The organism is Diaphorobacter limosus (assembly GCF_033100095.1).
GTDB lineage: Bacteria > Pseudomonadota > Gammaproteobacteria > Burkholderiales > Burkholderiaceae_C > Alicycliphilus > Alicycliphilus limosus.
Genome location: NZ_CP136921.1, coordinates 651,440 through 707,197, shown reverse-complemented (window position 1 = coordinate 707,197; position 55,758 = coordinate 651,440). Strand labels below are relative to the sequence as shown.

51 protein-coding genes, 1 tRNA gene and 1 pseudogene (2 of these 53 only partly in view) are annotated in these 55,758 nt (G+C 66.3%); 31 read left to right on the top strand and 22 right to left on the bottom strand.

Going from position 1 to position 55,758, the window contains the following annotated elements:
- Positions 1–499 carry the 5' portion of a ParA family protein gene (locus tag P4826_RS03445; RefSeq protein WP_123676746.1) on the bottom strand. It extends 452 nt beyond the left edge of the window, so 499 of the gene's 951 nt are visible here — the first part of the coding sequence; the start codon lies at positions 497–499; its stop codon lies off the left edge, out of view.
- Positions 500–629: 130 nt separating this feature from the next.
- On the opposite strand from P4826_RS03445, the gene gloA reads away from it, so the two are divergent.
- On the top strand, positions 630–1,043 hold the full coding sequence (gloA, locus tag P4826_RS03440) for a lactoylglutathione lyase (protein WP_317702562.1): 414 nt from the start codon (positions 630–632) through the stop codon (positions 1,041–1,043).
- A 64-nt stretch (positions 1,044–1,107) separates the two neighbouring features.
- Here the strand turns inward: gloA and P4826_RS03435 are convergent, their stop codons facing one another.
- Positions 1,108–1,638, bottom strand: coding sequence for an OmpA family protein (locus P4826_RS03435; protein ID WP_317702561.1), 531 nt, complete (start codon positions 1,636–1,638; stop codon positions 1,108–1,110).
- 62 nt (positions 1,639–1,700) lie between these two features.
- Here P4826_RS03435 and P4826_RS03430 point away from each other — a divergent pair, with 62 nt between their 5' ends.
- The gene (locus tag P4826_RS03430; protein ID WP_317702560.1) at positions 1,701–2,294 is read left to right on the top strand and encodes a gamma-glutamylcyclotransferase; all 594 of its coding nucleotides are present in this window, start codon (positions 1,701–1,703) and stop codon (positions 2,292–2,294) included.
- A gap of 20 nt (positions 2,295–2,314) precedes the next feature.
- Entirely contained in the window at positions 2,315–2,968 is a 654-nt protein-coding gene (gene pdxH, locus P4826_RS03425) for a pyridoxamine 5'-phosphate oxidase (RefSeq protein WP_317702559.1), read from the top strand.
- Between the two features lie 6 nt (positions 2,969–2,974).
- On the opposite strand, the gene chrA is transcribed toward pdxH, so the two are convergent.
- A complete protein-coding gene (chrA, locus tag P4826_RS03420) occupies positions 2,975–4,195 on the bottom strand; it encodes a chromate efflux transporter (RefSeq protein ID WP_317702558.1) in 1,221 nt (406 codons plus the stop codon).
- Between the two features lie 65 nt (positions 4,196–4,260).
- Positions 4,261–4,809 carry a peptide-methionine (S)-S-oxide reductase MsrA gene (gene msrA, locus P4826_RS03415; protein ID WP_317702557.1) on the bottom strand — a complete coding sequence of 183 codons (549 nt, stop codon included), beginning with the start codon at positions 4,807–4,809 and terminating at the stop codon, positions 4,261–4,263.
- Between the two features lie 116 nt (positions 4,810–4,925).
- Between msrA and P4826_RS03410 the strand changes: the two genes are divergently transcribed.
- The 4 genes from P4826_RS03410 to P4826_RS03395 all read left to right on the top strand — a co-directional run bounded on the left by P4826_RS03410 (position 4,926) and on the right by P4826_RS03395 (position 8,120).
- Positions 4,926–5,588 (top strand): TetR/AcrR family transcriptional regulator, encoded by a 663-nt coding sequence (locus P4826_RS03410; RefSeq protein ID WP_317702556.1) that lies wholly within the window; start codon positions 4,926–4,928, stop codon positions 5,586–5,588.
- 46 nt (positions 5,589–5,634) lie between these two features.
- Complete coding sequence (locus P4826_RS03405) at positions 5,635–6,345, top strand: protein-L-isoaspartate O-methyltransferase family protein (RefSeq protein WP_317702555.1); 711 nt, start codon at positions 5,635–5,637, stop codon at positions 6,343–6,345.
- Between the two features lie 23 nt (positions 6,346–6,368).
- Positions 6,369–6,707: a rhodanese-like domain-containing protein gene (locus P4826_RS03400; RefSeq protein WP_317702554.1), complete on the top strand. Its 339-nt coding sequence runs from the start codon at positions 6,369–6,371 to the stop codon at positions 6,705–6,707.
- 96 nt (positions 6,708–6,803) lie between these two features.
- On the top strand, positions 6,804–8,120 hold the full coding sequence (locus P4826_RS03395) for a TolC family outer membrane protein (RefSeq protein ID WP_317702553.1): 1,317 nt from the start codon (positions 6,804–6,806) through the stop codon (positions 8,118–8,120).
- Between the two features lie 64 nt (positions 8,121–8,184).
- On the opposite strand, the gene P4826_RS03390 is transcribed toward P4826_RS03395, so the two are convergent.
- From P4826_RS03390 to P4826_RS03380, 3 genes are all read right to left on the bottom strand, one after another.
- Positions 8,185–10,890: a bifunctional acetate--CoA ligase family protein/GNAT family N-acetyltransferase gene (locus tag P4826_RS03390; protein WP_317702552.1), complete on the bottom strand. Its 2,706-nt coding sequence runs from the start codon at positions 10,888–10,890 to the stop codon at positions 8,185–8,187.
- Positions 10,891–11,030: 140 nt separating this feature from the next.
- Positions 11,031–12,353 carry a 3-deoxy-D-manno-octulosonic acid transferase gene (locus tag P4826_RS03385; protein ID WP_317702551.1) on the bottom strand — a complete coding sequence of 441 codons (1,323 nt, stop codon included), beginning with the start codon at positions 12,351–12,353 and terminating at the stop codon, positions 11,031–11,033.
- Positions 12,354–12,379: 26 nt separating this feature from the next.
- Positions 12,380–13,768 carry a phosphomannomutase/phosphoglucomutase gene (locus tag P4826_RS03380; protein ID WP_317702550.1) on the bottom strand — a complete coding sequence of 463 codons (1,389 nt, stop codon included), beginning with the start codon at positions 13,766–13,768 and terminating at the stop codon, positions 12,380–12,382.
- Between the two features lie 121 nt (positions 13,769–13,889).
- Here P4826_RS03380 and P4826_RS03375 point away from each other — a divergent pair, with 121 nt between their 5' ends.
- From P4826_RS03375 to P4826_RS03360, 4 genes are all read left to right on the top strand, one after another.
- Positions 13,890–15,395, top strand: coding sequence for a DNA-3-methyladenine glycosylase 2 family protein (locus P4826_RS03375; protein WP_317702549.1), 1,506 nt, complete (start codon positions 13,890–13,892; stop codon positions 15,393–15,395).
- A 77-nt stretch (positions 15,396–15,472) separates the two neighbouring features.
- Positions 15,473–16,018, top strand: a complete 546-nt coding sequence (locus P4826_RS03370) for a methylated-DNA--[protein]-cysteine S-methyltransferase (RefSeq protein WP_317702548.1) — start codon at positions 15,473–15,475, stop codon at positions 16,016–16,018.
- Positions 16,015–16,947: a DMT family transporter gene (locus P4826_RS03365; RefSeq protein ID WP_317702547.1), complete on the top strand. Its 933-nt coding sequence runs from the start codon at positions 16,015–16,017 to the stop codon at positions 16,945–16,947. Before P4826_RS03370 ends, P4826_RS03365 begins: the two co-directional genes overlap by 4 nt.
- 28 nt (positions 16,948–16,975) lie before the next feature.
- A complete protein-coding gene (locus P4826_RS03360; protein WP_317702546.1) occupies positions 16,976–17,404 on the top strand; it encodes a DUF1810 domain-containing protein in 429 nt (142 codons plus the stop codon).
- Positions 17,405–17,480: 76 nt separating this feature from the next.
- Here the strand turns inward: P4826_RS03360 and P4826_RS03355 are convergent, their stop codons facing one another.
- The 3 genes from P4826_RS03355 to P4826_RS03345 form a co-directional block, all read right to left on the bottom strand.
- Positions 17,481–19,385 carry a propionate--CoA ligase gene (locus tag P4826_RS03355; protein ID WP_317702545.1) on the bottom strand — a complete coding sequence of 635 codons (1,905 nt, stop codon included), beginning with the start codon at positions 19,383–19,385 and terminating at the stop codon, positions 17,481–17,483.
- A gap of 199 nt (positions 19,386–19,584) precedes the next feature.
- Positions 19,585–20,196 carry an isochorismatase family protein gene (locus P4826_RS03350; RefSeq protein ID WP_317702544.1) on the bottom strand — a complete coding sequence of 204 codons (612 nt, stop codon included), beginning with the start codon at positions 20,194–20,196 and terminating at the stop codon, positions 19,585–19,587.
- Between the two features lie 57 nt (positions 20,197–20,253).
- The gene (locus P4826_RS03345) at positions 20,254–21,153 is read right to left on the bottom strand and encodes a LysR family transcriptional regulator (RefSeq protein ID WP_317702543.1); all 900 of its coding nucleotides are present in this window, start codon (positions 21,151–21,153) and stop codon (positions 20,254–20,256) included.
- Between the two features lie 123 nt (positions 21,154–21,276).
- Between P4826_RS03345 and P4826_RS03340 the strand changes: the two genes are divergently transcribed.
- The 8 genes and pseudogenes from P4826_RS03340 to P4826_RS03300 all read left to right on the top strand — a co-directional run bounded on the left by P4826_RS03340 (position 21,277) and on the right by P4826_RS03300 (position 30,045).
- Positions 21,277–22,794 carry a CoA-acylating methylmalonate-semialdehyde dehydrogenase gene (locus tag P4826_RS03340; protein ID WP_317702542.1) on the top strand — a complete coding sequence of 506 codons (1,518 nt, stop codon included), beginning with the start codon at positions 21,277–21,279 and terminating at the stop codon, positions 22,792–22,794.
- The gene (locus P4826_RS03335) at positions 22,791–23,183 is read left to right on the top strand and encodes a lysozyme inhibitor LprI family protein (RefSeq protein WP_317702541.1); all 393 of its coding nucleotides are present in this window, start codon (positions 22,791–22,793) and stop codon (positions 23,181–23,183) included. The genes P4826_RS03340 and P4826_RS03335 overlap by 4 nt, the downstream gene beginning before the upstream one ends.
- Positions 23,184–23,207: 24 nt before the next feature.
- Positions 23,208–24,368, top strand: coding sequence for an acyl-CoA dehydrogenase family protein (locus P4826_RS03330; protein ID WP_317702540.1), 1,161 nt, complete (start codon positions 23,208–23,210; stop codon positions 24,366–24,368).
- A 67-nt stretch (positions 24,369–24,435) separates the two neighbouring features.
- Positions 24,436–24,852, top strand: coding sequence for a TfoX/Sxy family protein (locus P4826_RS03325; protein ID WP_317702539.1), 417 nt, complete (start codon positions 24,436–24,438; stop codon positions 24,850–24,852).
- Between the two features lie 111 nt (positions 24,853–24,963).
- On the top strand, positions 24,964–25,860 hold the full coding sequence (gene mmsB / locus P4826_RS03320) for a 3-hydroxyisobutyrate dehydrogenase (protein ID WP_317702538.1): 897 nt from the start codon (positions 24,964–24,966) through the stop codon (positions 25,858–25,860).
- A 695-nt stretch (positions 25,861–26,555) separates the two neighbouring features.
- Positions 26,556–27,341: pseudogene (locus P4826_RS03315) on the top strand (transposase); the annotation flags it as partial.
- A 1,164-nt stretch (positions 27,342–28,505) separates the two neighbouring features.
- Positions 28,506–28,685, top strand: a complete 180-nt coding sequence (locus P4826_RS03305; RefSeq protein WP_317702537.1) for a hypothetical protein — start codon at positions 28,506–28,508, stop codon at positions 28,683–28,685.
- Positions 28,686–29,025: 340 nt separating this feature from the next.
- The gene (locus tag P4826_RS03300; protein WP_317702536.1) at positions 29,026–30,045 is read left to right on the top strand and encodes a nucleotidyltransferase domain-containing protein; all 1,020 of its coding nucleotides are present in this window, start codon (positions 29,026–29,028) and stop codon (positions 30,043–30,045) included.
- A 17-nt stretch (positions 30,046–30,062) separates the two neighbouring features.
- On the opposite strand, the gene P4826_RS03295 is transcribed toward P4826_RS03300, so the two are convergent.
- Complete coding sequence (locus P4826_RS03295; RefSeq protein WP_317702535.1) at positions 30,063–30,455, bottom strand: hypothetical protein; 393 nt, start codon at positions 30,453–30,455, stop codon at positions 30,063–30,065.
- A gap of 230 nt (positions 30,456–30,685) precedes the next feature.
- Between P4826_RS03295 and trpB the strand changes: the two genes are divergently transcribed.
- From trpB to P4826_RS03275, 4 genes are read left to right on the top strand one after another with little or no spacing between them, the layout of a single operon-like run.
- Entirely contained in the window at positions 30,686–31,894 is a 1,209-nt protein-coding gene (trpB, locus tag P4826_RS03290) for a tryptophan synthase subunit beta (protein WP_317702534.1), read from the top strand.
- Between the two features lie 22 nt (positions 31,895–31,916).
- On the top strand, positions 31,917–32,255 hold the full coding sequence (locus P4826_RS03285) for a YggL family protein (protein ID WP_317702533.1): 339 nt from the start codon (positions 31,917–31,919) through the stop codon (positions 32,253–32,255).
- 28 nt (positions 32,256–32,283) lie between these two features.
- Positions 32,284–33,036, top strand: a complete 753-nt coding sequence (aat, locus tag P4826_RS03280; RefSeq protein WP_317702532.1) for a leucyl/phenylalanyl-tRNA--protein transferase — start codon at positions 32,284–32,286, stop codon at positions 33,034–33,036.
- Entirely contained in the window at positions 33,033–33,776 is a 744-nt protein-coding gene (locus P4826_RS03275; RefSeq protein ID WP_317702531.1) for an arginyltransferase, read from the top strand. Before aat ends, P4826_RS03275 begins: the two co-directional genes overlap by 4 nt.
- 12 nt (positions 33,777–33,788) lie before the next feature.
- Here the strand turns inward: P4826_RS03275 and P4826_RS03270 are convergent, their stop codons facing one another.
- Positions 33,789–34,490, bottom strand: a complete 702-nt coding sequence (locus P4826_RS03270) for a pirin family protein (RefSeq protein ID WP_317702530.1) — start codon at positions 34,488–34,490, stop codon at positions 33,789–33,791.
- Between the two features lie 108 nt (positions 34,491–34,598).
- On the opposite strand from P4826_RS03270, the gene P4826_RS03265 reads away from it, so the two are divergent.
- From P4826_RS03265 to trmB, 4 genes are all read left to right on the top strand, one after another.
- A complete protein-coding gene (locus P4826_RS03265; RefSeq protein WP_317702529.1) occupies positions 34,599–35,537 on the top strand; it encodes a LysR family transcriptional regulator in 939 nt (312 codons plus the stop codon).
- 83 nt (positions 35,538–35,620) lie between these two features.
- Positions 35,621–36,715 carry an NAD(P)/FAD-dependent oxidoreductase gene (locus P4826_RS03260; protein ID WP_317702528.1) on the top strand — a complete coding sequence of 365 codons (1,095 nt, stop codon included), beginning with the start codon at positions 35,621–35,623 and terminating at the stop codon, positions 36,713–36,715.
- Positions 36,712–37,827 carry a tRNA glutamyl-Q(34) synthetase GluQRS gene (gluQRS, locus tag P4826_RS03255; protein WP_317702527.1) on the top strand — a complete coding sequence of 372 codons (1,116 nt, stop codon included), beginning with the start codon at positions 36,712–36,714 and terminating at the stop codon, positions 37,825–37,827. The genes P4826_RS03260 and gluQRS overlap by 4 nt, the downstream gene beginning before the upstream one ends.
- A complete protein-coding gene (gene trmB / locus P4826_RS03250) occupies positions 37,797–38,546 on the top strand; it encodes a tRNA (guanosine(46)-N7)-methyltransferase TrmB (RefSeq protein ID WP_317702526.1) in 750 nt (249 codons plus the stop codon). Before gluQRS ends, trmB begins: the two co-directional genes overlap by 31 nt.
- Positions 38,547–38,608: 62 nt before the next feature.
- On the opposite strand, the gene alaS is transcribed toward trmB, so the two are convergent.
- Positions 38,609–41,233, bottom strand: coding sequence for an alanine--tRNA ligase (gene alaS, locus P4826_RS03245; protein WP_317702525.1), 2,625 nt, complete (start codon positions 41,231–41,233; stop codon positions 38,609–38,611).
- A 123-nt stretch (positions 41,234–41,356) separates the two neighbouring features.
- Between alaS and P4826_RS03240 the strand changes: the two genes are divergently transcribed.
- Positions 41,357–41,430, top strand: a tRNA-Gly gene (locus tag P4826_RS03240).
- 48 nt (positions 41,431–41,478) lie between these two features.
- Here P4826_RS03240 and P4826_RS03235 read toward each other — a convergent pair.
- The 9 genes from P4826_RS03235 to P4826_RS03195 all read right to left on the bottom strand — a co-directional run bounded on the left by P4826_RS03235 (position 41,479) and on the right by P4826_RS03195 (position 52,780).
- Positions 41,479–42,399 carry a pseudouridine synthase gene (locus tag P4826_RS03235; RefSeq protein ID WP_317702524.1) on the bottom strand — a complete coding sequence of 307 codons (921 nt, stop codon included), beginning with the start codon at positions 42,397–42,399 and terminating at the stop codon, positions 41,479–41,481.
- Between the two features lies 1 nt (position 42,400).
- Positions 42,401–43,231: a sensor histidine kinase gene (locus tag P4826_RS03230; protein WP_317702523.1), complete on the bottom strand. Its 831-nt coding sequence runs from the start codon at positions 43,229–43,231 to the stop codon at positions 42,401–42,403.
- A gap of 132 nt (positions 43,232–43,363) precedes the next feature.
- Entirely contained in the window at positions 43,364–44,185 is an 822-nt protein-coding gene (locus P4826_RS03225; protein WP_425605214.1) for a LuxR C-terminal-related transcriptional regulator, read from the bottom strand.
- Between the two features lie 187 nt (positions 44,186–44,372).
- Positions 44,373–47,546 carry an error-prone DNA polymerase gene (locus P4826_RS03220; RefSeq protein WP_317702522.1) on the bottom strand — a complete coding sequence of 1,058 codons (3,174 nt, stop codon included), beginning with the start codon at positions 47,544–47,546 and terminating at the stop codon, positions 44,373–44,375.
- Positions 47,547–47,784: 238 nt separating this feature from the next.
- A complete protein-coding gene (locus P4826_RS03215) occupies positions 47,785–49,098 on the bottom strand; it encodes a DNA polymerase Y family protein (protein WP_317702521.1) in 1,314 nt (437 codons plus the stop codon).
- On the bottom strand, positions 49,064–49,825 hold the full coding sequence (imuA, locus tag P4826_RS03210) for a translesion DNA synthesis-associated protein ImuA (RefSeq protein ID WP_317702520.1): 762 nt from the start codon (positions 49,823–49,825) through the stop codon (positions 49,064–49,066). Before imuA ends, P4826_RS03215 begins: the two co-directional genes overlap by 35 nt.
- 57 nt (positions 49,826–49,882) lie before the next feature.
- On the bottom strand, positions 49,883–51,241 hold the full coding sequence (locus P4826_RS03205; protein ID WP_317702519.1) for an HD-GYP domain-containing protein: 1,359 nt from the start codon (positions 51,239–51,241) through the stop codon (positions 49,883–49,885).
- Between the two features lie 140 nt (positions 51,242–51,381).
- Positions 51,382–52,020, bottom strand: a complete 639-nt coding sequence (locus P4826_RS03200; RefSeq protein WP_317702518.1) for a 3-oxoacid CoA-transferase subunit B — start codon at positions 52,018–52,020, stop codon at positions 51,382–51,384.
- 55 nt (positions 52,021–52,075) lie between these two features.
- Entirely contained in the window at positions 52,076–52,780 is a 705-nt protein-coding gene (locus tag P4826_RS03195; RefSeq protein ID WP_317702517.1) for a CoA transferase subunit A, read from the bottom strand.
- 82 nt (positions 52,781–52,862) lie between these two features.
- Here P4826_RS03195 and P4826_RS03190 point away from each other — a divergent pair, with 82 nt between their 5' ends.
- From P4826_RS03190 to argA, 3 genes are all read left to right on the top strand, one after another.
- Positions 52,863–53,408 (top strand): PAS and helix-turn-helix domain-containing protein, encoded by a 546-nt coding sequence (locus P4826_RS03190; RefSeq protein ID WP_317702516.1) that lies wholly within the window; start codon positions 52,863–52,865, stop codon positions 53,406–53,408.
- 154 nt (positions 53,409–53,562) lie between these two features.
- Positions 53,563–54,249, top strand: a complete 687-nt coding sequence (locus P4826_RS03185; protein WP_317702515.1) for a PEP-CTERM sorting domain-containing protein — start codon at positions 53,563–53,565, stop codon at positions 54,247–54,249.
- 208 nt (positions 54,250–54,457) lie between these two features.
- Positions 54,458–55,758 carry the 5' portion of an amino-acid N-acetyltransferase gene (argA, locus tag P4826_RS03180; RefSeq protein WP_317702514.1) on the top strand. 46 nt of this gene lie beyond the right edge of the window, so only the first 1,301 of its 1,347 coding nucleotides appear in the window; its start codon is at positions 54,458–54,460; the stop codon falls past the right edge of the window.

Here is a 55,758-nt window from a genome sequence, read left to right as displayed (position 1 = left end):
CCGGCGAGGCCGGAGTGATCAGCAGATCGGATGCATTAACTGCTGCATCCTGAAGGTGCCCCACAGCACCTTGCGTGTCGATAATCGCTACGTCGTAGCTATCTGCGAGCGAGGTATTTTTGATAGCCATGCGGATACGCACGAGGCGATCAAGACGATTACTCAGCCAGTCCTGGAGGCGTCCATCGCGGGTGTCCGAGCGCACGAGATGCAGGAACCCGCCCTGTTTGTTGAGCAGGTCATGGTCGCCTGAGAAGGATTCAGGAGGGAGCTCAATCTGGCTGATGCATTCGGGCGTCAGAGAGCCATCCATGACCATCTTGGTCAGGCCATGCTCGGCCTCCTTCGAGACGACGAAGTAGCGTGATAGCGATGGCTGTACATCGGCGTCAATGAGCAAGACGCGGTAACCAATGTCGGCCAAGAGGCCGCCGAGATTGGCTGCTACTGTGGTTTTGCCGACCCCACCCTTGGTGGCTACCACTCCAAATGTAAACATATCGACCTCGCTGAACTGTGGATAAACCACAATTCAGAAGGGCAAAATGACTTACAATCACAAGCGTTATTCTCAATATTTATTATTGAGAATATACATCGTATATTATTTGGTGTGATAAGATCGCCGCATGAGAATCCTCCACACCATGCTGCGCGTCGGCAACCTCCAGCGCTCGATCGACTTCTACACCCAGGTACTGGGCATGCAGTTGCTGCGCATGTCCGAGAACCCTGAGTACAAATACTCGCTGGCCTTCCTGGGATTCGATGGCGGCAACCCCGACCAGGCCGAGATCGAGCTGACCTACAACTGGGGCGTCGAAAGCTACGACATGGGGACGGCCTACGGCCACATCGCGCTGGGCGTACCTGATGCCTATGCGGCCTGCGAAAAGATCAAGGCTGCTGGCGGGAATGTGACTCGCGAGGCCGGGCCTGTCATGGGCGGCACCACGGTGATTGCCTTCGTCACCGACCCCGACGGCTACAAGATCGAACTCATCCAGCGCGCCAGCGAAGCGGCTGGCGGTGGCCTGCGCTAAAAGTCACGGCGCATCAGCAAAAAAGCCCGGCAATGCCGGGCTTCTCGCTCAAGACAGCGCGGATTCAAGGGGCCAGTACGACTTCGACGCGGCGCGCCTCGGCGTTGCTGCCGCTGCCTTGCGTGACTTCGGGCTTCTTCAGCTCCACCTTGTCTTCAGCCACGCCCAGAACCTTGAGGGCCTCGCGCACGGCCAGGGCGCGCTGCTTGGCCAGCTCGGCGTTGAGTGCAGCATCGCCGGTCGCGTCATGAAAACCCGAAACCACGGCCATCTTGCCACCTTCGACCACGCCCTTGACCACCTCGGCCAGGGCCTCGTTGGCGCCAATCGCCAGGTCGGCCTTGCCAGTGGCAAAGTAGAACTTCACCACGCCGCCTTCGACCACCACCGAAGCCACATCCTCAATCACCACGCCGGCACCCGCTGCACCGCCTGCATTGACCACGGCCGCGGCCGGTGCCTTGGGGGCATGGGCAATGCCACGCTTGAAGACCACCACACCCAAAATGGTGGATACCACCAGGGCGATCAAGGCGAAGAGGAAACCGAGTGCGAAGCGTTGCTGGCTATCGTCGTCGGAGCTGCTGAAGGACATGATGAAGACTCCCGTGAATAATGGGTTCGTTGGACAAAACCTGCTAATTGTAAAGTCTCGCCATGCCTCCGCTTCCTGCACCCTTGCGCGACCCCGCCCCAATGCTCGAACGCGCGCTGATTGAATGGGGCGGGCGCTGCGACCTATGGGTGTTTGGCTATGGCTCGCTGATCTGGCGCCCGGACTTTGACTTTGTCGAGCGCCGCGCCGCCAAGGTGCATGGCTGGCACCGCGCGCTGAAGATGTGGAGCCGCTTGAACCGCGGCACGCCCGAATGTCCCGGCCTGGTGTTCGGCATGCTGCCCGGGGGCAGTTGCCGCGGCATGGCCTTTCGCGTGCAACAGACCCATGCGCGCCAGGTCATGGTCAACCTGTGGCAGCGTGAGATGGTGCTCGGGGTGTACGACCCGCGCTGGCTCGACTGCCAGACATCCGATGGCATGGTGCGCGCGCTGGCGTTCACGTTGCCGCGCAGCAGTCCCAGCTATACGGGCATATTGGCCGACGACGAGTACCGCCGCATCTTCGCGCAGGCCAGCGGCATCTACGGCAGCACGCGTGACTATGCAGAGGCCACGCACACCGAACTGCTGCGTTTGGGCATATACGATCGGGCGCTGGCACGCATCGTTGCGCTCTCCAAATCGCACGATTGAGCAAGGGCACAATCGAGCCCATGAGCAAAAGCACCCTCTCCTCTTCCATCGCTGACCTGCGCAAGAGCTACGAGCGCGCCGAACTCAGCGAAGACGCCTCCCTTGCCGACCCGCTGCAGCAGTTCGACCAATGGCTGCACGAGGCAGTCAACGCGCAGGTGAACGAGCCCAACGCCATGACCGTGGCCACCGTCAGCAGCGACCTGCGCCCGAGTACGCGCATCGTGCTCATCAAGGGCTATGACGCGCAAGGCATCGTCTGGTACACCAATTACGACAGCCGCAAGGGCCGCCAGCTGGCGGGCAACCCCTATGCGGCGCTGCAATTCCACTGGGTGGAACTGGAGCGCGTGGTGCGCATCGAGGGCATTGTCGAGCGCGTGAGCGACGAGGAAAGTGATCAGTATTTCCACAGCCGCCCGCTGGATTCGCGCATTGGCGCCTGGGCCAGCCCACAAAGTCAGGTGATTGCCGGCCGCAGCGTGTTGGTGACAAATGCAGCCAGGTACGGCGCGCAGTTTCTGCTCAAACCCCCTCGGCCGCCGCATTGGGGCGGCTACCGCCTGAAGCCGGATCAGTGGGAGTTCTGGCAGGGCCGAAAAAGCCGCCTGCACGACCGGCTGCGCTACCGGCTTGACGGCGGTGCTTGGGTGCGCGAGCGCCTGGCGCCCTGACCCCGGCTACAACCACAACCCCATCACGCCACACAGGGGCACCACCAGCCAGACTGGCATGCGCCCCCACATGAGCTCGGCAAACACCGCCAGCGCCAGGAAAATATCCGCTGGACCCTGGATGGCACTCGTCCAGACGGGGTTGTAGAGCGAGGCCAGCAACAGGCCGACCACCGCCGCATTCACGCCCGACAGCGCCGCCCGCAGCGGCGCGTGCCGGCGCAGCGATTCCCAGAATGGAGACACCCCCATAACCAGCAAAAAAGATGGCAGGAATATGGCCAACAAGCACACTGCCGCCCACAGCCAGCCACCCGCGCCATGGCCTGCCGCTGCACCCAGGAACGCGGCGAATGTGAACAACGGCCCGGGCATGGCCTGCGCCAGGCCGTAGCCAGCCAGAAAGTCGTCCTGCGCCACCCAGCCGGTGCTGACCACCTCGGCCTGCAGCAGCGGCAGCACCACATGACCACCGCCAAACACCAGGGCGCCGGAACGAAAGAAGGCGTCGGCGAGCAGCAGCCATGCCTGTGGCCAGGCGCGTGCGGCCAGCGGCAGCAATACCAGCATGGCGGCAAACAGAATCAACAGGGTAGCCCCCCTGACTGCCCACGGGCCAGGGCCAGGCGCTTCATGGGCAGGCTGCTCAGGCGCAACGCCCGCCCTGCCCCACAGGCCCAGGCCGGCCAGTGCCGCAATCATCATGGCGCCCAGTTGCCCTGCCATGCCAGGTATCGCCAGGGTCAGGGCGCAGGTCAAACCCATCAACAACAACCGGGCTGGTCCACGGCACAGGCTGCCACCCATGCGCCACACGGCTTGCGCCACCACCGCTACGGCGGCCACCTTCAGACCATGCAGCACGCCTGCGGGCACCAGTCCGGGGGTTGCAATGAGGCCCAGGCCCAGCAGTGCCATGACCAATGCAGAGGGCAAGGCAAAGCCCAGCCAGGCTGCCAAGGCCCCGGCGAAGCCGCCCTGACGCAGGCCCAGCGCCATGCCCACCTGGCTGCTCGCCGGGCCGGGCAAAAGCTGGCACAGGGCCACCAGATCGGCATAGTCGCTTTCACTCAGCCAGCGCCGGCGCGCCACGAACTCCGTACGGAAATAGGCCAGGTGCGCCACAGGCCCGCCAAATGATGTCAGGCCCAGGCGCAGAAAGATCAGAAACACCTGCCAGGCGTTGGCTGCAGGGGCATGGCTTTGAGGCAGGGAGGCGGGTTGCATGCGGAGGGCATTTCGAAGCAGCAGGCGAGCTGCCGGCTGAAAGCCGGCGACGATACTGCAAAACTTCAGGCGTCTGGCTTGAGATGGCGTGCAAACGTCTTGCGGAACTTGCTCACCTTGGGCGCCACGACAAAGTTGCAGTAACCCTGATTCGGATTGCGCTCATAGAAGTCCTGGTGATAGCTCTCGGCCGGCCAGAAGTTCACCAATGGCTGCAGCTCGGTGACGATGGGGGCGCCGAAAGCCTGCTCCTGCTGCAACTGGTGCAGCAGCACCGCGGCAATCTGCTCGTGCGTGGGGTCGCTGTAGTAGATGCCGCTGCGGTACTGCGTGCCCACATCATTGCCCTGGCGGTTTGGCGTGGTGGGGTCGTGGGTGGCAAAAAAGATCTGCAGTATGTCGCGCAAGCCGATCTCGGCCGGGTCAAACGTGACGCGCACCGCCTCGGCATGGCCCGTGTGACCACTGCACACCTGCTCGTAGCTTGGATCTGCCACATCGCCATTGGCATAGCCGCTTTGCACCTCGGTCACGCCGCGCACACGCTTGAATACAGCCTCGGTGCACCAGAAACAACCGCCAGCCAGGGTGATGCTTTGCAGAATTGACGACATATGGTGCTCCTGAAAATCGCATCATAGAAACACCGCCATATGCTTGATGATCAGGATGCACGTTGACGCAAACAACGGAGGGTTGTTACATTACTAACCCGAAAGTCAGTAACTCCATGAGCGCCGCCCTGCCCTGCATCCCCACATCAGCAATCCCCAAGCGAGGCCGTCGCAAGGACGCCAGGCCGGGTGAGCTGCTGGATGCCGCGCTAGATTTGTTCGTGGACAAGGGCTACGCCGCCACCCGGGTCGAAGAAGTGGCGGCGCGCGCCGGTGTCTCCAAGGGCACGCTGTTTCTGTACTTCCCGAGCAAACAAGAGCTGTTCAAGGCCGTGGTGCGCCAGAACATTGCCGGGCGCTTTGCCGAATGGGATCTGGAGCTTGAATCCTATGTGGGCACAAGCCAGGATCTGGTGCGGTACTGCTTTGAAACCTGGTGGGAACGCATAGGCTCCACCAAGGCCTCGGGCCTGGGCAAGCTCATGCTCAGCGAGGCGAACAATTTCCCCGAAATCGCCGAGTTCTACCGCCACGAGGTGGTCGAGCCTGGCCACCAGTTGATCCGCCGTGTGTTGCAGCGTGGCATGGATCGCGGTGAGCTGCGCGCGCTGGATCTGGAGCACGCCGTGTACCTGGTGCTGGCGCCGCTCATGTTTCTCATGTTCTCGCAGTCGACGCCGGCGTTGTGCATTCCCAACGCCGAGCGTTTTTCACCACAGGAATACATACGCCTGCAGGCCGACAATGTTTTGCAGGGTCTGTGCGTGCGCTCGGCCTAAAATCGTAGGTTTATCCGATCACAGTGACCGCCTTCCGGAGTACTCCATGAACTTGCCTCTGAACACGTCCATCGACATTCACGACCCTGTCGAGCAGGCCCGCTACAACATGGTGGAGCAGCAGATCCGGCCGTGGAACGTGCTCGATGCCGGAGTGCTCGAGCTGCTGTCACGCGTGCGCCGCGAAGACTTTGTGCCGCCCAGCTACCAGGGCCTGGCCTTCATCGACACCGAAATCCCGCTCAACCCCGACGCGCAAGAAGCCGCACGTCTGGGACAGGTCATGCTCGCGCCGCGCGTGGATGCGCGCATGCTGCAAGACCTGCAAGTTCAGCCCACCGACCGTGTGCTGGAGATAGGCGCCGGCTCGGGCTACATGGCCGCCCTGCTGGCCGCCTGCGCCGAGCGCGTGGTGACGCTGGAGATCGACCCTGACCTGGCCGAGTTTGCGCGCGAGAACCTGCGTAGCGCCGGTGTGGACAACGCCGACGTGCGCCAGGCCGACGGCGCACGCGACCCCATTCCCGACGGCCCGTTCGACGTCATCGTGCTCAGCGGCTCGGTGGCCGAGGTGCCGCAGAAGCTGCTGGCGCTGCTGCGCGACGGTGGCCGCCTGGGCGCTTATGTGGGGCAAGAGCCGATGATGCGTGCCACCATCGTGCGCCGCCAGGGCGAGCGCTTCGAGACCAGCCAGCCCTGGGACGTGGTCGTGCCGCGCCTGCGCCACTTCGCCGAGCCCTCTTCCTTCAAGTTCTGAACGCTGCACCCGACCGGCCTTGCATGATTGACCATGTCCGTCCCGCCCAGCTGGCCGATTGGCTCCTCAGGCATGAGGCCGGACATCCGTTGGTGCTGGACGTGCGCGAGCCCTGGGAGCTGCAGACCGCCAGCGTGGCGGCCCAGGGCTTCGAACTCGTGGCCATCCCCATGGGTCAGCTGCCGATGCGGCTGACCGAACTTGACCCCAACCGCCCCACCGCCTGCCTGTGCCACCACGGCATGCGCAGCCTGCGGGTGGCTGCCTTTCTGATGCAAAACGGCTTTGACCAGGTGGCCAACATCACCGGGGGCATAGACGCCTGGTCGCATGAGCGCGATTCGGCCGTGCCGCATTACTGACTTGCGGCCCCTCACAGGCCGCACCCCCAATCTGCCCCAGCCATCCATTTCAACGCCATGAAAGCATTGCAGCGGGTTTTCTCCTCCACCCTTCGCATGAGTGCCGTCTACGCCCTTTGCGTTGCCGCGGCACCCCCCGCGCAGGCGCAAAGCCTGTCGGCATTGATCGAGCATGCTCGCGGCTACGACGCGGCATGGCAGGCCGCACGGGCGCAACTGCAGGCCGCGGGCAGCCGTGCCGAACAGGCCCGTGCCGGCCTGCTGCCCAGTGCTGCGCTGACCGGTGGCGCGAATTATTCGCGCACCGACATGTCACGCGCTCGTCTGTCCGACGTGAATGTCAATGGCCCGTCGCAAACGCTGGGAGTGCAGGCGACGCAGCCCCTGTACCGCCCGGCCAACCGCATCGCCTTTGAGCAGGGCCAGCGCGGCACGGACTTTGCCCAGGCGCAGCTCGAAGGCGCCGAGCAGGATCTGCTGATTCGCGTCACCCAAGCCTACTTTGACGTGCTGGCCGCAGGCGACACGCTGACCTTCGTGCGCGCACAAAAGACCGCTGTGGCGGAACAGCTTGCCGCGGCCAAGCGCAACTTCCAGGTCGGCACCACCACCGTCACCGACGAGCGCGAGGCGCAGGCCCGGCATGACCTGGTCACCGCCCAGGAAATCGCCGCCAGCAATGACCTGCATGTGAAGCGCCTGGCACTCGACCAGCTGGTTGGGCGCACCGGCGCCACCCCCCTGCCCCTGGCTCAGTCCGCGCAGTTGCCGGCCGTGCAGCCCGATGACGTCAGCAACTGGGTGCGCAGCGCCGAGGAGCGCCAACCCCAGGTACGCCAGGCCCTGATTGCGCTGGACATGGCCAAGCTGGAAACCGCCAAGGCCAAAACCGGCCACCTGCCCACCGTCGACCTGCAGGCAGGCTACAACGTACAACGCACACCCAACGGCAGCATCAGCATGCCGGGCGTGCATTCGCGCACCGACGCTGCCACCGTGGGCGTGGCGTTGAACCTGCCGCTGTTTGCCGGCTTTGCCGTGCAAAACCGCATCAAGGAAACCCTGTCACTCGAAGACAAGGCCCGCGCCGACCTGGACAACGCGCGCCGCAACGTAGCCCAGGCCGCGCGTGCCGCCTTCTTCGGCGTGCAATCGGGCCTGAGCCAGGTTGCCGCGCTGCGGGCTGCCGAGGCCTCCAGCCAAAGCGCGCTGGACGCCAACAAGCTCGGCTACCAGGTCGGGGTGCGCATCAACATCGACGTGCTCAACGCCCAAAGCCAGCTCTACCAGACCAAGCGCGACCTGGCCGCCGCGCGCTACAACGTACTGGTCGGCACGCTGCGCCTGAAGCAGGTGGCGGGCACGCTGACGATGGATGACGTAACGGCGGTGGATGCGTTGCTGATGCGATAGTTTTCAGCACTCTGCGCTTACCAGACAAGCGCAAAGTGCTATATTTTCAAAAGCAACCGAGGACTTACAGCTGGTGCACCACCAGCTTGAATTCCGGATCCTCCTCAAAGGCCCGCACCTCGAAGCCCAGTCTGCGCATGAGTTTGAGCATGGTGGGGTTGTTGGCCAGCACCAGGCCCTGGATCTCGGCCAGGCCGCGGTCGCGGGCGACTTCCATGATGCTGTGCATCAGGCGCGAGCCCAGACCCTTGCCGGCGAAGTCGTCGGCCACCAGCAGGGCAAACTCACAGCTGCTGTGATCCGGGTTGGTGACATAGCGTGACACGCCGACGATGCGATCCTTGTGGCTGACCTCGCCCTCTTCGTCCACGATGCGTTCGCGCTGCACGGCCACCAGGGCCATTTCGCGGTCGTAGTCGATCAGGGTGAAGCGCGACAGCATGGACGGCGGCAGCTCGGCGATCTGCGAGACAAAGCGGAAGTAGCGGCTCTCGGGCGACAGCTCCTTGACCAGGCGCTGCACCATTTGCGCGTCGTCCGGGCGGATCGGGCGCACCAGGCATTCGCCACCGCCGCGCAGCGGCCAGATTTGCTCGTAGCGCGCCGGGTAGGGGTGTATCGACAGGTGGTTGTAATGGCCGGCGCCGGCGCTTTCGGGGCGACCGCTGGCGTGGGCCGATTCATGCAGGGCGATGCGCGCATCCACGGCCACGGCGCCCTGCTCGTCCACGATCAGCGGGTTGATGTCCATCTCGCGCAGTTGGGGCAGCGCGCAGACCATTTCTGAGACGCGCAGCAGCACCTGCTCCAGCGCCTGCATGTCCACGGCGGAGGCAACACGCCATTCGCCCAGGGTTTCGGCCACGCGTGCACGGCCGATCAGGCTGCGCGCCAGAAACTGGTTCAACGGCGGCAGCTCCATGGCGCGGTCGTTGATGAGCTCGATCATGGTGCCGCCTGCGCCAAAGGTGATTACCGGGCCAAACGGGTCGTCGCTCACCAGGCCGATGCAGATCTCGCGCCCACGGCGCGCACGCGCCATTTGCTGCACGGTGACGCCATCGATGCGCGCATCGGGCTGCAGGCGCGCCACCCGCTGCACCATGTCGTTGTAGGCGTCGCGCACGGCGGCGCCGCTTTGCAGGTTGAGTACCACGCCGCCCACGTCGGATTTGTGCGCGATGTCGCGCGAGTGGATCTTCAGCGCCACCGGGAAGCCCAGTTGCGTGGCGATCATCATGGCCTCGTGGGCATTGCGTGCCAGCAGCGTCTTGGTGACCGGGATGTGGAAGGCGGCCAGCAGCGTCTTGGACTCCATCTCGGTGAGCACGTTGCGGCGCTCGGCCAGCACGCTTTCGATGACCAGGCGCGCGCCATCGATGTCGGGCTTGGCCAGCGTGGTCAGTGACGGAGGCGTTTGCTGCAGCAGCTGCTGGTTTTGGTAGAACGAGGCGATGTTGCCAAAGGCGCCCACGGCCGCCTCGGGCGTGCGGAAGGTGGGGATTTGCGCGCTGCGCAGAATCTTGCGCGCCGGCACCACGGTGGCGTCGCCCATCCAGCAGCTGAGCAGCGGCTTGGGTGCCAGCCGCTTGGCGTCGGCCAGGGCCTGGGCCGCGCCCTCGGCGTCGGCGCCGGGTTTGGGCGAGAAGATGGCTAACACGCCGTCGATCTGCCGATCCGAGAACGCGGTCTGCAGCGCCCGGGCGTAATGCTGGGGCGTGGCGTCCTCGGACAGGTCGATGAGCCCGCCGAGCGAGGCCAGGGCCGGCAGCTGCGGCGCCAGGCTGGCGCTGGATTCTGGCGAGAGCAGGCCCAGGTCGAGGCCGATTTCGTTCTCCCAGTCGGCGGCCAGCACGCCGGGGCCGCCGCCGTTGGTGACGATGGCCAGGCGCTTGCCCACGGGCCGGTAGCGCGATGCCAGGCATTTGGCGGCCGAAAACAGCGCCACGAAGGAGCGCACGCGCACCGCGCCGGCGCGGCGCAGCACGGCGTCAAAGACATCGTCGCTGCCGACGATGGCACCGCTGTGCGTCTGCGCGGCCTTGTTGCCCGCCGGCTTGCGCCCGGCTTTCAGCACCACCACCGGCTTGGCATGCGAAGCCGAGCGCATGGCGCTCACAAAGCGGCGTGCGTCCTGTATGCCTTCCATGTAGACCACGATGCTTTGCGTGCGCGCGTCGTTGGCCAGAAAGTCCAGCGCCTCGCTCAGGCCCATGTCGGTGTACGGGCCCAGAGAGATCACGCTGGAAAAGCCCACGCCGTTGTTGCTGGCCCAGTCCAGGATGGACGAGGTGAGCGCGCCCGACTGACACACCAGTGCCAGAGATCCCTCCTGCGCCAGCGGTCCCGCGGCGCTGGCGTTGAGCTGCAGCGATGGGCGCTGTATGCCCAGCGAGTTGGGGCCCAGCAGGTGCATGCCCTCGCGCCGGGCAATCTTGTGCAGCTGCCCTGCCAGCTCGGCGTCCACGCCATTGGACAGCACCAGGGCAGCGCGGCAGTTCATGCGGCCGGCGATCTCCAGCGCCGCCGGCAAGTCCTTGTTGGGCTGGACGATGATGGCCAGGTCGGCGCGAATCTGCGCCAGATCGGCCAGGGTGCCACTGGTGTTGATGTCAAAAAACTGTAACGTGCCGGTGAATTTCTGCGCCTTCAGCCCGTCGAGCAATGCGCGCGCCTGGGGAGTTTGTGACTCCGGGGCGTCGGGGTCACCAGCCAGCACGATGACCGAGCCGGGGGTGAACAGGGAAGTGAGGTAGTGCTTTTCCATCATGATGGTTGCGATTTTCTACGGTCTAGGGATAACCCGTAAATACGTACGTGTCCGTATGTGGAAATTGTTGCTTGAATGTAACTGTGACGATGGTATGCAATGCTGCGGACTGCACCGACGCGGCCGGCAGGGCAACAGGCTCACGCCGCCAGCAGCCGCACCACCGCCCGAGCCGTGGCCTGGGCGGCGCCACGGTGGGTCTGGGTAAAGCTCTGGCAGCGCTGGGCCAGCTGTGCCTGGCGCGGGCCATCCGCGGCCAGGGCGCAGGCGGCGGCAATGCCGGCGGCCATGTCGCTCACGCGCTGGGCGGCGCCGGCGGCCATGGCCAGATCGGCCGCCTGGGCAAAGTTGAAGGTGTGCGGGCCCATGACCACGGGGCAGCCGCAGGCTGCCGCCTCGATCAGGTTCTGCCCGCCCAGCGGCGCAAAGCTGCCGCCCAGCAGCGCCACATGGGCCATGCCGTAGTACAGCGCCATCTCGCCCAGCGAGTCGCCCAGCCAGACATCGGCGTTCTGTGGCGCCTCGCTCCATTGGCTGCGCCGCGACACGCGCAGGCCGGCGGCCTCCAGCAGTTGCTGTACCTCATCAAAGCGCTGGGGGTGGCGGGGTACGACCAGCCACTGGACGGGTGATGATGCTTCGTTATTTATAGCTGTTGGCGCTTGTCCTGTGGGCGCTAGAGCCTGTTTTTGCTTTAAAACATCCAGCCACATCGCCTCCTCGCCCTCGCGCGAGCTGGCCAGCAGCACCACGGGGTGCAGACTGGCCTGGCGCCAGCCGCGTCCCTGCGCCAGCTGCGTGGCCGAGGGCTCAACATCAAATTTGAGGTTGCCGAATACCCCGGTAACGGGCGCGCCCACGCTGCGCAGGCGCGCCGCGTCCTCCTCGGTCTGGGCCCAGACCGCCGACAGCGCGGCATAGGCCGGGCGCGACAGCCAGGCCAGGCGCTGCGCGCCGGCGCGTGATTTTTCATTCAGGCGCGCATTCGCCAGCACCAGCGGCACCCGCTCGCGCCGGCAGCCGGCCACCAGGTTGGGCCAGATCTCCGTCTCCATCAGGATGCCGATGGCCGGGCGGAACTGGCGCAGAAAGCGCCGCACGGCACCGCGCGTATCCCAGGGCTGCCAGACCTGCAGGTCGCCGGGCTGCAGCAGTTTTTCGCCCTCGGCCCGACCCGTGGCCGTGCCGTGCGTCAGCAGCAGGCGCATGCCGGGCAGCTCTATGCGCAACTCTTTGAGCAGGATGGCGGCGGCGCGCGTCTCGCCCAGAGACACGGCGTGGATCCACACCAGCGGCCCGCCCGGCGCCGGCGCCGCCACCGGCTGCGCGTAGCGGCCAAAGCGCTCGGGCACGGCGACGGCGTAGCCGGGCTCGTTCACGGCGCGCCGGCGCAGCTTGCGTCTGAGCAGCGGCTGGGCCAGCCACAGGGCCAGGCTGTACAGCCACAGGGCGATGGTCTGCATGGGCGCCGCAGTGGGTGGCGCCGGGCTCAGTGGGCCGCGCCGCCGACCTGGGCGCCAGGCTTGACGCGCGCCAAGAGCGCCAGCATCTCGCCCTCGATGCGCTGGAGCGCCGCATCGGTGTGGCCCTCAAAGCGCAGCACCAGCACCGGCGTGGTGTTGCTGGCGCGGATCAGGCCAAAGCCGTCGGGCCAGTCCACGCGCAGGCCGTCTATGGTGCTGATGGCGGCGGGCGCGGCAAAGGTGCCTGTCGCCAGGGCCTGCAGCTCGGCGGTCAGGCGGTGCGGCTCGCCCTCGGCGCAGGCCACGTTCAGCTCGGGCGTGCTGTGGCTGGTGGGCAAGGCGTTGAGCACGCTGCTGGGGTCGGCGCTGCGGCTCAGGATCTCCAGCAGGCGGCAGCCGGCGTAGGTGCCGTCGTCAAAGCCGTACCAACGCTCCTTGAAGAAGATGTGGCCGCTCATCTCGCCGCCCAGTGGGGCGGCCAGCTCCTTCATGCGCGCCTTGATCAGCGAGTGGCCGGTCTTGTACATGACGGGCTCGCCGCCCGCCGCACTAATGGCTGGCGCCAGGCGTTGGGTGCATTTCACGTCGAACAGAATCGGCGCGCCGGGCACGCGCGAGAGCACGTCCTGGGCGAACAGCATCATCTGGCGATCGGGGAAGATGTTCTGGCCGTCCTTGGTGACGATGCCGAGGCGGTCGCCGTCGCCGTCAAAGGCCAGGCCCAGCTCGGCGTCGGTGGCTTGCAGGGCGGCGATCACGTCGCGCAGGTTTTCGGGCTTGCTCGGGTCGGGGTGGTGGTTGGGAAAGTTGCCATCCACCTCGGAGAACAGCTCCACCACCTCGCAGCCCAGGGCGCGGAAGATGCCCGGCGCCGAGGCGCCGGCGATGCCGTTGCCGCTGTCGACCACGATCTTCATGGGCCGCGCCAGCTTCACGTCGCCCACGATGCGCTCTGTGTAGGCTGGCAGTACGTCTGCCTGGCGCACGCTGCCGCCGTCCTGCGGCTGCCAGCTCGCGGCCTCCATGCTGCGGCGCAGCTGCTGGATCTCCTCGCCATGGATGGCGCGGCCGGCCAGCACCATCTTGAAGCCGTTGTAGTCCTTGGGGTTGTGGCTGCCCGTGACCTGGATGCCGCTCGCGCACAGCGTGCTGGCGGCAAAGTACAGCATGGGCGTGGTGCACAGGCCCACGTCGATGACCTCGATGCCCACATCCACCAGGCCCTGGATCAAGGCACCCGAGAGCGCCGGCCCCGACAGCCGCCCATCGCGCCCCACGGCCACGACGCGCTCGCCCTGCTGCAATGCCGCCGTGCCAAAGGCCCGGCCCAGGGCGCGGGCCACTTCCTCATCGAGGCTGGCGGGCACGATGCCGCGGATGTCGTAGGCCTTGAAGATGGCGGGGGAGAGTTGCACGGAGTGACCTGTCGAAAGTGAACAAAGCCTGGATTGTAGGTGCCCGTCCCGGCTAGACAGCGCCCCAGGCGCATGTCCGAAAACGGCGAGTGCGCGCCTCGGTGCGGCCTATCATGGCCCCATGTCCACCGCCCCGCACTCCCCTGCCCCGCCGGCCGCCGCTGCCGACGAGGACGAGGCCCGCTACCTGGCCCTGAAGGCCCGCGACGCGCGCTTTGACGGGCGCTTCTTCACCGGCGTGACCTCCACCGGCATCTACTGCCGCCCGGTCTGCGCCGTGCGCACGCCGCGGCGCGAGAACTGCCGCTTCTTCGCCCTGGCCGCCCAGGCCGAGAGCGCCGGTTTTCGCCCCTGCCTGCGCTGCCGGCCCGAGCTGGCGCCGCAGTCCGCGCCCTGGACGCTGCAGGACGCGGGCGCCATCCTGCTGCGCCAGGCGCTGCGGCTGCTGGATGCGCCCGAGGCCTGGGCCGAACCCGAGGGCGGCGCCCTGGTGGCACGGCTGGCGGCGCGCTTAGGCATCAGCGACCGGCACCTGCGCCGCATCTTCGAGGCCGCTTTAGGCATCTCGCCGCTGCAATACCTGCAGACGCGGCGGCTGCTGACGGCCAAGCAGCTGCTGACCGACACGCCGTTGCCCGTGACCCAGGTGGCGCTGGCCAGCGGCTTTGCCAGCCTGCGGCGCTTCAATGCGGCGTTTGGCGCGCACTACGGCCTCAACCCCACCCAGCTGCGGCGCGAGGGCACGGCGCAGCAAAACGGCGGCCACCCCGTGCACCTGGGCTACCGGCCGCCGCTGGACGTGGCGGCGCTGCTCGACTTTTTTGCGGCGCGGCGCATTCACGGCCTGGAGGAGGTCGAGGGCAGCACCCTGCGCCGCACGCTGCGGCTGGCGGGCGGCGCCGGCGTGCATACGGGCTGGCTGGAGGCCCGCTTTGACGACACCCGCCCCCAGCTGCTGCTGCGCGTGAGCGACGGCCTGCTGCCCGCGCTGCCCCAGGTGATTGCCCGCGTGCGCGCCCTGCTCGACCTGGACGCCGACCCGGCGGCCATCAACGCCGTGCTGCACCCCTTCTTCCCCAGCGGCGACGGCCTGCGCGTGCCGGGCACGCTGGACGGCTTCGAGCTGGCGGTACGCGCGGTGCTGGGCCAGCAGATCACGGTGGCTGCGGCACGCACCCTGGCCGAGCGCCTGGTGCGGCAGTTTGGCGCGCCCGTTGACACACCCTGGCCGGGGCTCGACAGGCTGTTTCCCACGCCCGCCGTATTGGCTGCGGCCGATGGCGATGCACTCGGCCAACTGGGCATCGTGCGCCAGCGCCAGGCCGCCATCGTGGCGCTGGCGCGTGCCGTCGATGGCGGCCAGCTCGATCTGTCGGCCAGCGCCGATGTGGAAGCCACCCTGGCCGCCCTGCGCCAGCTGCCCGGCATCGGCGACTGGACGGCCCAGTACATCGCCCTGCGCGCCCTGCGCTGGCCCGACGCCTTTCCGGCCGGCGACGTGGCGCTGCACAAGGCCCTGGGCGTGCGGGACCAGGCCCAGCCGGCGCGCGCGGCCGTCGATGCCGCCCAGGCCTGGCGCCCCTGGCGCGGCTATGGCGTGATACGCGCCTGGAGCAGTCTGGTGTAGTAGCTATCAAATAAATAGCTGTTTGCGCATGTCCCACAAGCGCCATCGGTCTTTTTCGCTTCTAATCGAGGTTCATCATGCAATTCCCCTCCGATACCGTACAAAGCCGTATCCGCACCGACCTGGGTGTGGTGAGCCTGGCCGCCGGCACGCGCGGCCTGGTCGGCCTGTGGTTTGACGGCCAGCGCCACCTGCCCGCGCAACTCGATGGGCCCGGCGCCTGGTCCGGCGACGACACCCACCCCGTGCTGCGCGCGGCGGCCCGGCAACTCGCGCAATACCTGGCCGGCACGCGCCAGGCGTTCGACCTGCCGCTGGATCTGTCCGGCGGCACGCCGTTCCAGCAGGCCGTGTGGCGCGCGCTGCTGGCCATTCCAAGCGGCGCCACGACCAGCTACGGCGCACTGGCGCGGGCCCTGGGCAGCCCGACCGCCGTGCGCGCCGTGGGCGCGGCCGTGGGGCGCAACCCGATCAGCATCGTCGTGCCCTGCCACCGCGTGCTGGGCGCGGGCGGTGCGCTGACCGGCTATGCCGGCGGCCTGGCGCGCAAGCAGGCGCTGCTGCGGCTGGAAGGGGCGCCGCCCAGCATCTTCCCATCGCAACCCCTGCCCGCCTTCGCATGAGCAGCACACCCCTGTCCGCCGGCGCGGCCGTGCCACACCACGCCTGGCTGGGCGAATTCATTCTGTTGGCCAGCCTGTGGGGCGCCTCGTTCCTGTTCATGCGCCTGGGCGCGGCCGAGTTCGGGGCGCTGCCCACGGCCGGGCTGCGCGTGCTGCTGGCCACGCTGTTCCTGTGGCCCATATTGCTGCACCGGGGCGAATGGCCGCAGCTGCGGCGCCACTGGCGGCCGGTGCTGCTGTGCGGGCTGATCAACTCGGCGATTCCATTCGCGCTGTTTGCCTGGGCCGTGATGCACATCGCCACCGGCCTGGCCTCCATCCTCAACGCCGCCGTGCCGCTGTTTGGCGCCCTGGTGGCCTGGCTCTGGCTGGGCGACCGCATTAACCGCCTGCGCTGGCTGGGCCTGGCGCTGGGCTTGGTGGGCGTGGCCCTGCTGGCCTGGCGCGCGCCTGCGGGCGTGGGGCTCAAGAGCGGCCAGGCGGGCTGGGCGATTGGCGCCTGCCTGCTGGCCTCCACCTGCTACGCCGTGGCGGCCAGCTTTGCGCGGCGCTACCTGCAGGGCATTCCGCCGCTGGCCACTGCCACCGGCAGCCAGCTGGGCGCGGCCCTGGGCCTGGCCCTGCCCATGTGGTGGGCCTGGCCGGCGCAGACACCCGGCCTGCGCGCCTGGGCCGCCGTCGCCGGGCTGGCGGTGCTGTGCACGGGCATTGCCTTCATTTTGTACTTTCGCATCATCAACCACGCCGGGCCCAGCCGGGCCCTGGCCGTGACCTTTCTGGCGCCGGTGTTCGCGGTGCTGTACGGCGCGCTCTTCCTGGGCGAGACGGTCACGCCGTGGATGCTGGGCTGCGGCGTGGTGATCGTCTGCGGCACCATGCTGTCCACCGGCCTGGTGACTGGCCTGTGGCGCGCCAAGGCTGGCGCGTAGTCCGCCTACCGGATAAAGGGGGTATGCCATGCCATCCGATCCCTTCGACCTGCAACGCTTCATCGCCGCCCAGGAACAGGCCTATGCCCCGGCCCTGGCCGAGCTGTGGGCCGGGCGCAAGCGCACGCATTGGGTCTGGTACATCTTTCCGCAGCTGCGGGGTCTGGGTTTCAGTGCCATGGCGCAGGCCTATGGCATGGCCGGCCTGGACGAGGCGCGGGCCTATCTTGAGCACCCGCTGCTGGGCGCCCGGCTGGTCGAATGCGTGCAGGCCATGCTGGCGCACACGGGCCTACCGGCGGCCGGCATTCTGGGCGAGATCGACGCCATCAAGTTCCGCTCCTGCCTGACGCTGTTTGTGGCGGCCGGGGGACAGCCGGTGTTCCACGAGGCGTTGCAGCGTTTCTTTGCCGGCCTACCAGACGCCCAGACCCTGGCCTTGCTGCAGCAGAACTGATAGGCAAGAAAAAAGCCCCTGGCGCCCATACAACGGGCGGCAGGAGCTATAAAAACAAGAGTGAATTCCGGCCCGATCAGCCCATCAGATCCTTGATCTGCTGCAGCGCCACCGGGTCTTCCATGGTGGTCAGGTCGCCGGTGTCGCGGCGCTCGGCCACGGCCTGCAGGGCGCGGCGCAGCAGCTTGCCGCTGCGCGTCTTGGGCAGCAGGTTGACGAAGATCACGCGCGCCGGGCGGGCCACGGCGCCCAGCTGGCTGTCCACCTGCTTCATGACCTCACCCTCGAACTTCAGGCGCGCGGCGTCGTCCACCAGGCCCGAGGCATCGCGCGGCACGGCAAAGGCCATGGCCACCTGGCCCTTGAGCTGGTCGGCCACGCCGACCACGGCCACCTCGGCAATATTCGGATGGCCGGCGATGCATTCCTCGATCTCGCGCGTGCCCAGGCGGTGGCCGGCGACGTTGATCACGTCGTCGGTGCGGCCCAGGATGAAGTAGTAGCCGTCGGCGTCGCGGATGCCCCAGTCGAAGGTGCTGTAGACCTGGCGGCCGGGGATGCTGTTCCAGTAGGTGCTGACAAAGCGCTCGTCGTCGCGCCACACGGTCTGCAGGCAGCCGGGGGGCAGCGGGCCTTCGATGGCCACCACGCCCTTCTGGTTGGGGGTGGTCAGCTCCTGGCCCGTGGCCTCGTCGATGAGCTTGACGTTGTAGCCATAGACCGCCTTGCCCGGGCTGCCAAAGCGCGGCGACTGCTGCTGCACGCCGTTGCACAGCGTGAGGATGGGCCAGCCGGTCTCGGTCTGCCAATAGTTGTCGATGATGGGCACATTCAGCGCGCCGCTGATCCACGTTGCCGTGGGCTCGTCCAGCGGCTCGCCGGCCAGCCACAGGGCCTTGAGGCTCTTGATGTTGTACTTGCTGAGGTACTCGGGATCTTGTTTTTTCAGCACGCGCACGGCCGTGGGGGCCGAGAACATATGCGTGACCTGGTACTTCTCGACGATGCTCCACCAGATGCCGGCGTCCGGGCGCACGGGCAGGCCCTCGTACATGATGGTCGTCATGCCCGCCAGCAGCGGGCCGTAGATGATGTAGCTGTGGCCCACCACCCAGCCGATGTCGCTGGTGGCAAAGTAGGTCTGGCCCGCCTGTGCATCAAAAATATGCTTCATGCTGGCCGCCAGCGCCACGGTGTAGCCGCCGGTGTCGCGCTGCACGCCCTTGGGCTTGCCGGTGGTGCCGCTGGTGTACAGGGTGTAGCTGGGGTGGGTGGATTCCAGCCACACGCAGGGCACCTGCGCGTCCATATGCTGCTCGCGCAGCGCCGCCCAGTCGTGGTCGCGCCCGGCGCGCATGGCAGCCGGGGCCAGGCCGCGGTCCACCAGCAGCACGGCGGCGGGCTTGTGCGCCGACAGGTCGATGGCCTCGTCCAGCAGCGGCTTGTAGGGCACGCCCTTGCCGCCGCGCGAGCCGGCATCGGCACTGACGATGACAGTGGGCTCGGCATCCTCGATGCGCGATGCCAGCGAGGACGAGGCAAAGCCCCCAAACACTACCGAATGGATGGCGCCAATGCGCACGCAGGCCAGCATGGCAAAGGCGGCCTCGGCAATCATGGGCATGTAGATCAGCACGCGGTCGCCCTGCTTGACGCCCAGCGACTGCAGCACGGCGGCCATGCGCTGCACCTCGGCGTGCAATTCGGCGAAGGTGTAGGCGCGCTCGGTATCCGTCTCGGTGGAAATGGCCACCAGCGCGTTTTGCTGCGCGCGCGCCGCCAGGTGACGATCGACAGCGTTGTGGCACAGGTTGGTGGTACCGCCCACGAACCACTTGGCAAACGGCGGCTTGTCGTAGTTGCAGATCTGCTGCGGCGCTTGCTGCCATTCGATCAGCTGGGCCTGCTCGGCCCAGAAGGCGTCGCGCTCGTCAATCGAGCGGCGGTGGAAATCGGCGTAGTTGGCTGGGGCTGCGGCCATGGTGCTGTCTCCTGGGAGTGGCGTGCGCCGGTGTGGCGCGGCAAGGGGTTATCCAAAATTCATAATTATTCACATGGCGCTTGCGGGAAGCTGACGTGCCAGATGGGCATTGGCGCGCGCTGAAAACACACCTGCAGGCGTGACCCTGACCCCATCCCACCTTCCCCCGGCTAGTGTCCTGAAATGGCGCTACCCAGGTTTACTTGACGAACGCCAGCATGTCCTTGAACGCCGGATGCTCGCAGCTGCGCAGCCATTCGAAGGCCACCATCTCGGTGGTCACCAGCTCGGCGCCGGCGCCGGCCAGGCGGTCGAATGCGGCGTCGCGGTTTCGTTCGGTGCGCGAGCTGCAGGCGTCTGTCACGACCCAGACTTCAAACTCCTCCTCCAGCAGTTCCAGCGCCGTCTGCAGCAGGCAGACATGGGCCTCGCAGCCGGCGATGACGATGCTGGGGCGCTCGATGGCCTGCTGTTCCTGCTCGCGCGCCTTTTGCAGGTGCTTGGGCAGGCTGCGCGCATTGCCGCCCTGGGGTTTGGCCGGCGGGCGCAGCCAGGCGCCCAGGCCATCGGCCGCGGCGCTGAAGTGCATCTTGGACAGGGTGCGCTGGCACAGGGCGCGCAGCTGCGCGTCGTTGCCTCCCAAGCGCGTGGGGTTTTGCTCGGTGCCCCAGACGGGCACGTCCACCAGGCGGGCGATTTGCGCCAGCCTGATGGCGTTGGCCAGCGCCGCCTGGCCTTCAAAAATGGCGGGCATCAGGCGTTCCTGGTAGTCCACGAGCACGAGTTGGGATTCGGTGGCGTCAAGCAGCATGGCGGTCACGGGGTCAGAAACAAAGATGCGGTCATTGTCGCAGGCGGGCGGCGGGGGCTATGCGGCCGGCACCAGCCGCGCGCCCTCTTTCGCCCCCACCTCTTTCAGAAAGCCCCACACCGCCTGCATGCGCGCCAGGTGCTTGCCCTCGGCCGGCATGCTCATCCAGAAGGTGCGGGTGAATACCGCCTCGTGCGGCAGCACGCGCGCCAGGATGGGGTCGCGGTCGGCCAGAAAGGCCGGCAGCACGGCCAGGCCGGCGCCGGCGCGCACGGCCTCGTACTGGGCGGTGATGCTGGTTGAGCGCAGGGCAAAGCGCTCGGGCGGCCAGAGCTGGTCGATGAACTGCAGTTCTTTGCTGAACAACAGATCGTCCACATAGCTGATGAAATCGTGGTGGCGCAGGTCTTCGCGCCGCGCCACCAGCGGGCGGCGCGCCAGGTATTCGCGCTGGCCGTACAGGTAAAGCCGGTAGTCGGCTAATTTTGTGACGATGACCGATCCGCGCTTGGGCCGCTCCAGCGAGATGACGATGTCGGCCTCACGCCGGCTCAGGTGCAGCATGCGCGGCAGCGCCAGCAGGTCTATGGACAGGTGCGGGTGGCGCTGTGTCAGGCGCGCCAGCTGCGGCGCCAGGATCAGCGTGCCAAAGCCCTCGGACACACCGACGCGCACCAGGCCCGACGGGCCGCCGCTGGCCGCGTTGGCCGGCGCGGCGCGCTCCATGCCCAGCACGGCGGCCTCCATGGCCTCCACCGCGGGCAGCAGCTGGCGGCCGGCCTCGGTCAGGCGGTGGCCGGTGGCCTCGCGCGCGAACAGGGGCGCGCCCATCTGCTTTTCCAGCGCCTGGATGCGCCGCGCCACCGTGGTGTGCTCCACGCCCGTGCGCCGCGCGGCCGCGGCCAGGGTGCTGGTACGGGCCAGCTCAAGAAAGTAGCGCAAGTTGTCCCAGTCCATGGTGGTCGATTGCGATGTGCAAATTTGCAAAGCTGAAGTGCGCAATTATCTATTGCATGGGTAATTTCGCACACGTACCATGGCACCCATTCATCCACCACCCCTACCCAGGAGACCAGCGCCATGGACGCATCCACCGCCGTACAAGCCCCCACCGTCAAGCTGCTGATCAACGGCCAGCTGGTCGAATCCAAGACCACCCAGTGGCGCAACGTGGTCAACCCCGCCACGCAAGAGGTGCTGGCCCGCGTGCCCTTTGCTACACCCGACGAGGTGAACGCCGCCGTGGCCAACGCCAAGGAAGCCTTCAAGACCTGGCGCAAGACCCCCATCGGTACCCGCGCGCGCATCTTCCTCAAGCTGCAGCAGCTGATCCGCGAAAACATGAAGGAGCTGGCCGCGCTGCTGACGGCCGAACAGGGCAAGACCCTGCCCGACGCCGAGGGCGATGTGTTCCGCGGCCTGGAGGTGGTGGAGCATGCCGCCGCCATTGGCAACCTGCAGCTCGGTGAGCTGGCCAACAACGTGGCCAGCGGCGTGGACACCTACACCGTGATGCAGCCGCTGGGCGTGTGCGCCGGCATCACGCCGTTCAACTTCCCCGCCATGATCCCGCTGTGGATGTTCCCCATGGCGATTGCCACGGGTAATACCTTCGTGCTCAAGCCCTCCGAGCAGGACCCGATGGTCACCATGCGCCTGTGCGAGCTGGCGCTGGAGGCCGGCATTCCCCCCGGCGTGCTGAACGTGGTGCACGGCGGCGAGGACGTGGTCAACGCCATCTGCGACCACCCGGACATCAAGGCGATCAGCTTCGTCGGCTCGACCAAGGTCGGCACGCACGTCTACAACCGCGCCAGCCTGGCCGGCAAGCGCGTGCAGTGCATGATGGGTGCAAAGAACCACGCCATCGTCCTGCCCGACGCGAACAAGGAGCAGTCCATCAACGCCATCGTCGGCGCATCGTTCGGCGCGGCCGGCCAGCGCTGCATGGCGATCTCGGTGGTGCTGCTGGTGGGCGAGGCGCAGAAGTGGATTCCCGACTTCGTCGCCAAGGCCAAGGCGCTCAAGATTTCGGCCGGCAGCACGCCCGGCACCGACGTGGGCCCGGTCATCTCCTGCGCCGCCCGCGAGCGCGTCGAGGGCCTGATCGAGCGCGGCATTGCCGACGGCGCCGTCATCGAGCTGGACGGCCGCAAGCCCAACGTGCCCGGCTTTGAGAAGGGCAACTTCGTCGGCCCGACGATCTTCAGCGGCGTCAAGCCCGGCATGAGCGTCTATGACCAGGAAATCTTCGGCCCCGTGCTGTGCATCGCCGGCGCCGACGACCTGGAGCAGGCCATCGAGTTCATCAACGCCAACCCCAACGGCAACGGCACGGCCATCTTCACGCAGAACGGCGCGGCCGCGCGCATGTTCCAGGAGGACATCGACGTCGGCCAGGTGGGCATCAACCTGCCCGTGCCGGTGCCGGTCCCGCTGTTCTCGTTCACCGGCAGCCGCGCCTCCAAGCTCGGTGACCTGGGCCCCTACGGCAAGCAGGTGGTGCTGTTCTACACGCAGACCAAGACGGTGACGGCCCGCTGGTTTGACGACAGCACGCTGCACCATGGCGTGAACACCACCATCAGCCTGAAGTGACCGGCCCGCGCGCTGCCGCCCTTGCCCTTGCGCTGTGCCTTGTGGGCCAGGCCGCCTGGGCGCAGGCCGGCGGCGCCTGCCGCCCCGGCGGCACGGTGGATGAGACCAATGCCTGTGCGGTGCGCGACTACCAGGAGGCCGACACGGCCATCCAGATCCAGTACGGTGATGTGATGCGCGCCCTGTCGGCCCACGAGCGCCCTGGCCTGCGCCAGGATCACGCCAACTGGCAGCGCGCCCGCATCACCCGATGCAAAGAAGCGCAGCGGACCAACGAAGCGCTTCCCGAATGGCCGCGCCTGTACCACGAATGCCTGACGGCACAGACCCAGGCGCGCCGCCAGGCCTTGAGCCACTGGCTGCACCACGGCCAGGCGCCGCAACCATAAAACCAACGACCAGGAGGCCCCGCCATGAACTTTGAACTGACCGAAGACCAGCGCGCCTTTGCCGACACCGCCCGCGCCTTTGCTGAAGGCCAGCTGGCGCCGCATGCCGCCGAATGGGACGCCGAGGGCATCTTCCCGGTCGACGCCATTGCCAAGGCCGGCGAACTGGGCTTTTGCGGCCTGTACGCGCCCGAAAACGCTGGCGGCCTGGCTCTGCCGCGCCTGGACGCCACCCTGGTCTTCGAAGAGCTGGCCGCCGTTGACCCCAGCACCACCGCCTTCATCACCATCCACAACATGGCGACCTGGATGCTGGGCACCTGGGCTACCGATGAAGTGCGCGAGCAATGGGGCGAGGCATTGACCACCGGGCAAAAATTAGCCAGCTACTGCCTGACCGAGCCCGGCAGCGGCTCCGACGCCGCCTCCATCAAGACCCGCGCCGAACTGGTAGGCAACGAATACGTCCTCAACGGCAGCAAGGCCTTCATCAGCGGCGCCGGCAGCACCGACATCCTGGTGCTGATGGCGCGCACCGGCGACGCCGGTGCCGCCGGCATCAGCGCCTTTGCCGTGCCGGCCAACCTGCCCGGCATCCACTACGGCAAGAAGGAAGAAAAAATGGGCTGGAACAGCCAGCCCACGCGCACCATCAGCTTTGACAACGTGCGCATTCCCGCCAACCACCTGCTGGGCCGCGAGGGCGAGGGCTTCAAGATAGCCATGAAGGGCCTGGACGGCGGGCGCATCAACATTGCCACCTGCTCGGTCGGCGCCGCGCAAGGCGCCCTGGGCCACGCCCAGCGCTACATGCAGGAGCGCAAGCAGTTCGGCAAGACGCTGGCAAGCTTTCAGGCGCTGCAGTTCAAGCTGGCCGACATGGCCACCGAACTGGTCGCCGCGCGCCAGATGGTGCGCCTGGCCGCCTCCAAGCTGGACGCCGGCGCCCCCGACGCCTCCACCTACTGCGCCATGGCCAAGCGCTTTGCCACCGACGCGGGTTTCAATGTCATCAACGATGCGCTGCAGCTGCACGGCGGCTACGGCTACATCCGCGAATACCCGCTGGAGCGCCTGCTGCGCGACGCGCGCGTGCACCAGATCCTGGAAGGCACGAACGAAATCATGCGCGTCATCATCGGCCGGCGCATGCTGGACGGCGACGCGCCGGATGCCATCCGCTAGTCACAAAAATATAGCTGCTAACGCTTGATGGACGGGCGCTAGCGGCCTTTTTGACCATAAACCCACCATGCCCGCCCGCCCCCTGCCCGACGAAGCGCTGCACCTCATCGCCGCCGTGCAGGACGCCCTGGCCGAGCGCCTGGACGCGCAGGCAGACGTGCAGGAGCGCCCGCTGTTCGGCAGCCACGCCTTCATGGTGAACGGAAAGCTCTGCCTGGCCGTCAAGGGCGACAACCTGCTGGTGCGCCTGCCGCCGGATCAGCACGAAGCAATCGCCGAAACCCCCGGCCTGCACGAGCTGGATCCGCGCGGCGGCATGGCCGGCTACTTCTGGGTCACCCCCGCCGCCTACGCCACGCGCGCCCAATGGCGCCACTGGATAGACGCCGCCCTGGCCTACAACCCAAGCGCCAAGGCCACGCGCCCGCGCGGCAAGACGGCCCCCGGTATTCCTCCCTCTCCCCCTGGGAGAGGGCCGGGGTGAGGGCCGCCAAAACACCAGACACACAGTCAAATCCGCCAAAACGCCCGCCCATCAAGCGCCAAAAGCTACCAATTTCATAGTCCCACTTCACCCACCACAGGAGACCCCACCATGCAAATCGCATTCATCGGCCTGGGCCACATGGGCGCCCCCATGGCCATCAACCTGCACAAGGCCGGCCACAGCGTCAAGGCCTTCGACCTGAGCCCGGACGCCTGCGCCCAGGTCAAGGCCCAGGGCCTGCAAGTAGCCACCAGCGCCCAGGACGCCGTGCAAGGCGCCGAGGCCATCGTCAGCATGCTGCCCGCCAGCGCCCATGTGGAAGGCCTGTACCTGGGCAGCGACAGGGCGCCCGCCCTGCTGCCCCACATCGCCAAGGGCGCACTGGTCATCGACAGCTCCACGATCGCAGCCGCCACCAGCCAGAAAGTGGCCAGGGCGCTGGACGCCGCAGGCATCGCCTTCATCGACGCGCCGGTCTCCGGCGGCACCGGCGGCGCCATCGCCGGCACCCTGACCTTCATGGTCGGCGGCACTGATGCCCATCTGGAACGCGCCCGCCCCCTGCTGGAAAAAATGGGCACGAACATCTTCCACGCCGGCAGCGTGGGCGCCGGCCAGACCGCCAAGATTTGCAACAACATGCTGCTTGGCATCCTCATGGCCGGCACCAGCGAGGCCATCGCCCTGGGCGTGGCCAACGGCCTGGACCCCACGGTGCTGAGCGAAATCATGCGCCGCAGCTCGGGCGGCAACTGGGCGCTGGAAAAGTACAACCCCTACCCAGGAGTGCACGAAAACGCCCCCGCCAGCAAGGGCTACGCCGGCGGCTTTGGGACAGACCTGATGCTGAAAGACCTAGGCCTGTCCCAGGAAAACGCCACCGCCGTCAAGGCCAGCACCCCGCTGGGCGGCCTGGCCCGGGCCATTTATGCCGCGCACAGCATTGCGGGGCATGGGGGCGAGGATTTTTCGAGTGTGATAAAGATGTTGCAGAAAAAAGGGTAATGTAAAAAATACCATATTGCATTAGAAAAATAGGCGCTGCAGCATGGGCTGCAGCGCCTTTTGCTTTTTAATGCAGCCGATTGGTGAATGTTGCACTTCAAAGTTGAAATCCACCTATTGATGATCCGGGAAAAATTAGGTTTTCCTAAACAGCAAGAAATGACCATTCATCTTGGGTAATTGCAGGTTGCGTCGAGTTAGGCAACTTAGCCTTTTGACGCCAACGTCGCCTAACTCTAGTTCTTCGACATTAGAGCTGCGCCGCATAATTGAAATATGCGACTGATAACACAAACGACGGGTATTTATAAAACAAGAAAAATCTGATAGCGTGTGCTGCGCTTTCAAGCGCGCGACATAAGCGAGCTTATGTGGACGCATCTTTACAGCGCAGCATGAGCATCAGGCATTGTTTGGGTCAGTGGTGCACATCGTCTGTTTACAAAACTCAGGTTTTTTGGGTGCCCCGCTCCAACGTCGCAGAACCCTTCGTTCGAGCAACGTGGCGCTTCGCACCACATTGCTCAACTACTTTCGTTAAGCGCAAAGTGAGCCTTTTCTGTTTCAGCAACTGTTAGTTAGTCGGCCCTGCAAAACCCAGCCAGCCCCCATAAACACTGGGTTTGCGCTGTTTCCCCGACAGCTCCATCCCCCGAGAATCAATTCACCAGCCATTGATTTCTGAGAGTTTTGTGATGCCCCAGCCCGGTCAAACCGCCGACTTCTTCCGCCAACCACTGGCCGAGATGATCGACCTGCACCACCCGCTGGCGGTGCTCGCCAGCCGCCTGCCCTGGGCACAGATCGAGGCAGCGCTGGCACCGCACTTTGCTCGCCAGGCACGCGAGGGCCGTGCAGTGGCACAAGACGACCTGTTTGGCCCTTCTGTGCAAGTGGCTGGCGGCGCAGTCGCCGCCGCAGGCCGTCCGCGCCTGCCCATCCGCCTGATGGCCAGCCTGCTGTACCTCAAGCACGCCAACAAGCTCAGCGACGAGGAGCTGGTGCAGCGCTGGGCGGAGAACGTGGTCTGGCAGCACTTCAGCGGCATGCGCTTCTACGAACCACGCCTGCCGTGTGACGCCACGCAGATCGGACGCTTTCGTACAGCGATTGGCGAGGCCGGCGTGGAAGAACTGCTCAAGGCCACCATCGACACGGCCGTCACCTCCAGGGCCATCGGGCCCGCCGAGTTCGAGCGGTTGATCGTGGACACCACGGTGCAGGAGAAGGCCATTGCCCACCCGGTGGACTCACGCCTGCTGGAGATCGCCCGCCACAAGGTGGTGATCGCCGCCAAGCGGGCGGGCATTGCCCTGAAGCAGACCTTTGTGCGCGAAGGCAAGGCCTTGCGGCGCAAGGCCGGCGGCTACGCCCATGCCAAGCAGTTCAAGCGACTCAAGAAGACCGTCAAGCGCCAGCGCACCAGGCTGGCCATCAGGCGGATGGGCAGGCGCGGACGGCCTGCGGCGGCGACTGCGCCGCCAGCCACTTGCACAGAAGGGCCAAACAGGTCGTCTTGTGCCACTGCACGGCCCTCGCGTGCCTGGCGAGCAAAGTGCGGTGCCAGCGCTGCCTCGATCTGTGCCCAGGGCAGGCGGCTGGCGAGCACCGCCAGCGGGTGGTGCAGGTCGATCATCTCGGCCAGTGGTTGGCGGAAGAAGTCGGCGGTTTGACCGGGCTGGGGCATCACAAAACTCTCAGAAATCAATGGCTGGTGAATTGATTCTCGGGGGATGGAGCTGTCGGGGAAACAGCGCAAACCCAGTGTTTATGGGGGCTGGCTGGGTTTTGCAGGGCCGACTATGGAATCAAGGAATGGGGCGAAAAGACGGCGCCTCCTGCGCAGTAGTCTGCGTGAGACTACCTTCGAAAGCCCGTCCTAAGAAAGTTGTACTCTCCAACCGTAGCGGAGGCGATGCCATCACTAAACCGTTTGTAGACGGCCAAATCATCGACAACGCCAGCACTGGTGACTGGTCTGGTTGGAGAGCTGTCGTCTCGGCAAACGATAACGGTCGCTGGATGGTTTGCGGAACAGCAACCAACTGGAGTCACGATCAGGAAGCAACAAAGCGAATTGCAGTGAAGTTCTGAACGCCAGAAAAGCTCCTTTGCCTAACTCTGCATTGCAGCTGACCGCCTGCGGCGGCGGTTGAACTCAGGGCGTTAGCCGAAAGAAGGGCCCTTCGTCATTTCATGTGGAACGCCTCATTTTTATTCCACAGCCACACGAATTCAAGCAATCTCATAAAAAAGCAATTTAAAACTATAGCCAATAAATTATTTATTAATTATCAAAATATTATATTGACGGATATTTTTAATAGCGCATTTCCTGCTCCTCGGAATTCACCTAAGGGCACTACGCTTTACTTGCGTTGGCAGGGCTCACAGGTTATTGTTTTTTCGCTCGAACGCATGCCTTTCATGCGTTGACGACTTCGTTTTTCATAGCGCTCACCCCTTGCCTACAATCGCTCCCCTGCCTTTTTACGCCAACCTATAGCTTAACCAGGCCCGCCTTCGCCGATAGGCTCGGCCTTGCCGCAAAGCGCCTCTAGCCGGGGCTCGACACACCCCTTGTAAATTTGACCAACCTCGGTGGTGTATCATGGCTCCCCAAATTAAATTCCTGCGAGGTGAGCGTGGCAAAACCCAACTATTCATTCGAAAAACGTCAGCGCGAACTGGAGAAGAAGAAAAAGAAGGAAGAGAAAAATCAGCGCAAACTCACCAAGGGCTCCGAGCCAGATACCCAGGCAGTTGAATCGCCACCGGATTCATTGGCGCCTGCCGATACCAGCGTATTACCTGGAAATACCTGAATAGCAGGCTTTGAATGCTGAAAACAGGATGTGCGCGACCGATTATAAAAACATCGCCAAACCGCATGCATTCTGGTTTTTGCATTGGCTTTGAATATTCTCCAATTGAACAAGTCCATCCAATCAGATACTGATTTTGATTTTGTGGGTGAAAGCGCCAGCGCGGTCAGCCAGCCAGGCTCATCCGGCACGAAGGCAGCCAGAGTGCCAAACAGCGGGTCATTGGCCCACACCCCATGCGGCGCTGATGCCGATTTGCTGGTGGCCGCCAAAGGTGATCTCCAAGGGTTATACTACCTTTTTATTTTTGGTAGTACATGTGAGTGCCCTTTACCAACCCTTGCCTGCCGCCGCCCAAGCGGCCTTTTCGGGCCTGGATGTAGCCACCCGGCAGCGTGAGCTGGAGCGGTGTGTGGCCGATCTGCCGGGGGGCTTCACGACCAAGACGGTGAAGGGGCGCACCTATTGGTACTACCAGCTCAAGAACCCGGCGGGCTCGGTGACGCAGATTTATCTGGGGCCGGATGAACCGCCCATCAGGGAGTTGATCGCGGCACATGGCGACGGCCTGCGTCACGCCGGGGCGCAGGCCATCAAAAGCATGGCACGGGCCGCTATTGAGTACGGCTGCACGCCCATCCCTGCCGCGCACGGGCGTGTCATTGATCGGTTGAGTGATTACGGATTCTTCCGGGCCGGTGGGATGCTGGTGGGCACCCATGCCTTCATCGCCTACCAGAACCACTTTGGCGTGCGCTGGGTAGGTGGGGCAATGACGCTGGACCTGGACTTTGCGCATGCGGGCAAAAACCTCTCCATCGCCATGCAGTCCGACGTTCGCGTGGACACCCGTGGCGCCTTGGAGTCCTTGCAGATGGGGTTTATTCCCGTGGTCAGCCAGACCACCTACAAAAAGCCGGATGAGCCGGACTTCGACATCGACTTTCTGACCAGCATGGGACGCAGGGGCGATGCGCCGGTTCACATCCCGGCGCTCAACGTCACGCTGCAGCCTTTGCGTTTCATGGAGCTTTCCATGGAATCCCCCTTGCCGGCGAGCCTGCTCCTGCGCTCCGGCAGCATCGCCGTCAACGTGCCCAGGCCCGAGCGCTACGCTTTGCATAAGCTGATCGTGTCGCAGTTGCGGCCCATGGAGATGCGCCTTAAGGCAAGCAAAGACATTGCCCAGGCCGCGCATCTTCTGGATTACCTGCTGACCGAAGATGCGGATTTGGTGACGGAGATTTGGAATGACGTGGTGGCACGCGGGAAAAGTTGGGAGTCCAAGCTCAAGGGCGGGCTTGCATCGTTGTGCCGGGCCTTTCCAGACCAAGGCTTTGATCAGCGCTTGGCGCTGTGAGCTTGCGGCTATTGCGTCTATCCCGCCCGCAACGCCTCCCACTGCGGCAGGCAATGCCGCGCCAGTGCCGTCACCCAGCAGGGCTCATCCAGCACAAAGGCAATGCCGTAGCGGGGGCTGACGAGAAAGCCCGCGCGCTCGAAGGCGGCGCTGTCGTTGGCCCGCACGAACATGGCCAGGGTGCCAAGCGGTATCGCCAGTGCGCCCAGGTGCAGCACCTGGGCGCGGGCAGTGACTTCCTCCAGCCGGCCACTGTCCTGAAAGCGGTAGACCAGCGCGCCGTAGTCCAGCGCGGTCAGGCCGATGTTGTTGCGTTCTTCGCTGTGCGGCGGGCCGTGGGCGCGGATGATGTCGTCGCGCGTGGCCGTGAATGGCATGCCGTCCACGCTCTGGTAGGGCTGCAGGTGCATGGGCGGATTCTGCTGCCGTGCCGCAAGGCGCTGCAAGCGCGGTGGCGAATCGCGCAAAGTGCCGTGCAACTGCGCGTATATTGCGCATGCCGCCGTGGGCCGGCCCCTGATCTGGCTCCTTGTGTGACACCCATTCAAAATGCCATTCAGCCCTTATTTGATAAGCGCTTACAGCTATTAATTTTGAATTTGACACACCTGCATTTTCAACCCCCTTCTCCTGCACCGCGATGACTGCCTCCACCCACTTCGCTCCCATGCCCGATGCCGCTGGTTTCTTTGGCCCCTACGGTGGCCAGCTTGTGCCGCCGCATCTCAAGCAGGCCATGGACGACATCAATGCTGCCTATGCCGAGATCACCCAGCGACAGGACTTCCAGGACGAGCTGGCCCAGCTGTTTGCCGACTACGTGGGCCGGCCCAGCCCGATCTTTCATGCCCGGCGCCTGTCGGAGCAGTTGAAAGGCGCGCAGATCCACCTGAAGCGCGAGGACCTGAACCACACCGGCGCGCACAAAATCAACCACTGCCTGGGCGAAGCGCTCTTGGCCAGGTTCATGGGCAAGAAGAAGGTGATCGCCGAGACCGGCGCCGGCCAGCATGGCGTGGCGCTGGCCACGGCCTGCGCGCTGGTGGGCATTCCGTGCGAGATCCACATGGGCCAGGTGGACATCGAGAAGGAGCACCCCAACGTCACCAAGATGCGCATCCTGGGCTGCAAGCTGGTGCCGGTGACGCGCGGTGCGGCCACGCTGAAAGAGGCGGTGGACAGCGCCTTTGACGAGTACCTGACGAACCCCACCGACTACCTGTACGCCATTGGCTCGGTGGTCGGCCCCCACCCCTTCCCGATGATGGTGCGCGACTTCCAGAGCATTGTCGGCCGCGAGGCGCGCGAGCAGTTCCAGGCCAAACATGGCCGCCTGCCCGACTATGTGGCGGCCTGCGTGGGCGGCGGCAGCAACGCCATGGGCATATTCACGGCCTTCTTGAATGACGCCGATGTGAAGTTGGTCGGCGTCGAGCCCTCCGGCGAGGGCACCGACAAGCCCGGCCGCCACGCCGCCACCCTGAGCATGGGCAAGCCCGGCGAAATTCACGGCATGAAGTGCTATGTGCTGGAGAGCGAACCGGGCGTGCCCGCCGCCGTGCACAGCATTGCCTCGGGCCTGGACTACCCCGGCGTCGGCCCGCAGCACAGCTACCTGAAGGACTTGGGCCGCGTGCAGTACGAAGCCGTCACCGACAAGGAATGCCTGGATGCCTTCATGCAGCTGTCGCGCGTGGAGGGAATCATCCCGGCGCTGGAAAGCGCCCATGCCGTCGCCTGGGCCATGCGCGTGGCGCCAAGCCTGCCCCAGGACTGCAACATCCTGATCAACCTGTCGGGCCGTGGCGACAAGGACGCGGACTACGTCGCCAAGCTGCTGGGCATCTGATTTTTTTCAAGGAGTTTTGAGCATGGCACTGCCACCGAACAAGCAACGCAGCCGCCGCCAGCGCAAGAAGATGCGCATTGGCGAGTTTCAGGAATTCGGCTTCGAGTATGAGTTGAAGGTGAAGGCCGAGCTTTCGCCCGAGCAGGAGGAGGCGCTGATGGACCGCTTCGTGCGCGAGCTGCTGGTGCCGCGCAACCTGGCAGCCGCCGGCTGGGTGCGCGAGGGCTTTGTGACCGCCTTCACGCGCGGCTCGGCCAGCAACGAAGACCGCCAGGCCACACAGGCCTGGCTGGCCGCCCAGCCCGAGGTGGGCGAGGCCACGGTGAGTGGCCTCAAGGATGCCTGGTACGTGGAGGATTGACCCACGGCCCAAGACCCAAGGCCCGCGCATGACAGCACCCCTGCCCTGGCTTGGGCCCGACGACCCTTTCCCGCCGCCGTCCAGCGGCTGTGGCCCCGACTCGGCCGCGCCCGGGCTGCTGGCCGCGGGAGCCACGCTGGATGTGCCGCGCCTGCTCCAGGCCTATGCCCAGGGCATCTTCCCCTGGTTCAGCGCCGGCCAGCCCATCCTGTGGTGGAGCCCCGATCCGCGCATGGTGCTGCCGGTGGCCGAGTTTCGCCTGCACCGCTCGCTGCGGCGCACGCTGCAGCGCTTTCGCGCCACACCGGGCTGCGAGGTGCGCGTGGACAGCGCTTTTGTCAACGTCATCCAGGCCTGCGCGCGCACGCCGCGTGATGGCCAGTCGGGCACCTGGATCGTGCCCGCGATAGTCCGGGCCTACTCGGCGCTGCACGCCGCCGGCCATGCGCACAGCGTGGAGACCTGGGTGAATGGCCGCCTGGCGGGCGGGTTGTACTGCGTGGCGCTGGGGCGGGCGGTGTTTGGCGAATCGATGTTCGCGCATGCCACCGATGCATCAAAAATTGCCCTGGCGGCGCTGGTCTGCCTGTGCCGGCGCAGCGGCGTGGCGCTGATCGACTGCCAGCAGAACACCGGCCACCTGGCATCGCTGGGCGCGCGCGAGATCGAGCGCGCCCAGTTTCTGCGCCATGTGGAGCAAGCGCGCGTTTTGCCGGCCTGCAACTGGCGCTTTGAATCCGTATACTGGGACGAGCTCCTGCCCTCAAGCCCTGCGGCGTGACCCAGCTCAACGATCTTCCGCTACAAAGCCTGCAGTTCTATGCCACGGCGCCCTACCCCTGCAGCTATCTGCCCGGGCGGCAGGCGCGCTCGCAGGTGGCCACGCCCAGCCATCTGATCCAGAACGCCGTGTATTCCGACCTGGTGGCGCGGGGTTTTCGCCGCAGCGGCATGTTCACCTACCGGCCGTTTTGCGATGGCTGCCAGGCCTGCACGCCGCTGCGTGTGCTGGTGAACGCCTTCCGCCCCGACCGCAGCCAGCGCCGCGCCTGGAAGCGCCATGCCGGCCTGCAGGCGCGCGTGCTGCGCCTGTGCTACATCCCCGAGCATTACCAGCTCTACCTGCGCTACCAGACCGCGCGCCACACCGGCGGCGGCATGGATCACGACAGCATCGACCAGTACACGCAGTTCTTGCTGCAAAGCCGCGTCAATTCACGCCTGGTGGAGTTCCGTGAGCCGGGGTTGGACGGGCAGCCGGGCGCGCTGAAGATGGTATCGATACTCGACGTGCTGGAGGACGGCATCTCCGCCGTCTACACCTTCTACGACGCCGACCCGGGCGCCAGCTATGGCACCTACAACGTGCTGTGGCAGATACAGCAGGCCCATGCGCTGGGCCTGCCGCATGTCTACCTGGGCTACTGGATAGCGCAAAGCCCGAAGATGAACTACAAGGCGCGCTTTGTGCCGCATGAGCTGCTGCTGAACGGGCAGTGGCAGGCACCGCCAGTGGCCTGATACGAAAGCGCCTTACGGCGCCAGGTCGAACACCAGCACCTCGGCATCCTGGCCCTGCTCCAGCCTGACCTGCGGCTCATCGGCCAGCAGCGCGGCATCGCCCGCCAGCAAGGGCGTGCCGTTGACATGCAGGGCGCCGCGCACCACATGCACATAGGCCTTGCGGCAGGCGTTCAGTGCCAGGGTGGCTGACTCGCCGCCGTCAAACAATCCGGCATACAGCGACGCATCGGCATGGATGCGCACCACGCCCGGCCCGCCCGTGGGCGAGGCCAGCAGGCGCAGCGCGCCGCGTTTGTCGACCTCGGGCACGGTCACCTGCTCGTAGCTGGGAGCCATGCCGCGCACGTTGGGCTCTATCCAGATCTGCAGAAAATGCGTCACCTGATCCGGCGCGTGGTTGAACTCGCTGTGCATCACGCCCGAGCCCGCGCTCATGCGCTGCACGTCGCCCGGCGGTATGCCCTTCACGTTGCCCATGCTGTCCTGGTGCGCCAGCTCGCCCGAGAGCACGTAGCTGATGATCTCCATGTCGCGGTGGCCATGCGCGCCAAAACCGGTGCCGGGGGCAATGCGGTCTTCATTGATGACGCGCAGATTGCCCCAACCCATGTGGCGCGGGTCGTAATAGCCGGCAAACGAGAAGCTGTGGTACGAGTTGAGCCAGCCATGGTCGGCGTGGCCGCGGTCTTGCGATTTGCGAATGGTCAGCATGCGGTAGTCCTTCAATGTCTACCGGTCACTGTAGGTCGGTACGCTGGCTTGCGGGGGCTATGGGCTTGAAGGCATCATTCAAGTCGTTTGAACAGATTGCCTCCAATCATGCAAAACACCCGCAATGTGCTGACCCCCGACAACCTCGGCCTGCTACAAAGCATTGCCGAGACCGGCAGCTTTGCCGCCGCCGCGCGCCAGCTGGGCCTGGTGCCCAGCGCGCTGACCTACCGCGTGCGCCAGATCGAGGACGCGCTTGATGTGCTGCTGTTCGACCGCAGCGCGCGCCAGGCCCGGCCCACCGACGCCGGCCTAGAGCTGCTGCGCGAGGGCCGGCGCCTGCTGGAGGACGTGGACGCCATCGCCAACCGCGTGCGCCGCGTGGCCACGGGCTGGGAGCCGCAACTGACGCTGTCGGTGGACGGCGTAATCTCGCCCACCACCATGCTGGAGCTGGTGGAGGCCTTCTACGCCCTGGAGCCGCCCACGCGCCTGAAGTGGCGCGACGGCATCCTGAGCGGCACGGCCGAGGCCTTGACCTCGGGCCACGCCGACCTGGCCATAGGCGTGACCGAAGGCGCCAGCAACGTCGCGGGCCTGCAGGCCGCGCCGATTGGCGAGCTGCGCTTCATCTTCGTGGTCGCACCGCACCACCCGCTGGCCAGGCTGCCCGAGCCCATCAGCGACAGCCAGCTGCGCGCGCACCGCCTGATTGCCGTGGCCGATTCGGCCCGCCAGAGCCAGGTCACCATGGGCATTCTGCCGGGGCAGGACGTGTTCACCGTGGACAACATGCGTGCCAAGATCCAGGCCCAGCTGCGCGGCCTGGGCGCGGGTTTTCTGCCCGAACCCATGGTGCGCCCGTATGTTCAGGCCGGCCACCTGGTGGCGCGCGCCGTGGCCCGCCCGCCGCGCAACGTGCGCATGTGCTACCAGTGGGGTGGATCGGGCAGCTCGGTGCCGGGCCGAGCGCTGCAATGGTGGCTGGGGCAGCTGCAAAGCCAGGCCACACGCCAGGCGCTGCTGGAAAATCACCACCATTTCTGATCCGCGGCGGGTGCGGCGCGTGTAGAGTCATTGCTGTCTTTGCATTGCCCTCCCATTGCACGAAAGTTGCACGAAAGCCCCTCATGACAACTGCCCGCCCCCGTTCCAGCAAAAAGTTGAAACCCAGCGCCCCGCATGGACCCGCGCGGCGCTTTGCGGTGATTGGCGCCGGCATGGCCGGCGTGGCCTGCGCGCGCACGCTGGCCCAGGCGGGCCACACCGTCACGGTATTTGAGAAGGCACCGCATGTGGGCGGGCGCACCATGGCGCTGGCATCGCCCTTTGGCAGTTTTGATACCGGCGCGCAGTACTTCACCGTGCGCGACGAGCGCTTTCAGCGCGCGCTGGACACCGTGCCCGGCCTGTGCCGCCCCTGGAGCGCCACCACCGTCCGCGTGCTCGATGCCGCGGGCCGCGTCGCCAGCGCGGCGCCGCCGCCCGGCGAGGCGCATTGGGTGGCCACCCCCACCATGGACGCACTGGTGCAAGCCTGGGCCGAGCCGCTGATGCGCGAGGGCCGGCTGCACACGCACACCGCCGTCACGCGCATCGAGCGCGATCCCGCACACCCCCACATGTGGCAGCTGCACTGCGAGACGCTGGGCGGCGACACCCACCTGCACACCGGCTTTGACGCCGTGCTGCTGACCCTGCCGGCGCCACTGTCGCGGGCGCTGCTGCACGACTCCGGCCTGAGCGCCGCCTGGAACCAGAACCTGCAGGGCGTGGACATCGCCCCCTGCTGGACGCTGATGCTGGCCTTTGCCCATGCCGTGCGCCCCGGTCTGACCACGCTGGGCCCGCAGTGGAACGCCGCACGCAGCACACACCACCGCATCGCCTGGCTGGCGCGCGAGTCAAGCAAGCCCGGACGCAAGCAGATCGAGCGCTGGACGGTGCAGGCCAGCCCGGCCTGGTCACAGGAGCACCTGAACGACGACGGCGCCCGCGTGCAGGCCAAGCTCGTCAAGGCCTTTGCCGAGGTCACCGGCATACGCGCCACGCCCACCCATGCCGAGCTGCGCCGCTGGCGCTTTGCCCAGACGCAAAAGCCCCTGGGCCAAAGCCATCTGTGGGACGCCGCCACCGGCCTGGGCGCCGGCGGCGACTGGTGCCTGGGCCACCGGCTGGAGGACGCCTTCATCTCCGGCCTGGAACTGGCCCTGGCCGCTCTATGAGCGTGGCGGCGCGCTACGTCGGCCGCTTTGCCCCCTCTCCCACGGGCCCGCTGCATGCGGGCTCGCTTGTTGCGGCGCTGGCCAGCTGGCTGGACGCGCGCGCGGCCGGCGGGCGCTGGCTGGTGCGCATCGAAGACGTGGATCTGCCACGCTGCCAGAGTGATGCCGCCGAGCGCATCCTGGCCCAGCTGGCCGCCTGCGGCCTGCTGCCCGACGAAGCGCCCTGGTTCCAGTCCGGCCGCAACGCGCGCTACCAGCAGGTGCTGGACGAGCTGCTGGCACGCCAGCTGGCCTACCCCTGCGCCTGCACCCGGCGCGACATAGCGGCCGCTCTGTTGGCCCAGGGCCTGGCGCACGAGCGCCATGTGGAACGCCCCTACCCCGGCACCTGCCGCCAGGGCCTGCACGGCCGCGCACCGCGCGCCTGGCGCTTTCATGCGGCGCGGTACCAGGGGCGGTTGGCTGGCGGTGCGCATGCCGAACAAGCCCCTCACCCCTCCCTCTCCCCAAAGGGGCGAGGGCAACCGGTCCCGCCGGTATTACTCCCTCTCCCTCTGGGAGAGGGCGGGGGTGAGGGCCCGCCACCTGGCGTGAGGCATGCAGAAAATGAGTCAAATATGCCTTTAGCGCTTTATGGACAAGCGAAAACAGCTTCTCTTTCAATAGCGAACAACGGCATCCACTGGACCGACAGGCGGCTGGGCCCGCAGTTCCAGGACGTGGCGCGGCAGGTGGGCGACTTCGTGCTGCGCCGCGCTGACGGCCTGTGGGCCTACCAGCTGGCCGTGGTGGTGGACGATGCCGACCAGGGCATCACCCATGTGGTGCGCGGTGAGGACCTGGCCGACAACACCCCGCGCCAGATCCTGCTGCAGTCCGCCCTGGGCCTGGTCACACCGCGCTACCTGCACACGCCGCTGGTGCGCGCCGGCGACGGCGAAAAGCTCTCCAAGCAGCATGGCGCCCCGGCCATCGACGACAGCCGGCCGTTGCAGGCGCTGGCCGACGCCGCCGAGGTGCTGGGCCTGCCGGCGGCCGGCACTGCCAGCGTGGCCGAGGCGCTGGCTTTGTGGGTCAACGCATGGGCGCGAAATTACAATCCGCCGCTGTGACTGAAACCCCACACCCCACCCCACCCCAATCCGGCGCACCTGCCGAGGTCGCCCACCCCAAGGTCATCAAGAGCTACGTGCGCCGCGCCGGCCGCACCACCACCGGCCAGGCCAAGGCCCTGGAAGATCTGGGCCCGCGCTACGTGCTGGACTATCGGGCAGCCCTGTTCGACGCCCCTGCCGCCTTCGGCCGCAACGCGCCGCTGATCCTGGAGATCGGCTTTGGCATGGGCGACGCCACGGCGCACATCGCCGGCCTGCGCGCTGGCGACAACTTTCTGTGCTGCGAGGTGCACGAGCCCGGCGTGGGCGCCCTGCTCAAGCGCATCGGCGAACAGGGCCTGGAGAACATCCGCATCCTGCAGCATGACGCCGTGGAGGTGCTCGACCACATGCTGGCCCCCGCCAGCCTGGATGGCGTGCACATCTTCTTTCCAGACCCCTGGCACAAGAAGCGCCACAACAAGCGCCGCCTGATCCAGCCGCCGCTGGTGGCCAAGCTGGCGGCGCGCCTGAAGCCCGGCGGCTACATCCACTGCGCCACCGACTGGCAGCCCTATGCCGAGCAGATGCTGCAGGTGCTAGCCAACGAGCCACTGCTCGCCAACACGGCCGAGGGCTACGCGCCCCAGCCCGACTACCGGCCTCTGACCAAGTTTGAGAACCGGGGCCTGCGCCTGGGCCATGGGGTGTGGGATCTGGTCTTCAAGCGTCGCTGAATCCAGATAAAAAACAGCGCCTGCCCTTACCAGGCAAGCGCTGTCAGCTACACAATCAGTAGTTACAGACGGTCTGCCACCCAGGCCTGCACGCTGGCCAGAGCCGCTGGCAAGGCCGCCGGCTGCGTGCCGCCGGCCATGGCCATGTCGGGCTTGCCGCCGCCCTTGCCGCCGACCTGTTGGGCCACGAAGTTGACCAGCTCGCCGGCCTTGACACGGGCCGTGCTGTCGGCCGTCACGCCGGCGGCCAGCTGCACCTTGTCGCCATCCACGGCGGCCAGCACGATGGCGGCGGTCTTGAGCTTGTCCTTGAGCTTGTCCATGGTCTCGCGCAAGGTCTTGGCATCGGCGCCGTCCAGCTTGGCGGCCAGCACCTTGATGCCCTTGACATCGACGGCCTGGCCGGCCAGCTCGTCGCCCTGGCTGGAGGCCAGCCTGCCCTTGAGCTGAGCGAGCTCTTTTTCCAGCGCCTTGATCTGGTCCAGCGCGCCGGTGATGCGTGTGTTCAGCTCGGCCACCGGCGCTCTGAGCACGGCCGCCGCCTGGTCCACGGTGGCTTCGAGCGACTGCAGGTAGGCCAGCGCGTTCGCGCCCGTCACGGCCTCGACGCGGCGCACGCCCGCGGCCACGCCGCCCTCGGCCACGACCTTGAACAGGCCGATGTCACCCGTGCGCGCCACATGCGTGCCGCCGCACAGCTCGCGGCTGCTGCCGATGTCGAGCACGCGCACGCTCTCGCCGTATTTCTCGCCGAACAGCATCATGGCGCCGGTCTTCTGCGCGCTTTCGATGTCCATCACGCGCGCCTGGGTGGCGCTGTTGGCCAGCACCTCGGCATTCACCAGGCGCTCGATCTCGGTGATCTGCGCCGCCGTCACCGGCGTGTTGTGCGTGAAGTCGAAACGCGTGCGTTCGGCATTCACCAGGCTGCCCTTTTGCTGCACGTGATCGCCCAACACCTCGCGCAGCGCCTTGTGCATCAGGTGCGTGACGGAGTGGTTGCGCATGGTGGCGGCACGCTGCCCGCCATCGACCTGGGCCTGCACCGTGTCGCCCACGTTCAGCGTGCCTTCGCTGAGCACGCCATGGTGGCCGTAGACGTCTGCCTTGATCTTTTGCGTGTCCTGCACGGCAAAGCGCGCGCTGCCGGCGGTGATGACGCCCTGGTCTCCGACCTGGCCGCCGCTTTCGGCGTAGAACGGCGTGCTGTCCAGCACCACCACGCCGTTTTGACCGGCTTTCAGCGCTGCAACGCTTGTCCCATCTACATAAAGCGCTACTATCTTTGCAGTACCCGAGAGATGCTCGTAGCCGGTGAACTGGTTGGCAGCACCGCCGTACTCCAGCGCCTTGTCCATCTTGAACTTGCCGGCCGCGCGGGCGGTGTTCTTCTGATGCTCCATGGCGGCGTTGAAGCCGGCCTCGTCCACGCTCAAGCCCCGCTCGCGACACACGTCGGCCGACAGATCGAGCGGGAAGCCATAGGTGTCGTGCAGCTTGAAGGCCACGTCGCCGGGCAGGGTCTTGGCACCGCCGGCCAGCGCGCCATCCAGGATCTCCATGCCGTTGGCCAGGGTCTCGAAGAAGCGCTCTTCTTCCACCTTGAGCACCTCGGTGATGCGCTGCTGCTGCTCGCGGATCTTGGGGTAGGCGTCGCCCATCTGCTGCGCCAGGTCGGCCACCAGCTTGTGGAAGAACGGCGTCTTCTGGCCCAGCTTGTAGCCATGGCGTATGGCGCGGCGCACGATGCGCCGCTGCACGTAGCCACGGCCCTCGTTGCTCGGGATCACGCCGTCGGCGACCAGGAAGGCGGTGGCGCGGATATGGTCGGCAATCACCTTCAGCGACGGATTGGCCAGGTCGGCGGTATGCGTCTCGCGCGCGGCGGCCTTGATGAGCGCGTCGAACAGGTCGATCTCGTAGTTGCTGTGCACATGCTGCAGGATGGCGGCCAGGCGCTCCAGGCCCATGCCCGTGTCCACGCAGGGCGCGGGCAGCGGCACGACGGAGCCGTCCTCCTTCATGTCGAACTGCATGAACACATGGTTCCAGATCTCGATGAAGCGGTCGCCATCCTCATCGGGGCTGCCCGGGGGGCCGCCGGGGATATGTTCGCCGTGGTCGTAGAAGATCTCCGAGCAGGGGCCGCAGGGGCCGGTGTCGGCCATCATCCAGAAGTTGTCGCTCTTGTAGCGCCCGCCCTTGTTGTCGCCGATGCGGATCACGCGCTCGGGCGGCAGGCCGATCTCCTTTGTCCAGATGTCGTAGGCCTCGTCGTCCTCGGCATACACGGTGGCCAGCAGCTTGTCGGCGGGCAGCTTGTAGACCTGGGTCAGGAGCTCCCAGCCCCAGTGGATGGATTCGCGCTTGAAGTAGTCGCCGAACGACCAGTTGCCCAGCATCTCGAAGAAGGTGTGGTGGCGCGCGGTGTAGCCCACGTTCTCCAGGTCGTTGTGCTTGCCGCCGGCGCGCAGGCAGGTCTGCACCGAGGCCGCGCGCACATAGGAGCGCTTGTCGGTGCCCAGGAACACATCCTTGAACTGCACCATGCCCGAGTTGGTGAACATCAGCGTCGGGTCGTTGCCCGGCACCAGGGGGCTGGACGTCACCACGGTGTGGCCCTTGGCGGCGAAGAAATCCAGGAAGGTCTTGCGGATGTCGGCGACAGAGAAGGTGGGAGTGCTCATGGTGTGTGCTTAGGCGATACGACGCGCCGCAGGCAAGAACAAGCCGCGTGCGCCGACCGTGTGAAAATCAACCGGGCATTATAGATTTGGCCACCACCCCCGCCCCCTATAATGCGAGCCTTCGCGGGTGTAGTTCAATGGTAGAACGGCAGCTTCCCAAGCTTCATACGAGGGTTCGATTCCCTTCACCCGCTCCACAGCACCTTCCTGCCTTTGTCTGCAGGCCCCCCCTCTCCCAAACCGGCTCAGCCAAGACTCGCCAGTGCACGCAGCTGCAGGCGGCTTGCAAAATCGCGCGCCTGGCCTGTCACTGGATCTGTGAATGACAGGGTGCGCGCCAGCAGCTGCAGCGGGTTCGAATAATCACCTTCGGGCGGGTCGTTCACCTCAGGATAGAAGCCATCACCGCACAGGGGCAGGCCCAGCGCCGCCATGTGCACGCGCAGCTGGTGGCGCTTGCCGGTGATGGGCTCCAGGCGATAGCGGGCCCACGGCCCCTCCTGCTCCACGACGGCCATGGCAGTGATGGCGTTGGGCGTGCCCGGCACCTCTTGCATGCGAAAGAAATGGCCGAGCTCCTCCAGGCGACTTTCGTGCACGCGTGGCAGCGGCAGGTCTGCCCGCCAGGGGGCGACGGCCTCGTACACCTTGCGCACCGCGCGCTCCCGGAACAAGGCCTGATACATGCCACGCGTGGCCCGCTGCACCGAGAACAGCACCAGCCCTGCGGTATCGCGGTCGATGCGGTGCACGGGCGAGAGTTCAGGCAGGCCCAGGCGGCGCTTCAGGCGCACCAACAGGGTTTGCTGCAGGTAGCGGCCGGCGGGTACCACCGGCAGGAAATGCGGTTTGTCGGCCACCAGGATGTGTTCGTCCTGGTAGAGCACCGTCTCTTCAAACGGGATGGGTGTTTCGCTGGGCAGTTCGCGATAGTAGTAGTAGCGCAAACCCGGCGTGCAGGGGCTTTGCGCGGTGGCGGCAACGCCTTGCTCGTCAACCACTTCGCCGGCACCAAGCCGGCGCAGCCAATCTGCGCGCGAGACGGCTGGCAGGCGCTGCACCAGAAAGTCCAGCAACAGCCCATGCACGATCGAAGGCAGCACCACGCAACTGGGATTCACGCCATCGCGCATGGGCAGCACGCGGGGGTCGTGCCGGTTGTGCATGTCAATTCCGAGTGGGCACGGTCACCTGTATGCAAAGCCCCTGGCCCTGCAGGCCGGGCAGCAGCTGCAGCCGCCCGCCGGCCTTGGCGGCGCGCTGGCGCATGCCGGCCAGGCCATGGCCGGCGTCCTGTCCGTTAAGCGCCGCGGCCGGAAGGCCCTTGCCGTTGTCACTGACCTGCAGCTGCCAGGCGCCGCCTGCGCCATCCTGCACATGCTGCAGCGCTATGGCCACGGCCGTGGCACCCGAATGCTGCAGCACGTTGCTCACGGCCTCTTGCACGATGGCGGTGAGTTCGCGCGCCGGCGCGCCCATGGGCATGGCGGCAGCGCCCGCGAAGGCCACGTCCCACTGCAGCGTGATGCCACGCTGGTTCAGCGATGGCTGAATGCGGTGGCGCAGGCGGGCCAGTCGGTCGATGAGAGCGTCGTCATCCCCGTCCATGGAATCGACCAGCAGGCGCACGTCCAGCAGGCAGTGCTCCAGCGCCTTGACCAGCGGCTGCATGCTTGGGTTGTGTGCATCCACCATGGCCATGGCATGTACCAGCTGCGAGCCGACCTGATCATGCAGATCGCGCGCAATGCGCTGGCGCTCCTGCCTGAGCTCATGGCTGGGACGCGCGCTGCGCCGGGGCCGCCATTGCAGTGCCCGCGGCAGCTGCAGCAGGATCAGCACGCCCAGCAGAATGGTCGTCACCAGATTGAAAAGCAGCCAGTAGTGACTTGCACCCGAAGGCAGGTTGGTGAAGACCAGGAGCAGGTTGGCACACAGCTGTATGAACCAAAGCGCGGCGCAGGCCAATGCATACGCCGGCGGGCGGGTGCGAAACATGATGTCCTTCTAATCTATGCACCCACAAGGCACCCGCGCCTTGTAACTGCCTTGACCGCGAAAGTTGGCCACAAAATGCAACGTGTGCGAGGTACCTGCCGGCACCCGAGGGGTGGGTTTCCTCTCACGCTCTCAGAACAGGCCCCGCAGCGAGGCAAAGCGCACCGCCTGGGCGCGGGTGCGCACCTGCAGCTTGCGGTAGATGTTCTTGATGTGCGTGTTCACCGTCAGGGCGCTGATCTGCAGCTGGGTGCCGATCTCGGCACTGGTGTAGCCGCTGGCAACCATGCGCAGCACCTCTTTTTCGCGCTGCGACAGGCGCTCTGGCTCGTGCTCTGCAGTGGCCTGCACAGGTGCCTGCGCTTCGGGTGCTGCGGCTGCTGGCGCCGCGGGCGCGCCATGGTCAAAGCGCTGCAGCAGCCGGCGCGCCAGATTGGGCGTGATGGACGCGCCGCCATTGGCCACCTGCAGCACCGCCTGGGGGTAGTTGCCGAACCACGAATTCTTGACGAGATAGCCGGTGGCGCCAAGCTCAAAGGCATGCAACACCTGGTCGTCGTTTTCCATGATGGAGATGACGATGGCTTCGGCGGACGGCCGATTGGATTTCAGGTAGTCGATGAGCTCGAAGCCCTCGCCATCGCCCAGGTTCAGATCCACCAGCAGCACGTCGAATTCATGCTGCTTGATGGCCTTGCGCCCTTCGCGCACGCTGCCGGCCTGGGCCACCAGCATGGTGCGCTCATCGGCCATGAGCTCCTGGGCAATGACGCGCCGCATGTGCGGATCGTCATCGACGAGCAGCACGCGCACCGGCTTTTCGACCTGGCCGGTCATGAAGTCCGGCCACATGGACGGTGGGCTTTGGTGTACGGCAAACTGGCCCGCGCCTGGCTGGCTCGCCTCGGCAGAAGAGGTCGTTTGCGCGGCGTTGGCTTCATTCGAATTCAGCATGCTGTGCTCCAGGCAGTGGTTCTTGCGGGCAAACACCAACGGAAATTTTGGTATCCAAAAGCTCAGACAGAGCTTGGTGAAATAACTGGAAAGTTACACCGAAATACGCTGATTTACGGCATAAAACTTTTTCAAGTTACCAGATTAACTTTCTGAAACTATTGTAGTGCGAAAGTCGGAAGAAATCTCAGTGGAAATCTCGACTGCCGCCCAGCGCCTGCGCCAATCGCCCCAGCAGCGGGCTGAGATCCTTGAAGCGCTGCCCGATCAGGTGGCGTACTGCCATGCCGGCATCCGGCGCATCCGAGCATTGCCACACGCCCTCCACGGCCAGCAGCCTGGCGCGCATGAGCGCGTCGCGCCAGCGCTCGAGCTGCGCGGGCCAGACGATGACGTTGACCGGGCCGGTCTCGTCCTCCAGCGTGACGAACATCGTGCCCTGGGCCGTGCCGGGCCGCTGGCGCACGGTGACGATGCCGCAGGCACGCACACGCCGCCCCCGGGGTATGTCGCGCAGTTGCAACGCCGTGGCGATGCGCCAGCGCGCCAGGTGCGCACGCAGCAGCGCCAGCGGGTGGCGGCGCAGGGTCAGGCCGGTGGCTGCGTAGTCGAAAAGAATGTCCTCGCCCTCGGGCGCGGCCGGCAGCTGCAGGGCTTCTTCGTGCACGGGCGCCTGCTGTAGCAATGGCAATGCATGTAGCTGTGCGGCAGCATCCCACATCTGCTGGCGGCGGTGGCCCGACAGCGCGCGTAGTGCATCGGCCGCGGCCAGGGCCTGCAGATCCTGCCGGTCGAGCCGCGCGCGCAGGGCCAGGTCTTCGGTGCTGGCAAAGGGGCCGTCCTGGCGCGCATGCACCAGCCGCCGGGCCGCGTCCTGGCGCAGGCCGGCCACCAGCCGCAAGCCCAGGCGTACGGCGGGCTGGGGCAGTTGCACGCCATGCACGGGTGCCAGCGGTTCTTCCAGCGTGCAGTCCCAGTCGCTCGCCGTCACGGCTATGGGCAGCACACGCACACCGTGGCGGCGCGCGTCCTGCACCAGCTGAGACGGAGCGTAAAAGCCCATGGGCTGGGAGTTGAGCAGCGCCGCCAGAAAGCAGGCCGGCTCGTGGCGCTTGAGCCAGCTGCTGGCGTAGGCCAGCAGGGCGAAGCTGTAGGCGTGGCTTTCGGGGAAGCCGTATTCGCCAAAGCCCAGGATCTGCTGGAACAGGCGGTCGGCAAACTCCTGCGGATAGCCGCGTAGCAGCAGGCCGCGCTTGAAGCGCTCCTCGAACTGGTGCACGCCGCCCACGCGTTTCCATGCGGCCATGGAGCGGCGCAGCGCATCGGCCTCGCCCGGCGTGAAGCCCGCGCCGGCGATGGCGACCTGCATCACCTGCTCCTGGAAGATGGGCACGCCCAGCGTGCGCGCCAGCGCCTCGGCCAGCTGTGGGTATTCCAGCGGGAAGGGCTCGCCAGGCCCCAGCCAGCGCTGGCGCTCACGCGCCCGCAGGTAGGGGTGGACCATGCCGCCCTGGATCGGGCCGGGCCGCACGATGGCCACCTGCACCACCAGGTCGTAGAAGCTGCGCGGCTGCAGGCGCGGCAGCATGCTCATCTGCGCGCGGCTCTCAATCTGGAACACGCCCACGGTGTCGGCGCGGCAGACCATGTCGTAGGTGGCGGGGTCTTCCTGCGGAATATCGGCCAGGCCCCAGGGCTCGCCGCGCAGCAGGGCACGGGCATCCAGGCAGCGGCGCAGGGCGCTGAGCATGCCCAGCGCCAGCACGTCCACCTTCAAGAGGCCCATGGCGTCCAGGTCGTCCTTGTCCCACTGGATGATGGAGCGCCCCGGCATGGCCGCGGGCTCCACCGGCACCAGGCGCGTGAGCTTGCCCTGGGTCAGCACGAAGCCGCCCACATGCTGGCTCAGGTGGCGCGGAAAGCCGCGCAGCCGGCGCGTGAGCTCCAGCCACAGCGCGGCCTGGTGGGCGGGCAAGTCTTCGCCCAGGCTGGCGGCCAGGGCCTGCAAATGATCCACGGCCAGCACGTCGTCGAACCAGTGGTGATCCTTGGCAAAGGCATCCACCAGGGCCGGCGCCAGGCCCAGGGCCTTGCCCACATCGCGCAGGGCGCTGCGCGTGCGGTAGCTGATGACCACGGCCGTGAGGGCGGCGCGCTCGCGCCCGTATTTGGCGTAGATGTACTGGATGACCACCTCGCGCCGCTCGTGCTCGAAGTCCACGTCGATGTCGGGCGGCTCGCTGCGCTCCTTGCTGATGAAGCGCTCGAACAGCAGGTGTGCGTGCTGCGGATCGACGGCCGTGATGCCCAGGCAGTAGCAGACCACCGAATTGGCCGCCGACCCCCTGCCCTGGCAAAGGATGCCCTGGCTGCGCGCGTAGCGCACAATGTCGTGCACGGTCAGGAAGTACATCTCGTAGCCGCAGTCGGCAATCAAGTCCAGCTCCTTGCCGATCTGCGCCTGCACCCGCTCGGGCACGCCGGCGGGGTAGCGGGCGTGCGCGCCCTCCCAGGTCAGCCAGGCCAGGGTCTGCTGCGCCGTCATGCCGGGCAGCACGGTCTCCAGCGGGTAGCGGTAGCTGATTTCATCCAGGCTGAAACGGCAGCGCGCCGCCACGGTCAGCGTGGCCGCCAGCAGTTCGGGCGGGTACAGGCCGGCGAGTTGGCTGCGCGGGCGCAGGCGCTTCTCGGCATGGGGCTGCAGCGCAAAACCGCAATCGGCCAGGCTGCGGCCCAGGCCCACGGCGGTGATCACGTCCTGCAGCGGCTTGGCCGCGCGCGCATGCAGGTGCACGTCGCCCGCGGCCACCAGCGGCAGGCCCAGGCGCGCGCCGGCCTGCGTGAGCGTGCCCAGCCACAGGCCATCGTCCAGCGCCAGGTGCAGTTCCACGGCCAGCCAGCATTTGTAACAAAATAGGCCTCTAGCGCTTTCCAGGCCAGCGCTAATAGCTATCAAATCAGAAGCATCTGTAAAAACCTCGCGGCGCGGCGCCAGCAGCAGTTCGCAGCCGCGCAGCAGCGCCCAGGGCGACTGCGCATCCACCCGGTAGCCGCCTTTGGCGGCACGCGCGCGCGCGGCGCTGATGAATTCGCACAGGTCGCCCCAGCCCTGCAGGTCACGCGCCAGGGCCACGATGCGCAGCTCGCCCCACAGGAATTCGCTGCCCACGATGAGCGGCAGGCCCAGCTGCCGGGCCGCCACATGGGCGCGCACCACGCCGGCGACCGAGCATTCGTCGGTCAGCGCCAGGGCGCTGTAGCCCAGGGCGTGGGCGCGTTCAACCAGCTCCTGCGGGTGCGATGCGCCACGCTGGAAGCTGAAGTTGCTCAGCGCGTGCAGCTCGGCGTAGTCGGGTAGCATGATCCTAGAAACAGCAGTTGACCGCTTTCAAACTTCACGAGAACCGCATGGGTATTGCCTTTAGCTGCCTCGTTGCCACTCACCTGCGGGGTGACAGCGCTACGCACTTGCCAGCACCGCGCTCGCCGCGCCATGCGGCGTTGCTCCTCCTTGCGGGCAGTAGCCCGCCGCGTCGTCACGCCTTGCCTGACACGCCGATCACGGCACTGGCAAGCGCGTCCAACTGCCGTTTCTAGGATCACCCGTACACCCCCTGCAGAAACCAGCCGCCCGTGGCCCGGTCGCGAAACACCCAGACGCTGCCGGCGGCGGCGTTGTGCGCCAGAAAGTAATCGCGCCGGGCCAGGCCGGTGCCTGACTCACCCTCCCACCAACCGGCCTCCACACGCTGCGGCCCGGCAAGCAGGCGCAAGGGGCGGCCCAACAGGCAGGGGCGATGGCCTTGCAGGTCCAGGGGCTGCGGTGGACGCACCAGCCAGGGGGGCCACAGTCCAGCGGGGCTGTCGGCCGCCTCGTCCTGGGCAGGAGACGGCGGCGTGATGGCGGGGTGCCAGTGCTGCATGCGCTCTGGCCGGTGGTCGGCATGCAGCCGCGCCACCTGCAGGCTGGCCGGGCCCAGCCGGGCCGACAGGCGCTCGATGAGCTGGTGCCAGGGCTCGCCCCGGGCCTCGTCGGGCGCGGGCGGCAGCAGGCTGGCGCTGGCCTGGGCCAGGGGCGCCGTCTGCAGGCTGCGCAGCGCCAGGCGGTTTACCGGCGCGGCCAGGCGCTGGTGCGCCAGTCGCTCGGCCAGCAGGCGGCGCAGGTGGGCCATGGCCTGCAGCGGCTCGGCGGTGCGCAGCTCCAGGCTTTGCCAGGGCGGCAAGTCCACGCCATCGACGCGGCGCAGGTCATGGCGCCAGGCCAGCTCCAGCGCCAGCACACCCTGCTGGCGCGCACGCAGCCAGCCCTGCAGCGCATCCAGCAGGCGCTGGCCGGCCATCAGCAAAGCCGGGGCCGATTCGACCAGGGCCGACAACTCCAGCTCCAGCGCAAACCGTTCGGGCAGGGTGATCCAGGTGAGGCCATGCGGGGCGTCGCCCCAGGCCTGATCCAGCGCCAGCAGGCAGGCGGCACCAAAGCGCCGCGCCAGGCCAGCACGCGGCAGCGCGCGCAAATCGCCCCAGCTGCGGCAGCCCAGGTGCTGCAGCGCCGCCACATGCGGACGCAGTGCCGTCAGGGTGGCGATGGGCAGGTCGTGCGGCAGCCGCTGCGGCGGGCTGCGGCCCATGCGCTGCAGGCGCAGCAAGGCCAGGGCCTGCAGGGCCGTGGGGCCGGTGGCCCAGGCTTGATCGGCCGCGTTCTCTTGCGCTGCTGCGGGCGCCTGGTTGCGCAGCAGCGCCTGCAGGGCGGCGCGCCCGCCCCACAGGCGCTCCACGCTGTCGACCTCCAGCAGCAATGCTTCGTCCAGCAAGGTCACGCACGGCGTGAAACGCAGCGCCCACCAGCCCTGGGCGTCTGGCGGCACACCGGGCGCCGGGTCAATGCAGGGCAGCAGCCAGGCCAGCCACGGCATGTGCCACCTCCTGCGGCCTGGCCCTGCCCCAGGTGGCGGCCTGCGCCTGCTGGCGCCGCTGCGCCTGGCCCCGCAGGACAGCAGCCAGCAGCGCAGCGTGCCCGGGCAGTGCCACGGGGTGCAGCGCGCTCGGGCCGCGGCGCTTGATGACGTGGATCAGCAGCCGATCCGCCTGCGGCTGCAGCCACAGGCGCAGGGGCGCGGGCGACGCCTGGGCTCGCGCGCCCTCGGGCCGCAGCACCCACAAAAGCTGCTGGTTCTGCGCGGCTGCCAGCTGCAGCCGGCGCAGCGACTGCGTTGCCACTTGCGGCAGCCAGGCCAGCACGGCGCGCACGTCGCGGCAGCGCAGCGCCTGCTCGCAGGCCCAGGCGGCGGCCATGGCGGCACCGGAGCCCACAGGCCTGATGCAACACAGCCGCGGCACGGGCACGCCAGCGGCCTGCAACGCGGGCATGAAGGGCTCCAGCGGCGGCGCCACCAGCACGGCATGGCCGGACGAGTCTGCAAGCAGACGCGCCAGCGCGGGCGCAAGCAGCCTCCATTCGCAATGGGCATGGATGGGCAGCAACAACTCGGTCATGCCTGCCAAGGGCCAGCCACCCCCGGGCAGTTGTGCATTCAGCTGCTCGTGGCCCGTGTCCACCGCCCGCTGTGGCGCCTGCGCCCAGGCGTCACCGCGCCAGACACCGGGTAAATCGTCTATGAAAAAAGGAAGAGCAGCGCCCATGGGTACCTCGCATGAATACTGTTTAAATATACAGTATTCATGCGAGACATGCCCAAATCAGGCCTGCGTGGCCGGCGCTTGCACCAGCCTGGCGGTGCAGGCAGCGCGCCATTGTACGACGGCAATGTCGCCGGCATCCTCGCTGGCCGACAGTTGCGGCCAATGGCTGTGGGTGGTGTCGATGATGCGCTGCAGCTGCCACAGCGCCTCTTGCCCCAGCAGGGCCAGCTCGGCCAGGCCCTGGGCGTCGCCCTGCAGGTGCGGCAGCATCTCGGCCAGCTGCCGCGGGTGGGAGCCAGACTCGAACAGCGATCTTTGCAGCGCCGCCAGCCGCTGCTCGACCAGCGCACAGGCCGGCTCGGGGGAAGGCTGCCCGGCCACGGGCTGCAGGATGACGCGGCAGCGCTGCCAATCCTCGAAAGCCCCGGTCAACAGCGTGATGCAGCGCTGCACATCGTCCTGCGAGGCTGGCACATCACCCTGCACGGCCCGTATCTGCAGCAAAGGCAGCAGGTAGGCCACCAGATCGGCCGGAAACTTGCGATGGTTCAGCTTGAGCGTAAGCGCCAGGCGCTGGGCCGCACCCTCGCTGGCATATTTTTCAAAGAAGGCGGCCACCACCTCGGCGGTCAGCAGGAGCTGCCCCAGGCGCGAGATCTGCTCGCCGCGCAGGCGCCGCGGGTAGCCGCTGCCGTCCATGCATTCGTGGTGCTCCAACACCGCCTGCTCCACCGAGCGCGGATAGATGTTTTGCTCTCTGATGATGAGCATGGCCGTGACCGGATGCGCCAAGAGCTGCTTGCGCCCTGCCCCGGTGATCTTGTTCGCCGGGTCATGCCAGGCCGGATCCATGTGCAGCACCCCCAGGTCGTGCAGCAGCGCCGCCGCGGCCAGGGGCGTGCATTCGCGCTCGCTCAGGCCGCTTTTGATGCCCAGATACACGGCCACCAGCATCATGCGCACGCTGTGCGCAAACAGCAGGGGGTGCTGCTCCCGCATCACCGTGAGCTTGAAGGCCAGCGCCGGCGGCAGCGGCATGGCGCGCACCGGGGCGAGCAGTTTGCTCTCCGTCATGTCTGGCAACGTATGCACCAGCAGGTAGACCAGGGTGTCGCCTTCGCATTGCGTGCGCGCCACCTGCAGCAGCGACTGCACGCTGACCATGTTCTCCACGCTCAGGTGGTCTTCGATAGGGCCGCGCAGCTTGTGCTTGACCAGGCGATCGTAGAGCTCGCTGTCCACGCGCGTGCCCTTGTCCACCAGCTTGACGCCACGGTCGGTGTAGATGGCATCGTGCGTGAGCACGCCGCCGCGGTCGGCCATGTCGGTGAGGGCGCGCAGGTAATGGCGGTTGTCACCGGGGGCGTTCGCGTCATCGGCGATCGAGGCCGCAAGACTGGTTTCGAAAACGTTCATGCACGGATCATGTGTTTCTAAATGTCGCCGGCGACTATACGGTGCTTTGCGCGCCATAGCAAAAAAACAAAGGCCGGAGTGTCACCTCCGGCCTGATGTATGGGGAAAATGCACCGCTCCAGCTCAGGAGCTGCAAGCCCTTAGCGCAACAGCGTCACGCCCGTCTTCGACTGGATTTCCTCGAAGCTCACACCCGGGGCCAGCTCCACGAGTTTCAGGCCCTGGGGCGTGACATCCATCACGCCCAGGTCGGTGATGATGATGTGCACCACGCCCACGCCCGTCAGCGGCAGCGTGCACTGGGGCAGGATCTTCATGTCGGTGCTGCCGTCCTTCTTGCGCGCCACATGTTCCATCAGCACGATGACCTTGGGCACGCCACCCACCAGATCCATGGCTCCGCCCATGCCCTTGACCATCTTGCCGGGAATCATCCAGTTGGCCAGGTCGCCCTTCTCGCTGACCTGCATGGCACCTAGGATGGCCAGGTTGATCTTGCCACCGCGGATCATGGCAAAGCTGTCGTGGCTACCGAAGATCGACGTGCCGGGGATGGTGGTCACGGTCTGCTTGCCGGCGTTGATCAGGTCGGCATCCACCTGATCCTCGGTTGGGAACGGGCCTATGCCCAGCATGCCGTTCTCGGACTGCAGCCACACCTCCTTGTCGCCCGTATGGTTGGCCACCAGCGTGGGAATGCCGATGCCGAGGTTGACGTAGAAGCCGTCTTGCAGTTCCTGGGCCGCGCGTGCGGCCATCTGGTCTTGAGTCCAGGCCATGTCTGTCTCTCCTATTGATGGCATGGGGCAGGGATTGGCAAATCCGCCCCACAAATTATTTGGTTTCGGTCAGGGTGCGCTTCTCGATGCGCTTTTCGGGATGGGCATTGAGCACGATGCGGTGCACATAGATGCCGGGCAGATGGATATCGTCGGGCGCCAGCTCGCCCACCTCGACGATCTTCTCCACCTCGACGATGCAGATCTTGCCGGCCATGGCCACGGCCGGGTTGAAGTTGCGCGCCGTCAGGTTGAAGCGCAGGTTGCCGCTCTTGTCGGCCACCGCCGCCTTGACCAGCGACACGTCGGGTACCAGCGAGCGCTCCATCAGGTAGGTATGGCCGTCGAACTCACGGGTTTCCTTGCCCTCGGCGACGATGGTGCCCACGCCGGTGCGCGTGAAGAAGGCCGGAATGCCGGCGCCGCCGGCACGCAGCTTCTCGGCCAGCGTGCCCTGGGGGGTGAATTCCAGTTCCAGTTCGCCGGCCAGGTACTGGCGCTCGAATTCCTTGTTCTCGCCCACGTAGGAGCTGATCATCTTCTTGATCTGGCGCGTCTCCAGCAGCTTGCCCAGGCCAAAGCCATCCACGCCGGCGTTGTTGGAAATGGCGGTGAGGTTCTTCACACCGCTGTCGTGCAGGGCCTGGATCAGGGCCTCCGGGATGCCGCACAGGCCGAAGCCACCGACGGCCAGCAACTGGCCGTCCTGCACGACGCCCTTGAGCGCCTCGTCCGCCGATGAATAAAGCTTGTTCTTCACTACTGTCTCCTGAAGTACTACGGGAATGCGCTACGATACTACGTATTCGATTACGTAGTATTCCCTAAAGACTTGCACCACCATGGACTTTGCCGATTACCGCATGGCTTTCGAGATGGCGCCCGTGGGCCTGGTGATCTCGCGCAACCGCGCCATGGTGGACTGCAACCGCCAGGTCTGCGAGATGTTTGGCGCCTCGCGCGAACTGCTCATCGGCCAGTCGTTCCAGATTCTCTACCCCAGCGTCGATGAATACGAGCGCCTGGGCGCGCGCATGGCCCCGATACTCAACGCCCGGGGCTACTACGCCGACAGCCGCATCATGAAACGCGCCAATGGCGAGACCTTCTGGTGCCATGTCTCGGGCCGCGCCCTCGATCGCCAGGATCCGCATGCCTCGGGCATCTGGAGCTTTGAAGACCTCAGCGCCCAGCGCCCCGTGAAGGCCGAGCTCACGGCGCGCGAGCGCGAGGTGGCCGCGCGCCTGCTGGAGGGCATGACCTCCAAGGAAATCGGCCGCGCCCTGGACATCAGCCACCGTACGGTGGAGATCTACCGCGCCCGGCTGATGCGCAAGTACAGCGCCTCCACGGCCGCAGATCTGGTGCAAAAGCTGCTGCTTGGGTAACTCGTGCCGTTCTGATCCCCCGAATCAAACTGTCGAAAAATTTGACACACGACATGCGTTTGGAGCCGTCGTCCAAGCAGAATCAATAACTTGAATTTCTGGCCCGATCATTGCTTTATTGGTTGCAGCTATCACCGGCCACTAGGAATGAACCATGAAGCACGCAATCAAAAAGACAGGCCTCTACGTTGCAACAGCGATCGCATTGGCGTTCGGTTGTGCAAGCGCCGCCCAGGCAGCGACGGTTTCCTGGACTGATTGGACAAACACGAGTGCCGCTGCAAGCCAGGTTTTTGGCGACCTCGACATCAACGGTGCGCATGTCGGCGTCACCTTTACCGGCGCCTATGCGTTCGCACAGACAACGGGGGGCACCAATTACTGGTCGCCGGCAGCGCCATATCTCAGCAGCCTGGCTGGCAACGCACCACCCGCATCGGACATCATCGCACTGAGCACCGGCGGGACAGCCACGATCACCTTTTCACAGCCTGTCGTCGATCCGCTGATTGCGCTCGTGAGCTGGAACGGCAACACCGTCGACTTCGGCGTGCCGATCGAGGTTTTGAGCTACGGATCCGGCTATTGGGGCAACGGGACTCCAGTCCTTAACCCGACCAGCACCGGCTTCTTCGGCAACGGTGAAGTTCACGGCGTGATCCGTCTGCCGGGCACCTATAGCTCGGTGACATTCACACATACCACCGAGAACTGGCATGGATTCACTGTGGGCGCGATCGGCCAAGGTAACGGCAACGCGGTTCCAGAACCGGGATCGGTAGCTCTCATCTCCTTGGCGCTTTTCACACTCGGCGCCACCCTGCGCAGGCGTCGCAGCTGAGTCACGACAACGCCTTCAACACGACGTCGGTCGCGTATCTGCGCCGCTCCACACTGCCGGGCAGATCCTGGACGCCGCACGCGCACACAAGGCGCCCACGCAGCCGCTAAACTGCGCGCTTCGCTTGCCGACGCCGTAACCACCGCCTGGGTGGCCTGGGGTTCGCAGGCTTTTTTGCCTTTGCTCGCCCGCCCACGCCCAAGCCACCATGTCCACGGTCTTCAACTTCACCTTCGTTCCCTGGTTCCGCTCCGTGGCGCCGTATATCCACAAGTTCCGGCACCAGACCTTTGTGGTGGGGCTGACGGGCGAAGCCATTGCCGCGGGCAAGCTGCAGAACATCGTGCAGGATCTGGCCTTGATCCAGGCCATGGGCGTGAAGATCGTGCTGGTGCACGGCTTTCGCCCGCAGGTCAACGAACAGCTGGCGGCCAAGGGGCATGCCGCACGCTACTCGCTCGGCATGCGCATCACCGATCCGATCGCGCTGGACTGCGCCCAGGAGGCCGCGGGCCAGCTGCGCTACGAAATCGAGGCCGCCTTCAGCCAGGGCCTGCCCAACACCCCCATGGCGGGCTCGCGCGTGCGTGTGATCTCGGGCAACTTCCTGACCGCACGGCCGGTGGGCATCGTCGATGGGGTGGACTTCCAGCACACCGGCCTGGTGCGCAAGGTGGACGTGGAAGGCATACGCCGCACGCTGGCCTCCGAGGCCATGGTGCTCATCTCGCCGTTTGGCTTCTCGCCCACGGGCGAGGCCTTCAACCTGGCCATGGAGGAGGTGGCCACGCGCGTGGCCAGCGAGCTCAAGGCCGACAAGCTGCTGTTTTTGACCGAGGTGAGCGGCATACGCACCAAGCCCCTGGAGCCCGAGGGCGAGGACAACCCCATAGACACCGAGCTGCCCCTGGCCGCCGCGCGCCAGCTGCTGGCGCAGCTGCCCCCGGCGCAGCAGCCCACCGACATGGGGTTCTACCTGCAGCACTGCATACGCGCCTGCGAGCATGGCGTGGATCGCAGCCATATCCTGCCCTTCGCGCGCGACGGCGCCCTGCTGCTGGAGATCTACGTGCACGACGGCATCGGCACCATGGTCGTCGATGAAAAGCTGGAGGAAATGCGCGAGGCCACGATTGACGACGTGGGCGGCATCCTGCAATTGATCGAGCCCTTCGAGCGCGACGGCACCCTGGTCAAGCGCGACCGCACCGAGATCGAGCGCGATATCTCGGCTTACACCGTGATCGAACATGACGGCGTGATCTTTGGCTGCGCCGCGCTCTACCCCTACCCCGAGGCGAACACCGCCGAAATGGCCGCCGTCACCGTCTCGCCCAACAGCCAGGGCACGGGTGACGGTGAAAAGCTGCTCAAGCGCATAGAGCAGCGCGCGCGCCTGCTGGGCCTGGCCAGCATCTTCGTGCTGACCACGCGCACCATGCACTGGTTCATCAAGCGGGGCTTCCAGCCCGTGGCGCCCGACTGGCTGCCCGAGGCGCGCAAGCGCAA

Excerpts from the sequence above, each read along its gene's own strand:
- gloA (WP_317702562.1), top strand. The coding sequence starts at position 630 with ATGAGAATCCTCCACACCATGCTGCGCGTCGGCAACCTCCAGCGCTCG.
- P4826_RS03435 (WP_317702561.1), bottom strand. The coding sequence starts at position 1,638 with ATGTCCTTCAGCAGCTCCGACGACGATAGCCAGCAACGCTTCGCACTC.
- P4826_RS03430 (WP_317702560.1), top strand. The coding sequence starts at position 1,701 with ATGCCTCCGCTTCCTGCACCCTTGCGCGACCCCGCCCCAATGCTCGAA.
- pdxH (WP_317702559.1), top strand. The coding sequence starts at position 2,315 with ATGAGCAAAAGCACCCTCTCCTCTTCCATCGCTGACCTGCGCAAGAGC.
- chrA (WP_317702558.1), bottom strand. The coding sequence starts at position 4,195 with ATGCAACCCGCCTCCCTGCCTCAAAGCCATGCCCCTGCAGCCAACGCC.
- msrA (WP_317702557.1), bottom strand. The coding sequence starts at position 4,809 with ATGTCGTCAATTCTGCAAAGCATCACCCTGGCTGGCGGTTGTTTCTGG.
- P4826_RS03410 (WP_317702556.1), top strand. The coding sequence starts at position 4,926 with ATGAGCGCCGCCCTGCCCTGCATCCCCACATCAGCAATCCCCAAGCGA.
- P4826_RS03405 (WP_317702555.1), top strand. The coding sequence starts at position 5,635 with ATGAACTTGCCTCTGAACACGTCCATCGACATTCACGACCCTGTCGAG.
- P4826_RS03400 (WP_317702554.1), top strand. The coding sequence starts at position 6,369 with ATGATTGACCATGTCCGTCCCGCCCAGCTGGCCGATTGGCTCCTCAGG.
- P4826_RS03395 (WP_317702553.1), top strand. The coding sequence starts at position 6,804 with ATGAGTGCCGTCTACGCCCTTTGCGTTGCCGCGGCACCCCCCGCGCAG.
- P4826_RS03390 (WP_317702552.1), bottom strand. The coding sequence starts at position 10,890 with ATGATGGAAAAGCACTACCTCACTTCCCTGTTCACCCCCGGCTCGGTC.
- P4826_RS03385 (WP_317702551.1), bottom strand. The coding sequence starts at position 12,353 with ATGCAGACCATCGCCCTGTGGCTGTACAGCCTGGCCCTGTGGCTGGCC.
- P4826_RS03375 (WP_317702549.1), top strand. The coding sequence starts at position 13,890 with ATGTCCACCGCCCCGCACTCCCCTGCCCCGCCGGCCGCCGCTGCCGAC.
- P4826_RS03370 (WP_317702548.1), top strand. The coding sequence starts at position 15,473 with ATGCAATTCCCCTCCGATACCGTACAAAGCCGTATCCGCACCGACCTG.
- P4826_RS03365 (WP_317702547.1), top strand. The coding sequence starts at position 16,015 with ATGAGCAGCACACCCCTGTCCGCCGGCGCGGCCGTGCCACACCACGCC.
- P4826_RS03360 (WP_317702546.1), top strand. The coding sequence starts at position 16,976 with ATGCCATCCGATCCCTTCGACCTGCAACGCTTCATCGCCGCCCAGGAA.
- P4826_RS03355 (WP_317702545.1), bottom strand. The coding sequence starts at position 19,385 with ATGGCCGCAGCCCCAGCCAACTACGCCGATTTCCACCGCCGCTCGATT.
- P4826_RS03350 (WP_317702544.1), bottom strand. The coding sequence starts at position 20,196 with ATGCTGCTTGACGCCACCGAATCCCAACTCGTGCTCGTGGACTACCAG.
- P4826_RS03345 (WP_317702543.1), bottom strand. The coding sequence starts at position 21,153 with ATGGACTGGGACAACTTGCGCTACTTTCTTGAGCTGGCCCGTACCAGC.
- P4826_RS03340 (WP_317702542.1), top strand. The coding sequence starts at position 21,277 with ATGGACGCATCCACCGCCGTACAAGCCCCCACCGTCAAGCTGCTGATC.
- P4826_RS03330 (WP_317702540.1), top strand. The coding sequence starts at position 23,208 with ATGAACTTTGAACTGACCGAAGACCAGCGCGCCTTTGCCGACACCGCC.
- P4826_RS03325 (WP_317702539.1), top strand. The coding sequence starts at position 24,436 with ATGCCCGCCCGCCCCCTGCCCGACGAAGCGCTGCACCTCATCGCCGCC.
- mmsB (WP_317702538.1), top strand. The coding sequence starts at position 24,964 with ATGCAAATCGCATTCATCGGCCTGGGCCACATGGGCGCCCCCATGGCC.
- P4826_RS03295 (WP_317702535.1), bottom strand. The coding sequence starts at position 30,455 with ATGCACCTGCAGCCCTACCAGAGCGTGGACGGCATGCCATTCACGGCC.
- trpB (WP_317702534.1), top strand. The coding sequence starts at position 30,686 with ATGACTGCCTCCACCCACTTCGCTCCCATGCCCGATGCCGCTGGTTTC.
- P4826_RS03285 (WP_317702533.1), top strand. The coding sequence starts at position 31,917 with ATGGCACTGCCACCGAACAAGCAACGCAGCCGCCGCCAGCGCAAGAAG.
- aat (WP_317702532.1), top strand. The coding sequence starts at position 32,284 with ATGACAGCACCCCTGCCCTGGCTTGGGCCCGACGACCCTTTCCCGCCG.
- P4826_RS03270 (WP_317702530.1), bottom strand. The coding sequence starts at position 34,490 with ATGCTGACCATTCGCAAATCGCAAGACCGCGGCCACGCCGACCATGGC.
- P4826_RS03265 (WP_317702529.1), top strand. The coding sequence starts at position 34,599 with ATGCAAAACACCCGCAATGTGCTGACCCCCGACAACCTCGGCCTGCTA.
- P4826_RS03260 (WP_317702528.1), top strand. The coding sequence starts at position 35,621 with ATGACAACTGCCCGCCCCCGTTCCAGCAAAAAGTTGAAACCCAGCGCC.
- gluQRS (WP_317702527.1), top strand. The coding sequence starts at position 36,712 with ATGAGCGTGGCGGCGCGCTACGTCGGCCGCTTTGCCCCCTCTCCCACG.
- trmB (WP_317702526.1), top strand. The coding sequence starts at position 37,797 with ATGGGCGCGAAATTACAATCCGCCGCTGTGACTGAAACCCCACACCCC.
- alaS (WP_317702525.1), bottom strand. The coding sequence starts at position 41,233 with ATGAGCACTCCCACCTTCTCTGTCGCCGACATCCGCAAGACCTTCCTG.
- P4826_RS03235 (WP_317702524.1), bottom strand. The coding sequence starts at position 42,399 with ATGCACAACCGGCACGACCCCCGCGTGCTGCCCATGCGCGATGGCGTG.
- P4826_RS03230 (WP_317702523.1), bottom strand. The coding sequence starts at position 43,231 with ATGTTTCGCACCCGCCCGCCGGCGTATGCATTGGCCTGCGCCGCGCTT.
- P4826_RS03225 (WP_425605214.1), bottom strand. The coding sequence starts at position 44,185 with ATGCTGAATTCGAATGAAGCCAACGCCGCGCAAACGACCTCTTCTGCC.
- P4826_RS03220 (WP_317702522.1), bottom strand. The coding sequence starts at position 47,546 with ATGCTACCCGACTACGCCGAGCTGCACGCGCTGAGCAACTTCAGCTTC.
- P4826_RS03215 (WP_317702521.1), bottom strand. The coding sequence starts at position 49,098 with ATGCCGTGGCTGGCCTGGCTGCTGCCCTGCATTGACCCGGCGCCCGGT.
- imuA (WP_317702520.1), bottom strand. The coding sequence starts at position 49,825 with ATGGGCGCTGCTCTTCCTTTTTTCATAGACGATTTACCCGGTGTCTGG.
- P4826_RS03205 (WP_317702519.1), bottom strand. The coding sequence starts at position 51,241 with ATGAACGTTTTCGAAACCAGTCTTGCGGCCTCGATCGCCGATGACGCG.
- P4826_RS03200 (WP_317702518.1), bottom strand. The coding sequence starts at position 52,020 with ATGGCCTGGACTCAAGACCAGATGGCCGCACGCGCGGCCCAGGAACTG.
- P4826_RS03190 (WP_317702516.1), top strand. The coding sequence starts at position 52,863 with ATGGACTTTGCCGATTACCGCATGGCTTTCGAGATGGCGCCCGTGGGC.
- P4826_RS03185 (WP_317702515.1), top strand. The coding sequence starts at position 53,563 with ATGAAGCACGCAATCAAAAAGACAGGCCTCTACGTTGCAACAGCGATC.